The sequence below is a fragment of the Ruminococcus bromii genome, assembly GCF_928721825.1.
Lineage (GTDB): Bacteria > Bacillota > Clostridia > Oscillospirales > Acutalibacteraceae > Ruminococcoides > Ruminococcoides bromii.
This window is the reverse complement of the sequence record NZ_CAKMVP010000003.1, coordinates 1,499,459-1,557,129: the sequence shown is the minus strand read 5'-3', so window position 1 is coordinate 1,557,129 and position 57,671 is coordinate 1,499,459. Positions and strand designations below refer to the sequence as shown.

Annotated in this window: 54 protein-coding genes (1 of these 54 cut by a window edge); 43 read left to right on the top strand and 11 right to left on the bottom strand. The window is 42.9% G+C overall.

Going from position 1 to position 57,671, the window contains the following annotated elements; translation table 11 throughout:
- The 11 genes from trpE to fliB all read left to right on the top strand — a co-directional run.
- Positions 1-252: the 3' portion of an anthranilate synthase component I gene (gene trpE / locus QDI94_RS07795; protein ID WP_278868188.1), read on the top strand. The gene continues 1,209 nt to the left of window position 1, outside the view; 252 of the gene's 1,461 nt are visible here — the last part of the coding sequence; its start codon lies beyond the left edge, outside the window; its stop codon occupies positions 250-252.
- Positions 249-821: an anthranilate synthase component II gene (locus QDI94_RS07790; protein WP_278868186.1), complete on the top strand. Its 573-nt coding sequence runs from the start codon at positions 249-251 to the stop codon at positions 819-821. The genes trpE and QDI94_RS07790 overlap by 4 nt, the downstream gene beginning before the upstream one ends.
- Positions 822-842: 21 nt before the next feature.
- The gene (trpD, locus tag QDI94_RS07785) at positions 843-1,853 is read left to right on the top strand and encodes an anthranilate phosphoribosyltransferase (RefSeq protein ID WP_278474794.1); all 1,011 of its coding nucleotides are present in this window, start codon (positions 843-845) and stop codon (positions 1,851-1,853) included.
- 10 nt (positions 1,854-1,863) lie between these two features.
- Complete coding sequence (trpC, locus tag QDI94_RS07780; protein WP_278868185.1) at positions 1,864-2,646, top strand: indole-3-glycerol phosphate synthase TrpC; 783 nt, start codon at positions 1,864-1,866, stop codon at positions 2,644-2,646.
- A gap of 65 nt (positions 2,647-2,711) precedes the next feature.
- Positions 2,712-3,896: a tryptophan synthase subunit beta gene (gene trpB, locus QDI94_RS07775; RefSeq protein WP_021883852.1), complete on the top strand. Its 1,185-nt coding sequence runs from the start codon at positions 2,712-2,714 to the stop codon at positions 3,894-3,896.
- Positions 3,889-4,659 (top strand): tryptophan synthase subunit alpha, encoded by a 771-nt coding sequence (gene trpA / locus QDI94_RS07770; protein ID WP_117519520.1) that lies wholly within the window; start codon positions 3,889-3,891, stop codon positions 4,657-4,659. The genes trpB and trpA overlap by 8 nt, the downstream gene beginning before the upstream one ends.
- Positions 4,656-5,381, top strand: a complete 726-nt coding sequence (locus QDI94_RS07765; protein WP_278868182.1) for an NAD-dependent protein deacylase — start codon at positions 4,656-4,658, stop codon at positions 5,379-5,381. The genes trpA and QDI94_RS07765 overlap by 4 nt, the downstream gene beginning before the upstream one ends.
- A gap of 206 nt (positions 5,382-5,587) precedes the next feature.
- Positions 5,588-5,848 (top strand): 30S ribosomal protein S20, encoded by a 261-nt coding sequence (rpsT, locus tag QDI94_RS07760; RefSeq protein ID WP_101028284.1) that lies wholly within the window; start codon positions 5,588-5,590, stop codon positions 5,846-5,848.
- A gap of 152 nt (positions 5,849-6,000) precedes the next feature.
- Positions 6,001-6,156, top strand: coding sequence for a hypothetical protein (locus QDI94_RS07755; RefSeq protein ID WP_015523052.1), 156 nt, complete (start codon positions 6,001-6,003; stop codon positions 6,154-6,156).
- 60 nt (positions 6,157-6,216) lie between these two features.
- Positions 6,217-6,528 (top strand): hypothetical protein, encoded by a 312-nt coding sequence (locus QDI94_RS07750; protein ID WP_278868179.1) that lies wholly within the window; start codon positions 6,217-6,219, stop codon positions 6,526-6,528.
- 2 nt (positions 6,529-6,530) lie between these two features.
- The gene (gene fliB / locus QDI94_RS07745; RefSeq protein ID WP_278868177.1) at positions 6,531-7,562 is read left to right on the top strand and encodes a flagellin lysine-N-methylase; all 1,032 of its coding nucleotides are present in this window, start codon (positions 6,531-6,533) and stop codon (positions 7,560-7,562) included.
- Positions 7,563-7,603: 41 nt separating this feature from the next.
- Here fliB and QDI94_RS07740 read toward each other — a convergent pair whose 3' ends face one another.
- Complete coding sequence (locus QDI94_RS07740) at positions 7,604-9,175, bottom strand: sensor histidine kinase (protein ID WP_278868175.1); 1,572 nt, start codon at positions 9,173-9,175, stop codon at positions 7,604-7,606.
- Positions 9,162-9,845: a response regulator transcription factor gene (locus QDI94_RS07735; RefSeq protein ID WP_015523055.1), complete on the bottom strand. Its 684-nt coding sequence runs from the start codon at positions 9,843-9,845 to the stop codon at positions 9,162-9,164. The genes QDI94_RS07740 and QDI94_RS07735 overlap by 14 nt, the downstream gene beginning before the upstream one ends.
- 483 nt (positions 9,846-10,328) lie before the next feature.
- Here QDI94_RS07735 and QDI94_RS07730 point away from each other — a divergent pair, with 483 nt between their 5' ends.
- The 3 genes from QDI94_RS07730 to QDI94_RS07720 all read left to right on the top strand — a co-directional run bounded on the left by QDI94_RS07730 (position 10,329) and on the right by QDI94_RS07720 (position 13,140).
- Entirely contained in the window at positions 10,329-11,453 is a 1,125-nt protein-coding gene (locus QDI94_RS07730) for an IS481 family transposase (protein WP_278866599.1), read from the top strand.
- Between the two features lie 277 nt (positions 11,454-11,730).
- On the top strand, positions 11,731-12,576 hold the full coding sequence (locus QDI94_RS07725; RefSeq protein ID WP_423242033.1) for a fumarate hydratase: 846 nt from the start codon (positions 11,731-11,733) through the stop codon (positions 12,574-12,576).
- Between the two features lie 12 nt (positions 12,577-12,588).
- On the top strand, positions 12,589-13,140 hold the full coding sequence (locus QDI94_RS07720; protein WP_021883846.1) for a Fe-S-containing hydro-lyase: 552 nt from the start codon (positions 12,589-12,591) through the stop codon (positions 13,138-13,140).
- A 69-nt stretch (positions 13,141-13,209) separates the two neighbouring features.
- Here the strand turns inward: QDI94_RS07720 and QDI94_RS07715 are convergent, their stop codons facing one another.
- Together QDI94_RS07715 and QDI94_RS07710 are read right to left on the bottom strand one after the other, a co-directional pair.
- Positions 13,210-13,671 carry a GtrA family protein gene (locus tag QDI94_RS07715; RefSeq protein ID WP_278868172.1) on the bottom strand — a complete coding sequence of 154 codons (462 nt, stop codon included), beginning with the start codon at positions 13,669-13,671 and terminating at the stop codon, positions 13,210-13,212.
- Entirely contained in the window at positions 13,672-14,646 is a 975-nt protein-coding gene (locus tag QDI94_RS07710; protein ID WP_101028277.1) for a glycosyltransferase family 2 protein, read from the bottom strand. It abuts the gene before it with no gap.
- Positions 14,647-14,875: 229 nt separating this feature from the next.
- On the opposite strand from QDI94_RS07710, the gene QDI94_RS07705 reads away from it, so the two are divergent.
- Positions 14,876-17,614 carry a YfhO family protein gene (locus QDI94_RS07705; RefSeq protein WP_278868171.1) on the top strand — a complete coding sequence of 913 codons (2,739 nt, stop codon included), beginning with the start codon at positions 14,876-14,878 and terminating at the stop codon, positions 17,612-17,614.
- Positions 17,615-17,727: 113 nt separating this feature from the next.
- On the opposite strand, the gene spoVAE is transcribed toward QDI94_RS07705, so the two are convergent.
- The gene (gene spoVAE, locus QDI94_RS07700) at positions 17,728-18,081 is read right to left on the bottom strand and encodes a stage V sporulation protein AE (protein WP_278419768.1); all 354 of its coding nucleotides are present in this window, start codon (positions 18,079-18,081) and stop codon (positions 17,728-17,730) included.
- A gap of 265 nt (positions 18,082-18,346) precedes the next feature.
- On the opposite strand from spoVAE, the gene QDI94_RS07695 reads away from it, so the two are divergent.
- The 5 genes from QDI94_RS07695 (at position 18,347) to QDI94_RS07675 (ending at position 24,099) form a co-directional block, all read left to right on the top strand.
- Positions 18,347-19,303, top strand: a complete 957-nt coding sequence (locus tag QDI94_RS07695) for an ABC transporter ATP-binding protein (protein ID WP_278419767.1) — start codon at positions 18,347-18,349, stop codon at positions 19,301-19,303.
- Positions 19,303-20,007, top strand: a complete 705-nt coding sequence (locus tag QDI94_RS07690; RefSeq protein WP_278419766.1) for an ABC transporter permease — start codon at positions 19,303-19,305, stop codon at positions 20,005-20,007. Before QDI94_RS07695 ends, QDI94_RS07690 begins: the two co-directional genes overlap by 1 nt.
- Positions 20,008-20,020: 13 nt before the next feature.
- Positions 20,021-21,640, top strand: a complete 1,620-nt coding sequence (locus QDI94_RS07685; protein WP_278868170.1) for a GldG family protein — start codon at positions 20,021-20,023, stop codon at positions 21,638-21,640.
- The gene (locus QDI94_RS07680; RefSeq protein ID WP_278868169.1) at positions 21,640-23,178 is read left to right on the top strand and encodes a DUF4340 domain-containing protein; all 1,539 of its coding nucleotides are present in this window, start codon (positions 21,640-21,642) and stop codon (positions 23,176-23,178) included. The genes QDI94_RS07685 and QDI94_RS07680 overlap by 1 nt, the downstream gene beginning before the upstream one ends.
- A 180-nt stretch (positions 23,179-23,358) precedes the next feature.
- Positions 23,359-24,099 carry a LytR/AlgR family response regulator transcription factor gene (locus QDI94_RS07675; RefSeq protein WP_278868168.1) on the top strand — a complete coding sequence of 247 codons (741 nt, stop codon included), beginning with the start codon at positions 23,359-23,361 and terminating at the stop codon, positions 24,097-24,099.
- A gap of 304 nt (positions 24,100-24,403) precedes the next feature.
- On the opposite strand, the gene upp is transcribed toward QDI94_RS07675, so the two are convergent.
- Positions 24,404-25,030, bottom strand: a complete 627-nt coding sequence (gene upp, locus QDI94_RS07670) for a uracil phosphoribosyltransferase (protein ID WP_101028391.1) — start codon at positions 25,028-25,030, stop codon at positions 24,404-24,406.
- A 299-nt stretch (positions 25,031-25,329) separates the two neighbouring features.
- On the opposite strand from upp, the gene lexA reads away from it, so the two are divergent.
- From lexA to QDI94_RS07655, 3 genes are read left to right on the top strand one after another with little or no spacing between them, the layout of a single operon-like run.
- Positions 25,330-25,920: a transcriptional repressor LexA gene (lexA, locus tag QDI94_RS07665; protein WP_015523059.1), complete on the top strand. Its 591-nt coding sequence runs from the start codon at positions 25,330-25,332 to the stop codon at positions 25,918-25,920.
- An 11-nt stretch (positions 25,921-25,931) separates the two neighbouring features.
- Positions 25,932-26,333: an NUDIX hydrolase gene (locus QDI94_RS07660; RefSeq protein ID WP_101028390.1), complete on the top strand. Its 402-nt coding sequence runs from the start codon at positions 25,932-25,934 to the stop codon at positions 26,331-26,333.
- A gap of 52 nt (positions 26,334-26,385) precedes the next feature.
- Positions 26,386-26,643, top strand: coding sequence for a hypothetical protein (locus tag QDI94_RS07655; RefSeq protein ID WP_101028389.1), 258 nt, complete (start codon positions 26,386-26,388; stop codon positions 26,641-26,643).
- Positions 26,644-26,839: 196 nt separating this feature from the next.
- Here QDI94_RS07655 and QDI94_RS07650 read toward each other — a convergent pair whose 3' ends face one another.
- Entirely contained in the window at positions 26,840-27,115 is a 276-nt protein-coding gene (locus QDI94_RS07650; RefSeq protein ID WP_101028388.1) for a hypothetical protein, read from the bottom strand.
- A 138-nt stretch (positions 27,116-27,253) separates the two neighbouring features.
- Between QDI94_RS07650 and hrcA the strand changes: the two genes are divergently transcribed.
- The 4 genes from hrcA (at position 27,254) to dnaJ (ending at position 32,137) form a co-directional block, all read left to right on the top strand.
- Complete coding sequence (hrcA, locus tag QDI94_RS07645; protein WP_278419755.1) at positions 27,254-28,357, top strand: heat-inducible transcriptional repressor HrcA; 1,104 nt, start codon at positions 27,254-27,256, stop codon at positions 28,355-28,357.
- A 29-nt stretch (positions 28,358-28,386) separates the two neighbouring features.
- Entirely contained in the window at positions 28,387-28,944 is a 558-nt protein-coding gene (locus QDI94_RS07640; protein WP_278868167.1) for a nucleotide exchange factor GrpE, read from the top strand.
- 71 nt (positions 28,945-29,015) lie between these two features.
- Positions 29,016-30,872 (top strand): molecular chaperone DnaK, encoded by a 1,857-nt coding sequence (gene dnaK, locus QDI94_RS07635; protein WP_101028385.1) that lies wholly within the window; start codon positions 29,016-29,018, stop codon positions 30,870-30,872.
- Between the two features lie 122 nt (positions 30,873-30,994).
- The gene (dnaJ, locus tag QDI94_RS07630; RefSeq protein ID WP_101028384.1) at positions 30,995-32,137 is read left to right on the top strand and encodes a molecular chaperone DnaJ; all 1,143 of its coding nucleotides are present in this window, start codon (positions 30,995-30,997) and stop codon (positions 32,135-32,137) included.
- Positions 32,138-32,313: 176 nt separating this feature from the next.
- Here dnaJ and QDI94_RS07625 read toward each other — a convergent pair whose 3' ends face one another.
- Positions 32,314-33,438 carry an IS481 family transposase gene (locus QDI94_RS07625; RefSeq protein WP_278868166.1) on the bottom strand — a complete coding sequence of 375 codons (1,125 nt, stop codon included), beginning with the start codon at positions 33,436-33,438 and terminating at the stop codon, positions 32,314-32,316.
- Positions 33,439-33,625: 187 nt separating this feature from the next.
- Between QDI94_RS07625 and prmA the strand changes: the two genes are divergently transcribed.
- From prmA to QDI94_RS07595, 6 genes are all read left to right on the top strand, one after another.
- Positions 33,626-34,561: a 50S ribosomal protein L11 methyltransferase gene (gene prmA, locus QDI94_RS07620; RefSeq protein ID WP_278868165.1), complete on the top strand. Its 936-nt coding sequence runs from the start codon at positions 33,626-33,628 to the stop codon at positions 34,559-34,561.
- A gap of 216 nt (positions 34,562-34,777) precedes the next feature.
- Positions 34,778-35,449 (top strand): ABC transporter ATP-binding protein, encoded by a 672-nt coding sequence (locus tag QDI94_RS07615; RefSeq protein WP_021883815.1) that lies wholly within the window; start codon positions 34,778-34,780, stop codon positions 35,447-35,449.
- A gap of 2 nt (positions 35,450-35,451) precedes the next feature.
- Positions 35,452-38,106, top strand: a complete 2,655-nt coding sequence (locus QDI94_RS07610; RefSeq protein ID WP_278474503.1) for an ABC transporter permease — start codon at positions 35,452-35,454, stop codon at positions 38,104-38,106.
- A 170-nt stretch (positions 38,107-38,276) separates the two neighbouring features.
- Positions 38,277-38,924, top strand: coding sequence for a response regulator transcription factor (locus tag QDI94_RS07605; protein ID WP_278868163.1), 648 nt, complete (start codon positions 38,277-38,279; stop codon positions 38,922-38,924).
- Positions 38,924-40,138 carry a sensor histidine kinase gene (locus tag QDI94_RS07600; RefSeq protein ID WP_278868161.1) on the top strand — a complete coding sequence of 405 codons (1,215 nt, stop codon included), beginning with the start codon at positions 38,924-38,926 and terminating at the stop codon, positions 40,136-40,138. Before QDI94_RS07605 ends, QDI94_RS07600 begins: the two co-directional genes overlap by 1 nt.
- Positions 40,139-40,442: 304 nt before the next feature.
- Positions 40,443-44,528: an alpha-amylase family glycosyl hydrolase gene (locus QDI94_RS07595; RefSeq protein ID WP_278868159.1), complete on the top strand. Its 4,086-nt coding sequence runs from the start codon at positions 40,443-40,445 to the stop codon at positions 44,526-44,528.
- A 160-nt stretch (positions 44,529-44,688) separates the two neighbouring features.
- Here the strand turns inward: QDI94_RS07595 and QDI94_RS07590 are convergent, their stop codons facing one another.
- Positions 44,689-45,198 (bottom strand): flavin reductase family protein, encoded by a 510-nt coding sequence (locus QDI94_RS07590; protein WP_278868157.1) that lies wholly within the window; start codon positions 45,196-45,198, stop codon positions 44,689-44,691.
- 54 nt (positions 45,199-45,252) lie between these two features.
- Positions 45,253-45,615: a type II toxin-antitoxin system HicB family antitoxin gene (locus QDI94_RS07585; protein WP_278868723.1), complete on the bottom strand. Its 363-nt coding sequence runs from the start codon at positions 45,613-45,615 to the stop codon at positions 45,253-45,255.
- A 453-nt stretch (positions 45,616-46,068) separates the two neighbouring features.
- Between QDI94_RS07585 and QDI94_RS07580 the strand changes: the two genes are divergently transcribed.
- From QDI94_RS07580 to QDI94_RS07540, 9 genes are all read left to right on the top strand, one after another.
- The gene (locus QDI94_RS07580) at positions 46,069-47,292 is read left to right on the top strand and encodes an argininosuccinate synthase (protein ID WP_278868155.1); all 1,224 of its coding nucleotides are present in this window, start codon (positions 46,069-46,071) and stop codon (positions 47,290-47,292) included.
- Positions 47,293-47,537: 245 nt separating this feature from the next.
- Positions 47,538-48,914, top strand: coding sequence for an argininosuccinate lyase (gene argH / locus QDI94_RS07575; protein ID WP_278868153.1), 1,377 nt, complete (start codon positions 47,538-47,540; stop codon positions 48,912-48,914).
- 114 nt (positions 48,915-49,028) lie between these two features.
- Positions 49,029-50,066 carry an N-acetyl-gamma-glutamyl-phosphate reductase gene (argC, locus tag QDI94_RS07570; RefSeq protein ID WP_101028374.1) on the top strand — a complete coding sequence of 346 codons (1,038 nt, stop codon included), beginning with the start codon at positions 49,029-49,031 and terminating at the stop codon, positions 50,064-50,066.
- 12 nt (positions 50,067-50,078) lie between these two features.
- Positions 50,079-51,305: a bifunctional ornithine acetyltransferase/N-acetylglutamate synthase gene (gene argJ, locus QDI94_RS07565; RefSeq protein WP_101028373.1), complete on the top strand. Its 1,227-nt coding sequence runs from the start codon at positions 50,079-50,081 to the stop codon at positions 51,303-51,305.
- A 52-nt stretch (positions 51,306-51,357) separates the two neighbouring features.
- The gene (argB, locus tag QDI94_RS07560; protein WP_015523076.1) at positions 51,358-52,209 is read left to right on the top strand and encodes an acetylglutamate kinase; all 852 of its coding nucleotides are present in this window, start codon (positions 51,358-51,360) and stop codon (positions 52,207-52,209) included.
- A 186-nt stretch (positions 52,210-52,395) separates the two neighbouring features.
- Positions 52,396-52,818: a GNAT family N-acetyltransferase gene (locus QDI94_RS07555; protein ID WP_101028372.1), complete on the top strand. Its 423-nt coding sequence runs from the start codon at positions 52,396-52,398 to the stop codon at positions 52,816-52,818.
- Positions 52,819-52,833: 15 nt separating this feature from the next.
- Complete coding sequence (locus QDI94_RS07550; protein ID WP_278868150.1) at positions 52,834-54,006, top strand: aspartate aminotransferase family protein; 1,173 nt, start codon at positions 52,834-52,836, stop codon at positions 54,004-54,006.
- Entirely contained in the window at positions 54,006-54,935 is a 930-nt protein-coding gene (gene argF / locus QDI94_RS07545; protein ID WP_278868148.1) for an ornithine carbamoyltransferase, read from the top strand. The genes QDI94_RS07550 and argF overlap by 1 nt, the downstream gene beginning before the upstream one ends.
- A gap of 180 nt (positions 54,936-55,115) precedes the next feature.
- On the top strand, positions 55,116-55,838 hold the full coding sequence (locus QDI94_RS07540; RefSeq protein ID WP_341460965.1) for a YoaK family protein: 723 nt from the start codon (positions 55,116-55,118) through the stop codon (positions 55,836-55,838).
- Positions 55,839-56,076: 238 nt separating this feature from the next.
- On the opposite strand, the gene QDI94_RS07535 is transcribed toward QDI94_RS07540, so the two are convergent.
- A complete protein-coding gene (locus tag QDI94_RS07535; RefSeq protein WP_101028370.1) occupies positions 56,077-56,775 on the bottom strand; it encodes a CpXC domain-containing protein in 699 nt (232 codons plus the stop codon).
- 192 nt (positions 56,776-56,967) lie between these two features.
- Here QDI94_RS07535 and QDI94_RS07530 point away from each other — a divergent pair, with 192 nt between their 5' ends.
- Entirely contained in the window at positions 56,968-57,582 is a 615-nt protein-coding gene (locus QDI94_RS07530; protein ID WP_101028369.1) for a hypothetical protein, read from the top strand.
- Positions 57,583-57,671: the final 89 nt, after the last annotated feature.

The window sequence follows — 57,671 nt, the reverse complement described above, 5'->3', positions numbered from 1 at the left end:
ATCATTGAAGAACTTGAAAGAACTCCCCGAGGTGTCTACGGCGGAGCGCTCGGATATGTTGATTTCAACGGCAACCTCGACACCTGTATCGCTATCAGAATGGCGGTCAAGAAAAACGACAAGGTTTATGTTCAGGCAGGCGCAGGCATTGTAGCCGACAGCGTTCCCGAAAGCGAATACGAGGAAACCTACAACAAGGCTCTTGCTGTTATGAATGCAGTTAAAAATGCAGGGGAGGTAAACGCTTTATGATACTTTTTATTGATAACTACGACAGCTTTACCTACAATCTTGTGCAGTTCTGCGGCAGCGTAAATCCCGATATCAAGGTTGTAAGAAACGATGAAATAACAGTTGACGAAATCAAAAAGCTTGTTCCCTCCCACATTATCCTTTCGCCCGGCCCCGGTTATCCTAAAGACGCCGGAATATGTGAGGCGGTTATAAAGGAGCTTGCAGGACAGTTTCCGATTCTCGGTATCTGCCTCGGTCATCAGGCAATATGCGAGGTTTACGGTGCAACAATCGCCCACGCAATAAAGCTTATGCACGGCAAAAAGAGCGATATCATTGTTGATACGGACAAGAAAATTTTTAACGGACTTCCAAAGGTTGTTGAGGGTGCAAGGTATCATTCGTTGATTGCGAAAAGAGATACGGTTCCCGACACACTCGAGGTAATCGCAGAAGACCGTGACGGCGAGGTTATGGGAGTAAAGCACAAGGATTTTGAGCTTTACGGATTGCAGTTCCACCCCGAATCAATTCTCACCTCACACGGTATGGAAATGATAAAGAATTTTATTACACTTTGCAAATAACACGGAAAGGATTGAAGTTTTATGATTAAAGAGGCAATAAAAAAGTTGGTTGCAGGCAATGACCTCACTTTTGATGAGGCGGCACAGGTTATGGACGAAATGTTCTCAGGCACAGCAACGCAGTCGCAGATGGCGGCATATCTCACAGCCTTGAGAATCAAGGGTGAAACAATTGATGAAATTACCGCAAGCGCACAGGTTATGAGAGAAAAAGCACTCCACATCAAGCCTAACCGTGATGTACTCGATATTGTCGGCACAGGCGGCGACGGTACAGGCACATTCAATATTTCAACAACAGCGGCATTTATAATTGCCGCCGCAGGAATCCCCGTTGCAAAGCACGGCAACCGTTCAATGTCAAGCAAAAGCGGTTCGGCAGACTGTCTTGAACAGCTCGGAATCAACATCAACATCACTCCCGAAAAGAGCGAAGAGGTTCTTAACAAAGCAGGCATCTGCTTTATGTTTGCACAGGGCTACCATTCATCAATGAAGTATGTAGGTCCTGTCCGTAAGGAAATCGGAATCAGGAACATTTTCAATGTTCTCGGACCTCTCACAAACCCTGCAGGCGCAGACCTTCAGGTAACAGGTGTGTATTCTGAGGCTCTTGTTGAGCCGACCGCACAGGTTTTCTCAAACCTCGGTGTTAAGAAAGGCTATGTTTTCTACGGCATGGACGGCATGGACGAGGTTACTCTCACAACAACAACAAAGGTTTGTGAGATTGACAACGGCAAGTTCAACACATTCATTCTCAATCCCGAAGATTACGGTCTTAAACTTTGTGCACCCGAGGATCTTGCAGGCGGTGACGGCAAAGAAAATGCTGAAATCACAAAAGAAATTCTCAGCGGTGAAATTAAGGACGCAAAGCGTGATATCGTTGTTCTCAATGCCGCACTCGGACTTTGCACAGGCGGCAAGGCAGATTCAATTCAGGACGGCATAAAGCTTGCAAACGAAATTATCGACAGCGGCAAGGCTTATGCAAAGATTGAAGAATTTGCAAAGGCTTCCAACGAATAAAGGTGACACAATGATACTTGAAACAATTGCAGATGCAAACAGAGTAAGATATGAAGAAATCGAAAAGCAAGTTCCGCTTGAAGTGATAAAGCAAAAAGCACTTTCAATGGAAACAGACAATGAATTTCCGTTTGAAAAGGCGCTTGCGGGCAAGGACATTTCATTTATATGCGAGGTCAAAAAAGCGTCCCCGTCAAAGGGAATTATCGCAGAGGATTTTCCCTATGTTCAGATTGCCAAGGATTATGAAAATGCAGGCGCAAGTGCAATTTCAGTTTTGACAGAACCGAAGTGGTTCAAGGGTGAAAATGCTTTTCTTGAAGAAATTTCAAAGAATGTAAAAATTCCGCTTTTGAGAAAAGATTTCACAGTTTGTGAATATCAGATTTATGAGGCAAAGACAATCGGTGCGTCAGCCGTACTGCTTATCTGCTCGCTTCTTGACACGGACACAATCAGAAGATGGATTAAGCTTTGCGACTCTCTCGGACTTTCGGCTCTTGTTGAGGCTCACACAGCCGATGAGGTGTATTCCGCAATTGCTGCAGGAGCAAGAGTTATTGGTGTAAACAACCGAAATCTTCGTGACTTCACGGTGGACATAAATAACTGCACAAAGCTCCGTGAGCTTGTTCCAAACAACATTATTTTTGTTGCCGAAAGCGGAATCAAAACACGGGATGACATCAAGGTGCTTGAAAACGCAGGAGTAAACGCAGTTCTCATAGGTGAAACCCTTATGAGAAATCCCGACAAAAAAGCCGCACTTGACGAATTGTCGGGCAGAAAATAAAAAATTGATTTATTAGCCGTGTGCAAAGCACACCAATGATATAAAAGTAATTAAGGGGAATCAAGATGACAAAAGGAAAATTCGGTATTCACGGCGGACAGTTCGTTCCCGAAACGCTGATGAATGCTATCAATGAATTTGAAGAGGCATACAACAGGTACAAGGATGATCCCGAGTTTGTTGCAGAACTCGACACACTTATGCGTGAATACGCAGGCAGACCGTCACTTCTCTATTATGCCGAAAAAATGACAAAAGACCTCGGCGGTGCAAAGATTTATCTCAAGCGTGAGGACTTGAACCACACAGGTTCACACAAGCTCAATAACTGCCTCGGTCAGTGCCTTCTTGCAAAGAGAATGGGCAAAACAAGAGTTATTGCCGAAACAGGCGCAGGTCAGCACGGTGTTGCAACGGCAACCGTAGCCGCACTTTTAGGACTTGAATGTGAAATCTTTATGGGCAAAGAGGATACAATCCGTCAGGCTCTCAATGTTTACAGAATGAAGCTTCTCGGTGCAAAGGTCAATGCCGTTGAAACAGGCACAATGACTCTTAAAGATGCCGTAAACGAGGCAATGCGTGAATGGACAAACAGGGTTTCCGACACACACTATGTTCTCGGCTCGGTAATGGGACCGCACCCGTTCCCGACTGTTGTCCGTGATTTTCAAAGCGTAATCGGCAAGGAAATCAAGTCACAGATGCTTGAAAAGGAAGGCAGACTTCCCGATGTTGTTATGGCTTGCGTAGGCGGCGGAAGCAACGCAATGGGCGCTTTCTATGAGTTTATCAAGGATGAAAATGTAAAGCTTATCGGCTGTGAGGCCGCAGGCCTTGGCACAGACACTCCAAAAACTGCCGCTACAATCGCGACAGGCACACTCGGAATCTTCCACGGTATGAAGTCGTACTTCTGTCAGAACGAATACGGTCAGATTGCTCCCGTATATTCAATTTCGGCAGGTCTTGACTACCCCGGTATCGGTCCCGAACACGCAAACCTTGCTGACACGGGCAGAGCAAGCTATGTTCCCGTTACAGACGAAGAGGCTGTAAACGCATTTGAATATCTTTCGAGAACAGAGGGTATCATCCCTGCAATTGAAAGCGCACACGCAGTTGCACATTGTATAAAAATTGCCCCGACAATGGACAAAGACAAGATTATCGTAGTCAACCTTTCGGGCAGAGGCGACAAGGATGTTGCGGCTATCGCAAGATACAGAGGGGAGGATCTCCATGACTGATATTAAATCTGCATTTCAAAACGGCAAGGCATTCATCCCGTTTGTAACAGCGGGTGATCCCGATCTTGAAACAACAGAAAAGCTTCTTATTGAAATGAGCAAAAACGGTGCCGATATCATCGAAATCGGTATTCCGTTTTCAGACCCGATTGCCGAGGGTGTTGTAATTCAGGAGGCTGACCTCCGTTCTCTTTCGGCAGGTACAACAACAGATAAAATCTTTGATATGGTAAAGCGTATCCGTCCGCAGATTGACGCCGTTCTTGCCGTTATGACCTATATGAATCCGATTTTCGTATATGGTACGGAAAGGTTTATGGCAAAGTGTCAGGAGTGCGGAATCTCCGCAGTTATCGTTCCCGACACACCGTATGAAGAAAAGCACGAGCTTACCGATTACAGCGGAAAATACGGCATTGATGTAATTTCTCTCATCGCTCCTACATCTCACGAGAGAATCAAGATGATTGCAAAAGAGGCAGAGGGCTTTGTTTACTGCGTTTCATCAATGGGCGTTACAGGCGTAAGAAGTGAAATCACAACCGATGTTGGCGAAATGGTAAGACTTGTTAAGTCAGTAAAGGATATTCCGTGCGCAATCGGTTTCGGCATTTCAACTCCGGAGCAGGCAAAGAAAATGAGCGAAAGTGCAGACGGTGTTATCGTTGGTTCTGCAATCGTGAAAATTATTGCAAAGTACGGCAAAGACAGCGTTAAGCCTGTTTGCGACTATGTTAAAAGTATGAAGGAAGCGATTTCGTGAGTACACTCGAAGAACTTCAAAGCGTAATTGACAAAAGCAAAAGAATAGTATTTTTCGGCGGTGCGGGAGTTTCGACAGAAAGCGGAATTCCCGACTTCCGAAGTGTTGACGGCCTGTACAATCAAAAGTACGATTATCCGCCCGAGCAGATTCTCAGCCACACATTTTTTGTTCACAAAACAAGCGAGTTCTTCCGCTTTTACCGTGACAAAATGCTCTGCCTTGACAAAAAGCCGAACAAGGCGCACTATAAGCTTGCAGAGCTTGAAAAGGCGGGAAAGCTTTCGGCTGTTGTCACCCAGAACATTGACGGACTTCATCAGGCGGCAGGCAGTAAGCGTGTTTATGAGCTGCACGGAAGTGTTCTTCGCAACTACTGCACAAAGTGCGGCATGTTCTATGATGCAGAGTTTATCAAGAACTCTGCCGATATTCCCAAATGTACTTGTGGAGGTATCATAAAACCCGATGTTGTGCTTTATGAAGAGGGACTTGACGACAGCACGGTAACGGGTGCGGTCAACGCAATTTCAAAGGCTGACACGCTGATTATTGCCGGCACAAGCCTCACGGTCTATCCGGCGGCCGGGTTTATCCGCTACTTCGGCGGCGATAATCTTGTGCTTATCAACCGTGATCCCACCCCAATGGACAAGAACGCAAATCTTGTGTTCCGTGAAAAAGTGGGAGAATTGCTTGACAAAATTATCGTAAACATATAAAATTTATGCGGCGGGGAAATTTCTGTTATTTTTCTGTTACAGCATATAGATGAATGAAAAAATCAATACACAAGATGTTGTTGCGGAACAGAGAAAACCGATAAAATCCGCATAAAATCCAACTTTTTTTGTAAAAAGACTTGATTTTTGCACATTCTTGTGCTATCATAATTCCTATATGACCGATACTTTAAGGAGGTGGGACAATGCCAAACATCAAATCTGCTAAAAAGCGTGTTAAAGTTATTGCTACAAAGACTGCTCGTAATAAGGCTACAAAATCTGCTCTCAGAACAGCTGTAAAGAAGGCTTATTACGCAGTTGACACTAACGCTGACAACAAAACAGAGGCAGTTCGTCTTGCTATTAAGAAAATTGACCAGGCAACAGCTAAGGGTATTCTTCACAAGAACACTGCAGCAAGAAGCAAATCATCACTTGCTAAAAGACTTAACGCATCAGCATAAGTGCAATAAATCTTACAGGCTTAAAAGCAGAGAATATTCTCTGCTTTTTTATTTTGTTCTGTTGACATTTTTGTAAAAACTGTTAGAATATAAATAAAGATACGGCAGATACTACTGCCGTACAAGCATACAAAATTTGGAGGCGACAGAATATGAAAAATCATAAGTGCAGATGGGCTTTAATTATCGGTATCATCTCTGCAGTTGCAGCTCTTTCTGCTGCTCTCACAGCGTTCTTTATTGTTAAGGATAAGCAGAAAAAAGATGACGAGGAGCTTATGGAATACCTCGACAGCTCAATTGAGTAATTATTGAGTAAATCTTAAAAGCCGAATGCGGACCGTTCATTTTTTGGGCGGTCCGTTTTTATGAAACTTCATTTTATTTTTTGTGGTGATTTTATGATACGGGAAGAACTTGACCGACTTCTCTGTGATGCCAAAAGCAACGCAGAACTCAAAGAAAAACTTCTGAAAACCGAACAGAGCGAAAATCCGATTGACAACTTCTGTTCTCTCTGCCGGTCGCACGGGTACAAAATCAGTGCAGGCGAACTTTTTGCACTCGGACTTGACGAAAGCGACACCAAGCTTCGCAGTGTGAACGGCGGCGGAGTGAACGCAATTGACGGCTGGGACGATGCCTACGAGCAATTTATTCTTACATTGAAATGGACATGACTATGAAACACTACTTCCCGAAATACTGCGAAAAATTCAGATGCATTGCGAACCTCTGTCCCGACAGCTGTTGCAGGGACTGGGATGTTGTTGTCGATGATACAAGCTTTGATTTTTATAATACAGTCAAAGGCGAGTTTGGCGACAGGCTCAGGTCGCTTATGACAATTGACGAGGACGGCGACAGAATTTTCATCAGGCAAGGTGAAAAATGCCCGTTCTGGAACAGCGATATGCTGTGCGACATTTACATCAACCTCGGCGAAAATCACCTTTGTCACACCTGTAAGGAATTTCCGAGAATCACTCAGGACTACACCGTTTTTTGTGAACATACGCTTTCGTTTGCCTGTCCCGAGGCGGCAAGGCTTATGCTTGAATCGGATTTTGACACAGGCTTTGCAACCGATATTCCGCAGGACTCACAGACCGATTACAGCACAACCGAGATGAATTTTTTGCTCTCTGCAAGAAAACGCACTTTTGAAATTCTCTCAGACTGCAAAATGTCCTTGTCCGAAAGATTGTGCAGACTTCTTGCCTTCAACGAGCGTGTGCAGAATATGCTTGACGATGAAATTTTTGACATCACGGCTATGCCGACAGATGAATATAAAAAGCAAAGCTGCGGAGATGCGTCATTCATTTTTGATTTGCACAAAACCCTTGATATTATGAGTAATGATTGGCTATGTGAGCTTGAAGCAACCGCCGATTTTGCAAAAAATAATACGCTGTCAAACCGTTTTGACAAACCGCTTACCGCCTATCTTGACTATTATGTCCGCAGATATTACCTTTCCGCAATCGACAGTTTTAATGTCATATCCACAATCAAGCGAATGGTCTGTGCATACATAGTGACCGCTTATGAACTCGAAAGGCCCAACAATCCGACTCAAGCCGAAGTTGTGAAAATTTTGCAGGGATATTCAAAAGAGGTCGAACATTCCTATGAGAACGGCGAACTCCTCGAAGATGAATTTATCTTCAATCCACTTTTTTCAACCGACAATTTAATAGGTATTTTATAAATAAATCCCGAACACATTTTACCGTGTTCGGGATTTGTTGTTTATTCTTTATTTTCGTCCGAATTCTTTTTGTTTCGTTTTTTCACGGAAACAATGTCAAGTTCAAACCAGAATGTACTGCCTTTGCCGAGTGTACTGCGAACGCCGTATCTTGCATTGTGGCTGTCAAGAATACCCTTGACTATTGACAAGCCGAGTCCCGTGCCGATAACGCCACGCTTATGCTCCTTGTCAACCTTGTAGTAACGATCCCAGATGTATTCAAGCTTTTCGGGAGGAATGCCGTCACCGTGATCCGTTACCTCAATGAGAACCTTTTTGCCGTTTACCTTTTGCGTTACAATAACGGTTTTGTCTTCACCGACATAATTGACTGCATTGTTCACAAGATTATAGATTACCTGTGAAATTTTCAGTTCATCGGCTAAAATGTAGACATCTTCGTCACTCTCAAACAGAATGTTGTATCCGTCCTGTTCCTTGAGCTTTGCGTACCTTGTGAAAATATTCTTGATGCTGTCGGTAAGACAGAATTCAGATTTTTCAGGTTGAATTGCACCCGACTGAATTTTTGAGAGGTCAAGCAAATCGTTGACAAGTGTTGAAAGTCTTGTTGCCTCGTCAATAATAATCTGAATATTTTCGGGAGTGTTTTCACCGGGCAGGTCACGCATAACCTCGCCGTAGCCCGTAATCATTGTCAGCGGTGTTCTCAAATCGTGCGAGATGTTGGCTATAAGCTCTTTTTGCAATTTTTCGGTTGCGGCAAGCTCCGTTTTTGCGTAGTTCAGCGTTTCGTTGAGCTCCTCAACCTCAAGATATCCTCTTGCGTTAAAGTCAACATCATAGTTTTTCTTTGCAAGCTCCTTTGCCGCCGTGTTTGTTTTTGAAATCGGCTTTGCGATTCTGTAGCTTGCGTAAAGCGAAATTATAACGGCAAGAAGCACAAACACAACCGAAACGATTGCAAGCTGGTCACGGACGATTTCAACCGTGTTAGTCAGCGGTGTGATTGACGATGTTACAATCAAAAAGCATTCGCTGCCGTCCTGCAGATTGATAATGTCGGTGTAAACCATATTTTGAACATCTTTATCGGGAGCGGAAGCATACCGAATAGTATTCCTCTCGGCTGTGTCGGATGAAGAATATTCATTAAAAAACTGTCGTTCAAACTTGCCTTTAATGCTGTCCTCTTTGTAGTTACTTGTGATGAACATATAATGTCCGTCATTTTCCTCTGCCAGCTTGTAGTATGAATAGACATCGTGATACTGAAAATTCAGGTTTGAAACGGGGTTGTCATATTCGCAACAATACTTCAATGTGAAAAGAGAAGTTGAATCGTAAACATAAACCGAAAGTGAATTGTAGCTTGCAACATTTTCAATTGTTCCGAGAGCGTTTTTGTTTTCTTCAATCGACTTTGAAATAACCTGTGCGTTCTTTTCAACCTGTGAAGATTTTGTTGCCGTGTAGAACGATTCAAGAAAAAAGGTCTGGAACACCCACAACACGATCACAATTGCAAATCCGAACAGAAGAAAATAGCATAACAGCTTAAAATTCAACGGCAGATAATGGCGGTCAAATCGTTTGTTAGATTGTTTCAAAACGGTAACCCACCCCTCGAAGCGTTACAATGCATCTGCTGTATTCGCCAAGGCTCTTTCTGAGAAGCTTAATGTGTGTGTCAAGCGTTCTTTCGTCACCGAAGAAGTCGTAGCCCCAGACCTCGCTTATAAGCTTTTCACGGGTGAGTGCAAGTCCTTTGTTCTTTACCATATAGAAAAAGAGTTCGTATTCCTTTGGCGTCATCTCAATTCTTTTGCCGTCAATTGTAACAATTCTGGCTGAGAAATCAACCGAAAGACCTTCGTATGTAAATACATCCTTCTTCACATTCTCTTCGTTCTGAGCGCCTTGTGAACGCTTGATTACGGCATTAACACGCATCATAAGCTCCTTTGGCGAGAACGGTTTAACAACATAGTCGTCACTGCCAAGCTCAAAGCCGTGAATTTTATCGTACTCCTCGCCTCTTGCCGAAAGCATAATGATAGGTGTTTTCTTGAATTTTCTGATTTCCCTGCAAGCGGAAAAGCCGTCAAGCTCAGGCATCATAACATCCATTATAATAAGGTCAAAGTCCTCTTTACGGCAAATTTCAATTGCCTGCATACCGTCAACGGCTTCTTCAACCTCAAAGCCCTCAAATTCGGCATATTTTCTGATAATCTGTCTGATTCTTGCCTCATCGTCAACAACAAGTATCCTGCTCATTTTTGTACGCCCCTTTTATTAAAATTATAAGCGTCGGTTAAGACGCAGTGTATTCCGACTGTTACTCTATCATCCGAATGTGATAAAATTATGTTAATTTTCAATTTTGTTGGTGAAGTATTGTATGGGCGGATATTATCTGTCCATACGGCGAGCCGCCGTTCCCTATTCGTGAAGATAGTATGATATTAAAAACACATATTATGCCCGAGCGTAATATCGTAATTCTTCGTACCACACTGTTGGGGAGAACCTCGTTCGCCCGCGGGAGAACACGGTTCTCCCTTACAAACAATACATATCATTCATCACATCAAAAACTAAATATAAACATATAAATTCATCAAACGGGCGGATAATATGTGCAGTGTAGTAACATAGTATACAACAGTGCAAAGACATAGTATACAGTTTTATGATAAAATAAATGGCAAGAAAATAGCAAATGAAGGAGCTGTTTTTATGCCGTGGGAGTGTAAAACTGTGGAAAAACAAAGATTAGAATTTGTTACAAAAGCATTAGAAACAAATAATTTTAGTGCTCTATGTCGGAAATATGAAATCACACGCAAAACTGGTCGCAAGTGGGTTGATAGATTTAAACAGGGACTGCCCTTAACTGATATGTCACGCAGACCATTATGTTCTCCTAACAAAACGCCTGACGACATTGAAGAATTAATCGTTTCTGTTCGTTTCGATAACCCGGGTTGGGGTGATGATAAAATTAAAATTTTTCTTGAAAATCAAGGGTATAAAAACATTCCTTGTCCAAGAACCATTACTAACATTCTTCATAAACACCAACTCATATCTGAAGAGGAATCTCTCAAAAGAAAGCCTTTTAAACGCTTTCAGAAAGAACATTGCAATGATATGTGGCAAACTGATTTCAAGGGAGAGTTTTTAACTGCCGATAATCGTTATTGCTATCCATTGACTATTCTTGATGACAGCTCACGATACTCAATCAAAATAGCATGCTTTCCTAACACTAAAAATGTCGTTATTAACGCTTTTAAGCAAGCTTTTTATGAGTTTGGTATGCCATCAAGCGTACTTTCTGACAATGGTTCTCAGTTTGCAGGTTTTAAACATGGATTTACTATGTTTGAAAAATTCCTTATGAACAATGACATTCTTCCCATACATTGCAGAATTAAACATCCGCAAACACAAGGAAAAATTGAACGGTTTCATGGCAGTATGAAAAGAGAACTTTTAAATCATAATCTATTCAAGAACTTGGATTACGCTGACAAGGCTCTGCAAGAGTGGCGAACTAAGTATAATTGCCTGCGACCTCATGAAGCACTTGGGAACAAATGTCCTGCCGATGTCTATACTCACAGCGAAAGGATTTTTGCTGACAAGGTGGAGCCGTTTGAATATGAACCCGGCTTTAAAGTCATAAAAGTAAATTCGTGGGGATATGTCCGTTTTCAGAATTTTCAATTATATCTTAGTGAAACTTTCATCAATGATTATGTTCAATTCAGACCTAATCCAAACAATGATTCATTTCTTGTTTGCTATCGCAATTTTGTTATTGCTGAGTATGACTCGTCATCCGGCAAGCGTATTCACCGCAAGATTTCAAGACTGTGAATTTGTATACCATGTCCTTGCACAGGTGGTTACCATGTTGCACTTGACATAATATCCGCCCCTACGGTATAAATATTTACATTTTTATACCTGAATAAAAATATGTTTTATTGGCTAACACGGTTCGCCGCTGTACTTCAAATCACAACTGTTATAACAATCCGTTAAAATGATTATACCACATTTCATTTCTTATTGAAATACCGTTGAAAATAAATTATAATGTATAGTGTTAAAATTTGGTGCTAAATTCATATTAAGGAGTTCGGATATGGAAATAAGAAAAATCAAGGCGCAGACGGTATGCGATACGGTTAAAAAGCTGTTTACCGACTGCAACTATTTTATCGGAAAAGACATTATGTGCGCCCTTGAAACCGCAAGGGATAACGAAAGCTCGCCTGTAGGCAAAAGTGTACTTTCACAGATTATCGAAAACGATAAAATTGCGGCTAGTGAAGAAGTTCCCCTTTGTCAGGATACGGGTATGGCTGTCCTCTTTGTTGAATACGGCGATAGGGTTGTTATTGAGGACGGCAGTTTTGATGAGGCTGTCAACGAGGGCGTTCGCAGAGCCTATATTGACGGCTACCTTCGCAAGAGTGTAGTAAATGATCCTGTTTTCGACAGAATCAATACAAAGGATAACACTCCTGCAATTATCCACACAAAAATTGTCAGCGGAAATCAGATTAAAATTACCGCCGGCGGCAAGGGCTTCGGCAGTGAAAATATGTCGCAGATAAAAATGCTCACCCCGTCAAAGGGCATTGAGGGCGTTAAGCAGTTTATTCTTGATACTGTTTTTCAGGCAGGTCCAAATCCCTGTCCGCCTATGGTTGTCGGTGTCGGAATCGGCGGTACTTTTGAAAGAGCCGCCCAGCTTGCAAAAAAAGCAACCTTCCGTCCGATTGATTCCAAAAATGAAGATGAACGCTATGCACAGCTTGAGGATGAGCTCCTCACCGAAATCAATAAAATGGGCTTCGGCCCTGCAGGACTCGGCGGCAATACAACTGCAATCGGTGTGAATATCGAAACTTCACCCACACACATTGCAGGAATGCCTGTTGCGGTCAACATCTGTTGCCATGCCGCAAGACACGCAAGTGCAACGATCTGAGGAGGAAAAGCTGTGGAAAAGAAAATTACACTTCCGATTACGGATGAAGATATCAAAAATCTCAAAGCAGGCGACAGCGTTCTGCTCTCGGGTTCAATCATCACAGGCAGAGATGCCGCACACAAAAGACTTTATGAATTGATTCAGAAGGGCGAAAAACTTCCCGTTGACATCAAAGGCGAGCTTATCTATTATGTAGGTCCTGCCCCTGCAAAGCCCGGTTATGCAGTAGGTCCTGCAGGTCCGACATCAAGCTATCGTATGGATAAGTACGCTCCGTCATTGCTTGACCTCGGACTCAAAGGAATGATAGGCAAAGGCGCAAGAAATAAAGAAGTTGTCGATGCGATTGTTCGCAACAAGGGCGTGTATCTTGTCGCAATCGGCGGAGCGGCGGCACTTATCGCAAAAAGTATCAAGAGCGAGGAAATTCTCTGCTATGAAGATTTAGGCACAGAGGCTGTTCGCAGATATGAGGTTGAAGATTTTCCGTGCATAGTTGCAATCGACAGCAACGGCAACAATGTCTATGAAACCGAACCGCCAAAATACAGAAAATCATAATTCGGCGGCATTAAATTAAAAGAAGGTCGGAGAGCGCAAAAGCTTTTCCGACCTTTTGTTTGTTGTAAATTATTGCTTGCCGCTCTCTTCTTTTTTCTCTCTGAAAGCGAAGAAACGCTGACCGATGTAGTTGAATGCCACAAAAAGGCATGCGCCTACTATCATTGAGAAGTTGCCTGCAAACTTTTCAACGCTCCAGCCGAACATTGTCCAGCAGTTTGCCGTACAGAGCATACTGATGAGCGGAATTGCAATTCCGTAGGCAAGTCCGTAGCATACTGCAATATTGAGTGCAAATTTAACGATTGGCTTCCAGCCCTTGTCCTTGTTTTTGAATGTGAAGTATTTGTTGAGAAAATAGCTTAAAATACTGCCGAGAATGTAGCCGACAAGCGACGAAATCCATTCGTTCCATCCGCAGAGGTTAAAGAACAGAAACTGAAGTCCCATGCCTACAACCGTGTTTAAAATTCCGACAAGTATAAACTTCCAAAATTTAATGTCAAAAAACTGCTTTATAAAATTACCCATTTAACCCTTAATCTCCTTATCGTCTTTTTCTTCGTTATCTTCATCTTCAAAATTAGAGAATTTTGTAATGTAGATAGGTCTGTCCTTGGCTTCCATATAAATTTTTCCTATGTATTCGCCGAGAATGCCGATTGACATTTCGGTGATACCGCCCATAAAGAGGATTGCGCACAGCGTGGTGACATAACCGGGTGTGGTAATTCCGAGAAACAGCGTCTGAATCAGCGTTATTATAATGTATATGAGCGAAATTACGAAGATGATAAATCCCATAACAGCCGTGAATCTGAGCGGTGCAACCGAAAAGCTTGTGATACCCTCAATCGCATATTTGAACAGACTTGAAAATTTCCATGTTGTCTGACCGAGCTGACGGTCAACTGTTTTGTAGGCAATCCATTTTGTGTTGAAGCCAACCCATGAGAAAATGCCCTTTGAAAATCTTTGAACTTCGCTGAGTTCAAGGATTGAGTCAACCATCTGACGGCTCATCATACGGAAGTCCATTGCGCCGTAGGGCATTTTTACATCTGTAAGCCTATTTGAAAGCTTGAAGAACAGCTTTGAAAAAATTCCTCTGAACTTGCTTTCGCCCTCACGGTCGGCACGCTTTGTCGCACAGCAGTCGTAACCCTCATGTTCAACAGCCTGAATCATCTGAGGAAACAACTGCGGAGGATGCTGAAGGTCGGCGTCCATAACAACAACATAATCGGCTGTTGTGTGTTGAAGCCCTGCAAACATTGCAGCCTCTTTTCCAAAATTTCGTGAGAACGAAATATACTTGATATTGTTAAAAGTTTTCGCAAGCTTTTTCATAATGAGATAGGTTCTGTCCTTACTGCCGTCATTTACAAGTATGTATCTGAAAGAATACTCGGGCAGAGAGTCGATAACCTTGTTGGTTTCAAGCACAAAATGCTCAAGTCCTGCCTCTTCATTATAGCAGGGAACAACTAAATCTATTGTTTTCATTTTTTACATCACCTTTATAAAGTTAAACCCACCTCATAGGAGTGAGAGTATCCGCACTTAGATTTTAATTATAACAAAGCTAACGCAAAAAGTCTATTTTTTTTAAGATTTTTATGTTTTTTTATTTACATCACACACGAAAAGCGTTAAAATAGAATGGATTACTTGTACCCGATTGCATTTTTGTGCATATCGGAAAACAATTACAAAATATTTCGGAGGTCAAATTATGCCCGCTGTAAAGAAAAAGAAAAAGTCGGAGCCTGTCACGATTGAAAACAAAAGTGGCTTCAAGGGCTTTTTCTCAAACAATCTATTTATTATTCTGGCTTTTGTCATACCGTTTGTGCTGATGACAGCCGCTTTCGGAGTTATGAAGGTTTCGCCGTTCGGTGACAATCAGATTCTTGTAACCGACCTGTGGCATCAGTATTATCCGTTCCTTGCGGATATGCAGGAAAAGCTCAAGCACGGCGAATCGCTGTTCTGGTCATGGACGCAGGGCGGAGGTGTAAACTACTTTGCGCTTATGTCCTACTACCTTATGAGCCCGCTCAACTTTTTGACGGTATTTTTGCCGAGTGAATGGCTGAGGGAATTTTTGATGTTCTCTGTTGTAATCAAGGTTGCATGTGCAAGTATGTTTATGGCAATCTTTTTACGCAGTCTTTTTAAGAAGAATGATTTTTCTCTTGTGATTTTCGGATGCAGCTTCGGCTTTTGCGCATTCTTTATGGGCTATTATTGGAACACAATCTGGCTTGATACGGTTTGTATCACACCGCTTGTTGCTCTTGGCGCAGTAAAGCTCTTCACAGAGGGCAAGTTCAGACTTTACATAGTTTCGCTTGCACTTTCACTTTTGACTAACTATTATATCGGTTTGTTTGCCTGCATTTTTGTACTGCTGTCATTCATTGCATACAACATTGTAAAATGGGACGGCATCAAAAAGTTTGCAACAAATCTTCTTCACACAGGTATTTACTCGTTGATTGCACTCGGACTTACTGCATTTTTCCTGTTGCCGGCATTCTTCGGTCTGCAAAACACAAACGCATCGGGTGCAACTTTTCCGACAACCTTTGCAATCAACATAGGTTCAACAAACGACCTTATGGGTGTGCTTGAGGCAATCAGAAAGATTCTTTCAAACTTTATCACCTTTGTGCCGCCTGCAATCAAAGAGGCTGACGCGTTGCCCAACATTGCCTGCGGTACACTTTCTCTTGTACTCGGTATTCTTTTCTTCACAAGCAAGAAAATTTCGCTCAAAGAGAAAATTGTTGATGGCTGTCTTATCGGTTTTATGATTATCAGCTGTATCATCAGACAGCTTGACTATATCTGGCACGGCTTCCACTTTACAAATATGATTCCGTACCGTTTCAGCTATCTCATCAGCTTTGTGCTTGTTGTTATGGCATTCAGAGCATTTATGCTTCTTGAATCAAGCTCTTGCTGGGATGTTATCCTTGCCGCACTCTTTGTTGCGCTTGTAATCATCTTTGGCATCGGCACACAGGAGGCTTATGCGCTTGTCGGCACGGCAGTTATTGCGGCTGTAATCTGCGTTCTGCTTTTCCTCTATACAAAGAGAATTGTTCCGAAACAGGTTCTTTTGATTGTATTCGGCGTCATAATTGTGGGCGAGAGTGCCGCCGCAGGTTATATCGGTGTTAAGACAACAACTGTAACGGGTACTTACGATTATCCGAGAGGCGAGGAAAGTACGGCACAGGTAATTGACTATATGGACAGCCTTGAAGGCAATACAACCGAAATGTGGAGAGCGGAGATGACATCAACTCAGACTCTTAATGACGCGGCTCTTAACCACTACAACGGACTTTCAATGTTCAACTCAATGGCTAATGTTGATATGACCGTGCTGTTTGAAAACTTTGGTATGATGGGTTGGAAGAGCGGTAACCGCTATACCTATGCCGAGGGTTCACCTGTGACAAACCTCTTTATGAATCTTAAATATCTCATTGCCCGTGACGGTATCTATATGAATACCTATGACCTTACAGAGGCTTACGGCGTCGGCAATGTAAAGCTTTTACAGAACAACCACTATCTGCCGATGGGCTTTATGACAAATTCCGAGCTTGCAGGCTGGCAGGTTAATCAGAACGAGGATCAGTTCAATCCGTTTGACACACAGAACGAATTTTTTAAGCTTGCAACCGGCATTAAGGATGATGTTTATACTCCGCTTGATGTTGTTTCTCAGGGACACACAGACTACACCCAGTTCCCCGTAAACAAAACGGATTACGGAAGATATTCATTCAACTGTAACGATACAACGGTTACTCCGCATGTAAAGTGGAATTACGAAGCACCTAAGGACGGCTTGTATCTTATGTATGCCGATATTTCGGGCGGTGACGATGTAACTGTTATGATTAACGATGTTGCACAGAGCAAGACCTACGGTATGGGCAGAAGCTACATTGCCTGCATCGGTCAATGCAAAAAGGGCGACAAGATTTCCGTTTATTCAAATCTTCAGCAGGGACAGTCGGGTTCTGCAATGGTATTTGTTGATGTTCTGAATCAGGATGTCTTTGAAGAAGGCTACAAGAAGCTTTCAAATAGCGTAATGACAACAACAAAGCTTACCGGCAGTTCTATGGAGGGAACAATCAATGCACAGGAAAACGGATTGTTCTACACCTCTGTTCCGTATGAAGAGGGCTGGAAGGCATATGTTGACGGCAAGGAAGTAACAATTACTCCTGTCGGCAACGCACTCGTTGCATTCAATCTTGACAAGGGCGAGCATACAATCAAGCTTGAGTATTATCCAAAGGGATTTGCAATAGGCTTGACCGTGACAATCATATGTGCCGCAACCTTTGCGTTCCTCTGCGTATGGACATATATCATCAAAAAACGCGGAAAAAAGAAAGGCGATATTTCTGAAAATCCCGAAGAAGTTCAGATTAACGCTGAATAACAGAATTAAATATCTTTAAACATTACCGCCGTACAGCGAATAATCTGTACGGCGGTTTTTGTGTTGTAAAGCAAACGGTATGCGGCTGCATTTATAAGGTTCAATTTTTAACTTTACTTATCTCCCGATTTTGTACAAAGGGCGGCGATAAGTCCGAAAACTATTGCGGCGGAGATTCCTGCGGCGGCACTTGTAATACCTCCCGTAAGGATTCCGAGTGCGCCGTCCTCGGACAATGCCTTGCGAACGCCCTCGCTCATAAGAAATCCGAAACCGCTGATTGGCACGCTTGCGCCTGCTCCGGCAAAATCGACAAGCGGTTTGTAAAGTCCGACTGCTCCCAAAATCACACCGGCCACAACAAAGCCTGTGAGTATTCTTGCGGGAGTGAGTTTTGTTTTATCAATGAGAAGCTGACCGACCGCGCAGATGAGTCCGCCAACCCAGAATGCATTTAAATATTGCAAGCTGACACTTCCTTTTAAATTGTTTTGTCATTATCAATAAATATTGTTCCGAATTTTTGGTGAATAATTCCCGAAGAGCATTGATTGTGTGATGAGAAACTGAATTTTTGTGAGTTTGCGCTGTTTTTTTGGAAAAACTCTACACAAAACGCTCATTTTATAGTATAATCTATCATGTTCGTTTCTGCGTTTTTGTATGGCACATTTAAATTGCAGAATAAAGGCACAGAGATTAAGTATTTAATTTTAAGGAGTGAAAAGTCACATGGTCGAGGTTAAAAACCTTACAAAATTTTATGGCAGCATAAAGGCCGTTGACGACATCAGCTTCACTGTTGAAACAGGTGAAGTTCTGGGATTTCTCGGACCGAACGGTGCGGGCAAATCCACAACAATGAATATGATAACAGGTTACCTTTCTTCAACAAGCGGTACTGTTACCATTGACGGATGTGAAATTCTTGACGATCCGATTCACGCAAAGTCAAAAATCGGTTATCTTCCCGAAATTCCGCCTCTGTACATTGATATGACGGTTAAAAAATATCTTGAGTTTATGTTTGATCTCAAGAAGGTGAAGCTGCCCAAAAAGGAACACATTGACGAGGTTATGCGTCTGACAAAGATTACCGAGCAGGCTGACAGAATTATCAAGCATCTGTCAAAAGGTTACCGTCAGCGTGTAGGCCTTGCACAGGCGCTTCTCGGCAATCCGCCCGTAATCATTCTTGACGAGCCGACAGTCGGTCTTGACCCTAAGCAGATTATCGAAATCAGAAAGCTTATCCGCAATCTCGGCAAAAAGCATACGGTCATTTTCTCATCTCATGTTCTTTCCGAGGTTTCCGAGGTGTGCGACAGAATCGTCGTTATTTCAAAGGGCAAAATTGTTGCCGATGCGAAAACCGATGAGCTTTCCGCTCAGGTATCGGGCGGTCAGAAGCTCTCGCTCGTTGCAGAGGGAAGCACTGCCGACATTACCGAGGCAATAAAGAAAATTCCTGCTGTTAAGCATGTTGCAAAGACAGGCAGTAATGTTGACGGCAGCGGCAGATATATGATTGAATACGAAACAGCAAGCGACATCAGACGAGATGTTTACAATGCCATGGTAAGAATCGGTGCGGTAATTCTTGATATGCAGTCAGGCAATGAAACACTTGAGGATATGTTCCTTAAGCTTACCTCAGGCAAATATGACAGCAGAAAGGAAGATATGTAATGGGTGCTATTTTAAAGAGGGAGCTTTCCTCTTATTTCAATTCGGCAATTGCATATGTTGTTTTTGCCGCTTACTTCTTCTTTTCGGGTGTGTTTTTCTACAACTACTGCGTTGTGTACAACTCGGCAAGCTTAAGCTATGTTTACGGCAATATGCTTTTGATTATCCTGTTTTTAATTCCGATTATAACAATGAAATCTTTTGCGGATGAAAAGTACCAGAAAACAGATCAGGCACTCTTTACCGCACCTGTAAGCCTTACAAAGGTCGTTCTCGGCAAGTTCCTCGGTGCATTTGTGCTTTATGCAATCTGCAGTGCAATCTTCCTTCTCTATGCGGTTGTAATTTCGTTCTTTGCAACTCCGGAATGGTCGGTTATTCTTTGTACATTTCTCGGACTGCTCCTCTTTGGTGCGGCTCTTATTGCAATAAATGTGTTTATCTCATCTCTTACGGAAAGCACAATTGTTGCAGCTATCGTAAGTATGGCGGTAAACCTTGTTATCTATATGATGACAAATTTCACAAGTATGATTTCAATCGACTGGATTAAGAACATTATCGGAAAAATTGACTTTGCTACATACTATAATTCATTCAAATACGGTCTGCTCAGCGCAACCGATATCACATTCTTCCTGAGCGTGGCAGGATTGTTCATATTCTTTACTGTTCGTGTTCTGGAAAAAAGACGCTGGAGCTAAGGGGGTAATATAAATGAGCGAAGAAAATAAAAACTTAAATACTATCTCCGAAGAAACTGCAAGCGCCGACAGTAATGCGGTGGCAGAAACAGCCGGTAAAACGGAAGATACAAAAGCTAAAAAGGCTAAGAACAAAAAATCAAAGCCTCAAAAAGAAAAGGGAAAATTCAAAAAGTTTATGAAGTCAAGAAAGGCAAAACACGGCACGGTTGCAATGGCAATCACGGCTCTTGTTATTGTTATGGTGATTGTTCTCAACATTATAATCGGACTTCTTGTTAACAGATTCCCCGACCTTGAGCTTGACCTCACCTCAAACAACTCGTTTGCTCTTCAGGATGACACAATTGATTATGTTTCACATCTTAACAATGATGTTACCGTTTATATACTTATGGAGAAGGACAAATTTGAAGGTCAGGGAACATACTTTGTTCAGGCTCAGAAAATGCTCAATAAAATGGCGAGCAAGTCAGACGGAAAAATGAAAATCAAGTATGTTGACCTAACATCAAATCCCTCCTTCACATCCAATTATCCGAATGTTGACTGGCAGTCAAGCTCAGCAAACAACATTGTTCTTGTTGAGTCGGGCAAGCAGTACAAGGTGCTTACCCTTACGGATTGCTTTGAGTATGATGAGCAGACCTACAACTACTACGGCACATACAGCTTTACAGGCACAAAGATTGAGCAGGCTGTTGTAACGGCAATTCTCAATGTTACAACAGACGACAAGGTTGTTGTTGATATGATCAAGGGCAACAACGAGCAGGATTACTCATCGCTTAAAAGTCTTCTTGAAAACAACGCTTATCAGGTGAATGAGGTTTCACTTGCAACAGGCGATTTTGACAAAGACGCTAAGGTTGCAATTATGTATGCGCCGTCTGTTGACCTTGACGAAAAAATTGTTGAAAAGCTTTCAACATGGCTTTCAAATGACGGCAAGTACGGTCGCTCACTCATCTATGTTCCGACTGCCGATATGGGGGAGATGCCTAACCTTGACGATTTCCTCAAGGAATGGGGTATGTCAATTGACAGAGGCTATGTGTTTGAAACAGACGAAACCGCGCTTGTAAATGCAAACTCACCGTATGCATTCACGGTAAGCTACGGTGATTACTACAAAGATAACCTCAAAAACAGCAAGATTCCTGTTGTTGTATCAGAGTCACACGCTGTTAATATTACAGATGAAAACACCGCACACGCATTGCTCAAAACTACGAACAAGGCAGGCGTATTGCCGATTGATGCCGACAAGAGTTGGGACTACAAGGACGCAATCACAGGCAACGGTGAAAATGTTGCCGCAGAGGGCGTTATGACAAACGAGGACAAAAAATCGTCAAGAGTTGTTGTATTCGGTTCATATGTTATGTTCAGCGACACAATTATGCAGTACAACAGCTTTAACAACTCGGCATACTTTATGAATGTAATCAACACAATTGCAGACAAGGAAGATGTCGGTATTACAATTGAGAGTAAGTCGATTGATAATACAGAACTCGGCATTACCGATGTTGCAACACAGAACACAATGCTTGTTGTGTTTGTAATCGTTATCCCGATTGCAATTCTTGTTGCAGGCTTTGTTTTCTGGCTACGCAGGAGGAACAGATAATGAAAAAGAATACTAAAATATTGATTATTGTCTGCGCAGCAGCATTGATTCTTGCGGGACTTATGTGTCTGCTCATCTTTCTTCCGAAGGGCGACGGTTCGTCATCGGGAGCAGCAACATATGATGAGGGTGTAAAGATGAGCGTTACAACCGATAAAGACGGTGTTCATCAGGCACAGATTCAGACAAACGATAAGGGTGAAATTGATAACAACAGCTACGGCACTCTTATGGATTATATCCCTGCAAAGATTTCAAAGATTCATCTTGAAAACAAAAAAGGCACTCTTGACATCAAGTCGTACACCCCGACCGATAAGAACGGCAAGACAAGTGCTACACAGTACACAATTGTAGGTTATGAAGATTTTGACCTTCAGGGCGGTATTGCAGATAACATTGCAAACAATGCCGCAAGCATTGACTTTACAAAGGTTATGACCCTTGACGGCTCAAAGCTTGCCGATTACGGTCTTGACAAGCCGAGAGATACTGTTACCGTAACTTATACCGACAAGACAAAGGCTGTTATCTATGTCGGTGATGATGCTCCGCAAAGTGCGGGAACATACATAAAGTTTGGCGACAGTGACACAGTTTACCTTGTTGCCACAGATTCTGTTTCTGCATTTGACTACGGCCTTACCGACCTTATCAGCCTTACAATCAACGATGCGGCATCTAACAACGACAACAGTGAGGCATCCTCAATTGAAATTTCAGGCTCTAACTTTCCAAAGACAATCACTCTAAAGCCAAATTCAGACGGCAAGAACTCAGCTTCTTTTGTTATGACAAGCCCTGTTGAGTGCTACGCAAACGAGAACGAAAGCAGTCTTGTTGCAGGCGGCATAAGAGGTCTTTATGCCCTCACGGTAAAAATGGTTAATCCGTCATCCTCACAGCTTTCAAGCGTAGGTCTTTCTGAACCGTATGCAAAGTTAAAGGCTGTTTATCCCGACACAACGGTCAGTCTCAGAGCTTCAAAGCCGGACGGTAACGGCAATGTGTGCCTTATGAAAGAGGGCGGAAATATTGTATATACAATTTCCGCCGAAAAGGTTCCGTGGGTTAAAACAAGCTATGACAGCCTTGTAAACGAATATGTGCTTTATCCGAAGATGAGCGCATTGTCGGAGGTTTCCGTAAATGACGGCAAGAACACCTACACATTCTCGCTGAGCACTGCGCAGAAAACAAAGACAGACGACAACGGCAGTGAGTCTACAACAACCACAACAACCGTTAAGAACGGCAAGACAGAAATTGAGCTTGCAACATTCTCGGGCTTCTATGAAAATCTTACTATGATTGAGCTTGCCGATACAAAATCGGACAGCAAGAACGGTTCGCCTGTTCTTACCGTTACATATACATACTCATCCGACGGCTCGACAGACACTGTAAGCTATTATAAGTCTGACGGCAACCGTTATGTTGCGGTTATCAACGGCAGAGTTGCAGGTCATGCATATCAGTCGAAGGTCAACACCGCTGTCAAACAGGCTGCAAGTGTTGCCGCAAACAAATCGGAATAATCCTTGAGTTGAGTTTAGTCTTTTACACCCGAGCTTTTTAGTTCGGGTGTTTCTTTTGCCGGGTATATGTATACAAGCACAATTTTTATAAATAATCAGACAATATATTGCAATGCGGCAGTTACTATAGTATAATAGTCATATGAAGGTGATTTATATTAACTTTAAATGGTGAATATTATGAATATGGTTCTGCATTGTACAATATGTGATGATAACCCTTCGGCGGCTCAACAGGCAAAGGAAATTGCCGAGCGTGCTTTTTATGAAAAGAATATATCGGCGGATATTTCAGTATACACCGACAGCGGTCAGTTTATGTTTGAGCTTGACGACAACAAACAAATTGATATTCTGATTCTCGACATTGAAATGCCCAAGGTGTCGGGCTTTGAAATTGCGGAATATGTGAAAAAATTAAACCCGAATTGTCTTATTATTTTTATGACCTCCCATGTAAATTATGCCGTTGACGGATATAAACTTGATATTTTCAGGTTTGTGCCAAAACAAGACGGAGATTATAGGCTGAAGACCGCATTGCTTGACGCGGCAGGCGTTATTGACCTTGAAAGCAAAAAGTCATATTTCATTGAACGGCACGATATGTGCGGTATGCTGCCGTGCAAGTACATTTTGTACATTACCAAAAGGGGAAAAAACAGCGAAATTTACCACCTCAAAAGCAAAGAGCCGATAAAAATACGAAAACCGCTGGCGGCTGTGTTTGAAGAACTTGACTCAAATGAATTTATTTATATTTCCAGAGGCTGTATTGCAAATATGGCAAATGTGCAGAAAGTTGACCGCCGCGAATGGGTATGCAAAAACGGCGACAGAGTGCCGATAAGCGCATCACTCTATGCGGAAATTAAGGAGAAGCTGCTTGATTTTTGGGGGCGAAAAATAATATGCGATTGACACGCTCCGACAAAAGCGTGAAAATTAGCGGTCAAAAATCGGCAATTTAAAGACTAATTAACACAAGCAGGTTTTTTGTGTTATAATAATATCGAAAACAGGGTCTGTGAATCTAACCGGTCACAAATAAATACGCAAGCCTTGCTCTTTGAAAGTTATTCCGAAAGATATGTTATTTTGGAAAACCTTATCCTGTTTCGCACATCCTAACCCCGAAACACTTTTAACACTGCTGCATTTACATTTATGCGAAACAGAAAAAGCCTGAGCATTTTTGCTCAGGCTTTTTGAATGCTTGAAAAAATTATTTTGTTCCGAAAATTCTGTCGCCTGCATCGCCCAAGCCGGGGCAGATGTATGCATTTTCGTTGAGCTCACGGTCAAGACAGCCGACATAAAGCTGAATGTCGGGGTGCGCATTCATAAGAGCGTCAACACCCTCGGGAGCTGCGATGATTGACATGAACTTGATTTTCTGACCGCCGTGCTTTTTGATGAAATCAACAGCGGCAATAGCCGAACCGCCTGTTGCAAGCATCGGATCAACAACAACAATCTGACGCTGGTCGATTGGATCGGGCAGCTTGCAGTAATATTCGTGAGGTGCGTGGGTTTCGGGGTCACGGTAAAGACCGATATGACCTACCCTTGCAGACGGAACAAGTGCAAGAATACCGTTTACCATACCAAGACCTGCACGGAGGATAGGCACAACTGCGAGCTTTTTGCCTGAAATAACAGGCTGAACAGACTCCTCAATCGGAGTTTTTACCGTGATGTCCTGAGTTTCAAGGTCAGAAAGAGCTTCGTAACCCATAAGCATTGCAATTTCTTCAACCAATTTGCGAAATTCGTTTGTTGATGTGTCTTCTTTTCTGAGAAGTGTAATTTTGTGTCTTATAAGCGGATGTGTCATGTACGAAACTGACATATCATTGCCTCCTTGTTGAATTTTGATTATTTGATTAACTTAATGATACTAAAAACCGTTCAAAATGTCAATGATATCAGGGATTAAGCGATGCTTTTATCCTAAACATTATTTCATAATATATACGGATTTGCCGTGCTTCGCTGCTCCGACTTTTTTCTGTCGATAAACATAATTCTGACAATTTGTCCGTTTGTCAGAGAAAATAAAAAAATTCAAAAAACATAAAACAAATGTTTGATTTTTTTGAAATTGTATGGTACAATCATACTGTAATTACAAACAAGGGGCGTTGCGATATGAAACCTTTAAGCAAAAGCCAACAGAAAATTTTCGATTATCTAAAGGAATGTGCAGGCGAGGGCAGAGTTCCGTCAGTTCGTGAAATCTGCGAAGAAACGGGACTGAGTTCAACATCAACCGTTCACCACCACCTCAAGGCACTTGAAGAAAAAGGTCTTATTTCACGAGAACACGGCGTGAACCGTTGTATTCAGATTAACGGCATGGAGAAAAACACCGATGTTCCCGTTTTGGGCAGAGTTGCGGCAGGTTATCCGATTCTTGCCGTTGAGAATATTGAATGTTATGTGCCTGTTCCCGACAGTTTAAAAAGGGGCAGAGAGCTTTTTGCTCTGCGTGTTCAGGGCGAAAGTATGATTAACGCAGGCATTTTCCCTGACGATATTTTAATTGTTCACCGCACACCTGTTGCGGAGAACGGCGAAATCGTTGTTGCTCTTGTCGGTGACGAGGCGACCGTAAAGCGTTTTTACAAGGAAAACGGTCACTTCAGACTTCAGCCTGAAAACGATAATTTTGAACCGATTATAGTTGACGAAGTCGCTTTGCTCGGCAAGGTGATCTCGCTTGTAAGATATTTTGATTAAAAGGATTAGCTATGAAAGTTAAATTTTACAGCCTTAATACAGACAAGCCGTTGAAATACGCCGTAATTTGTGCGAGATACAACGGAAAATGGGTTTTCTGCAAACACAAAAATCGTGATACATATGAAATTCCGGGCGGTCATCGTGAGGACGGCGAAGATATTGAAGCAACCGCAAAGCGTGAACTTTGGGAAGAAACAGGGGCGAAGGATTTCGAGATCTGTCCCGTATGCATCTATTCGTTCACGGATTACGGAATGCTCTATTTTGCGGAAATTCGCAGTTTCGAAGAACTGCCGCCGCTTGAAATTGAAAAGATTAATCTTTTTGACGATATACCAAAAAATTTGACATACCCTACAATTCAGCCGTTCCTTTTCGAAAGAGTACAGGAGTTTTTAGAAACGAAATAACAAAATACTGTTTGCAATCTGCAAGATAATACATTTGAGAGGAAGTGATAAAATGCGTGACTATGTGATTTACGATATGTACACAGATGACAGAATGTTTCGTTACGAGGTCTATAAGCACCCGAACGGAATGTACGAAGTGTGTGTTCAGTCGAGAGAGGCGGAAGATTTTGCCGTGAACGAGCAGTACCTCTACTGCGACATTCCCGAAGAAGTCACACATTTTACCGACACTCTCGAAAGAGCAATAGAAATCGGCGACTGCAAGCTGTACTGCCTGATCGGCGAGTATCTTGCACGCTGTTCGTGAAGCCGGACTGTGAAGTACAGCCGCAGTGTGCTGTGTGTTAGGCTGAGCCGATTTTACGGCTGTTCCTTCTGCTATATATGATATATATAAATGCTTTCGGCTGATTGACGGTAAAACAAATTTGTTATTCATTTAAAAGAATCGGGCGGCAGAATTTTTATTTCTGCCGCCCGATTCTTTTGTGTGTAATGTTTACTTATTTTCTTTTTCTTGTGAACCAATATATCAATCCAAGCACAATCAGAAAACCGCCGAGGATGCAACGGAAGACTATATTCAGCGTACCCTCAAACATCGGATAGCCTGCAAAGGTTCGCAGACCGTACCACACGGTCATAAAGATAAAGAACAAAGCCATCAAAACAGCGAGCAAGCCTTGGTGTTCATGACGGTATTTGATTCCTATGACAACCATAAGAACGGCAAGAGCTGCCCAAAGCCATACATACATATTTTGAAGAAATTCGCCCATAAAATTCACCCTTATATTATTGCTAAGTAGATTATAGAGTATCGGCTGCGCATTGTCAAACCGTGTTATGTGATGATTTTCTGAAAACGAAAAAATTTTTCAAAAACGCTTGACTTTTACTGACTTTGGTATTATATTATGAGTATAGCAATTAGCACTCAACCGTTGAGAGTGCTAAAACAGCAAAATCCGACACGAAATGAGGTGAACGGTATGGAGCTGGCTGAAAGAAAAAAGAAAATATTATCGGCAGTAATTGAAAGCTATATCAACACAGGCGAGCCGATTGGTTCAAAAGCGTTGATTAACGAAACGGGACTTGAGGTTTCATCGGCAACGGTGCGAAATGACCTTGCAGACCTTACAAATAAAGGCTACTTGGTTCAGCCGCACACCTCGGCAGGACGAATTCCAACGCTGCAGGGTTACAGATACTACATCGACAATCTGATGAAAATTACCCCCGTAACCCAAGGCGGACGGGAATATGTTGAATCCGAGCTTTATAAAAGTGCAGATTCCCCCGAGAGTATTCTCAAAGAGGCGAGCGGCGTTATTTCAAGGCTGACAGGCTGCACGGCGGTAACAACAACACCTTCGGGCGAGGAAAGCAGAATCCACAGAATAAGATTTGTTCAGACAGGTTCGCACACGGCAATGGCTGTTGTGATTGCCTCAAACGGAATCATAAAAACAAAGCTGTTTCGTTGCGATTTCCTTTTGAACCCCGAACTTTTGACCGTGTTTGACAAAGCATTCAATGAAATCTTTTCGGGAATGAAGCTTTCATCGGTCAACCGACCGTTCATTCAAACAGCGGCGGCAAGGCTCGGTGAGCTTTCAATGTTTACCCCGGGAGTGCTTGTGGCAATTATGGAGGCCTGTGAAACGGCAAAGGAAGTCAGCGTTTATCTCAGCGGTGTGACAAAGCCGTTGTTTATGTCCGATGTCAATTTTCTTAACGCACGAAATGTTATGGAGTTTCTGAACAACAGACACGACCTTGCGGAAATGCTTGAAAATCTTCCGCTTGACACCTCCGTCAGCATAGGCGGCGAAAACAGCAGAACAGAGCTTGCAGGGAGTGCGGTAATCTCCGCACGATACCGACTTGACGGCAATCCGTCAGGTGTGCTTGCGGTGATAGCACCCGTGAGAACGGACTACGCAAGAGCAATTTCAATTCTTGAATGTGTGTCCGACAGCGTTAGCACTCTCATTGATGAGCTGATAGAAATATGATAAATAAAAATCCTTGAAGGAGGATAAAGATGACTAAGAAAAAATCCGAGAAAACCGAAGAAAAAAAGGTTTCCGAAGAAACAGTCGCAGAAGAAACTAGGGCTGAAAATACCGAAGAGCCTGCAAAGGATGAAAATGCAGACAAAATCAAGGCTCTTGAAGATGAGCTTTCGGCACAGAAGGATAAGTATATGCGACTTGCCGCCGAGTACGACAATTACCGCAAAAGAACGGCAAACGAAAAGCTTTCAATCTATGACGATGCAACTTCAAAGGCTTGTATCGAGCTTCTCCCCGTTGCAGACAGTGTAACGCTTGCTCTTGCAAATCTGAAAGATGCCGATCCCGACATCATCAAGGGTATTGAGCTTATTTCAAATCAGCTTGCAAAGAGCTTTGAAAAGTTAAAGATTGAGTCCTACGGCAAAGCAGGCGACGCGTTTGATCCGAATCTGCACAATGCGGTTTCAAAGATTGAAGACGAAAACCTCGGTGCCGACACAATCGCAGCCGTTTATCAGACGGGTTACAAAATCGGTGACAAAATTATCCGTCACGCAATGGTACAGGTTGCCAACTGTGACTGATTTCATATATAAATATTCAGCAGAAAACACACAAACAAAAACAATTAAAAATTCAATTGGAGGAATTTATCATGGCTAAGACAATAGGTATAGATTTAGGTACAACAAACTCATGCGTAGCAGTTATCGAAGGCGGCGAGCCTGTAGTTATCGCTAACGCAGAAGGCGCAAGAACAACTCCGTCTGTTGTTGCTTTTTCAAAAGACGGTGAAAGAATGGTCGGTCAGGTTGCCAAGCGTCAGGCTATCACAAACCCTGACAGAACAGTTGCATCAATCAAGAGAGAAATGGGTACTGCTCACAAGGTAACAATTGACGGCAAGAGCTACACTCCACAGGAGATTTCAGCAATGATTCTTCAGAAGCTTAAATCGGACGCAGAGGCTTACCTCGGCGAAACAGTTACACAGGCAGTTATCACAGTTCCTGCTTACTTCACAGACGCACAGCGTCAGGCTACAAAGGATGCCGGTAAGATTGCAGGTCTTGATGTTAAGAGAATCATCAACGAGCCTACAGCAGCCGCACTTTCATACGGTGTAGATAAGGAAAAAGACCAGAAGGTTATGGTATATGACCTCGGCGGCGGTACATTCGATGTATCTATCATCGAAATGGGCGACGGTGTTCAGGAAGTACTTGCAACAGCAGGTAACAACCGTCTCGGCGGTGATGACTTCGATAAGAGAATCATCGACTGGATGGTTGCATCATTCAAGACAGAAACAGGCATTGACCTTTCACAGGATAAGGTTGCAATGCAGAGATTAAAAGAGGCTGCCGAGAAGTCAAAGATTGAACTTTCAGGTGTTACAACCTCTAACATCAACCTCCCGTTTATCACAGCAGACCAGACAGGTCCTAAGCACCTTGACCTTACTCTTACAAGAGCAAAGTTTGACGAACTCACATCAGACCTCGTAGAAGCTACAATGGGTCCTGTAAGATCGGCTCTTCAGGATTCAGGTCTTCAGATCGGCCAGATTGACAAGGTTCTTATGGTCGGCGGTTCTTCCAGAATCCCTGCTGTTCAGGACGCTGTTAAGAAGCTTATCGGCAAAGAGCCGTTCAAGGGTATCAACCCTGATGAATGTGTTGCTATCGGCGCAGCTATTCAGGCAGGCGTACTCGGCGGTGAAGTTGAAGGACTTCTCCTCCTTGATGTAACTCCGCTTTCACTCGGTGTTGAAACAATGGGCGGTGTTATGACAAAGATTATCGACAGAAACACAACAATCCCAACAAAGAAGAGCCAGATTTTCTCAACTGCCGCTGATAATCAGACACAGGTTGAAATCAATGTTCTTCAGGGTGAGCGTGAATTTGCCCGTGACAACAAGCAGCTCGGTCTTTTCGCTCTCACAGGCATTGCTCCTGCAATGCGTGGTATTCCGCAGATTGAAGTAACATTTGATATTGATGCCAACGGTATCGTTAATGTATCTGCCAAAGACCTCGGTACAGGCAAAGAGCAGAAGATTACAATCAGTAACTCAACTTCAATGAGCAAGGAAGATATCGACAAGGCTGTTAAGGAAGCTGAACAGTTTGCCGCAGAGGACAAAAAGCGCCGTGAGGCAGTTGACGCTAAGAACGAGGCTGAAAACATTGTTTATCAGGCAGAAAAGCTCGTCAGCGAAAGCGGTGACAAGATTCCCGAGGCTGACAAGAACGCAATCAACACAAAGGTTGCAGCTCTTAAAGAGGCTATCTCAAAGGACGATGCCGCACTCATCGGCACAGCTAAGGAAGACCTCCAGAAGACTCTTAACGATGCTGCCGCTAAGCTTTATCAGCAGGCTGCTCCGCAGGGCGGTGCTCCCGATATGAACGGTGCTCAGCCAAACGGCGGTAATCCTACAGGCAACAACGGCGGAGATCCTAATGTATATGACGCTGATTTCACCGATGTTGACGATAACAAGTAATTTATGTTAGAATAACATATAGTCAAAGGAGCTGTTATATGGCGGCTCCTTTTGGCTGTATAAGACGATAACCGGCTTGCAATATTGCGTGATTTCGGTATTTTGACAAAGGTGAGAGTAATATGGCAGACAAAAGAGACTACTACGAGGTGCTTGGCGTTCAAAAGGGCGCAAGCGACGATGAAATAAAAAAGGCATACAGAGCCTGTGCCAAAAAATATCACCCGGATTTGCATCCCGGCGATAAAGAATGTGAGGAAAAATTCAAGGAAGTAAACGAGGCTTATGAGGTTCTTTCCGATTCCGATAAAAAGGCTCGTTACGACCAGTTCGGTCACGCAGGCGTTGATTCCAACTACGGCGCAGGTGCAGGCGGAGCAGGAAGTCCGTTCGGTCAGGGTATTGATATTGACGATATCTTCTCAAGCTTTTTCGGCGGATTCGGCGGCAGACGCTCCAACAATGCAAACGCTCCTATGCGTGGCAGTGATATTGAAACTACGGTTTACATTTCATTTGAAGAGGCGGCAAAGGGCTGCAAGCAGACAATCAACTATTCATGCGTAACAACCTGTGATGACTGTCACGGAACAGGCGCTCAGCCCGGCACAAGCCCCAAGACCTGTTCGTCATGCGGCGGTTCGGGCAGGGTAACAATCAACCAGAGAACGCCTTTCGGTGTTGTCCAGACTCAGCGTACCTGTGATGCCTGTCACGGCAGAGGTAAGATTGTTGACAATCCTTGTAAAAAGTGCGGCGGTTCGGGCAAACAGCGCAAGAACAAGACCGTTGATGTAACGATTCCGGCAGGCATCAAGGATCAGCAGATTCTTAATGTAAGCGGCAGAGGTAACTCAGGTACAAACGGCGGTCCTGCAGGCGACCTTCATGTTTATGTAAATGTTCGTCCGCACCCTGTTTTTGAACGCAGAGGTGACGATGTGTGGTGCGAAGTTCCGATAACCTTTACACAGGCGGCTCTCGGCGCAGATGTTGTTGTTCCTACTCTTGACGGCAAGGTTTCCTACACGGTTCGTGAGGGTACACAGCCGGGTGATGTTTTCAGACTCAAGGGCAAGGGTATTCAGCGACTCGGCGGCAGAGGCAGAGGCGACCAGTATGTAAGAGTTACCGTTGAAGTTCCGAAGAATCTTAACGGCAAGCAGAAAGAGCTTATCAAACAGCTTGACGGCGCAACAGGCGACAAGAACTACGCAAAACGCAGAAACTTCTTTGATAAAATCAAGAAGATGTTCAACGAGTAACACAGAATAAATAAGATTTGTGGGGCATTTGTCCCCACAAATTTTTTATACGGCGTGCCGCCGTTCCAAATTCGTGAAGATAAGCAGTATTGTTATTATTTGCACAATTTCGTAGGGGCGGATATTATGTCAAGTGCAACATGGTAACCACCTGTGCAAGGACATGGTATACAAATTCACAATCTTGAAATCTTGCGGTGAATACGCTTGCCGGATGACGAGTCATACTCAGCAATAACAAAATTGCGATAGCAAACAAGAAATGAATCATTGTTTAGATTAGGTCTGAATTGAACATAATCATTGATGAAAGTTTCACTAAGATATAATTGAAAATTCTGAAAACGGACATATCCCCACGAATTTACTTTTATGACTTTAAAGCCGGATTCATATTCAAACGGCTCCACCTTGTCAGCAAAAATCCTTTCGCTGTGAGTATAGACATCGGCAGGACATTTGTTTCCAAGTGCTTCATGAGGTCGCAGGCAATTATACTTAGTTCGCCACTCTTGCAGAGCCTTGTCAGCGTAATCCAAGTTCTTGAATAGATTATGATTTAAAAGTTCTCTTTTCATACTGCCATGAAACCGTTCAATTTTTCCTTGTGTTTGCGGATGTTTAATTCTGCAATGTATAGGAAGAATGTCATTGTTCATAAGGAATTTTTCAAACATAGTAAATCCATGTTTAAAACCTGCAAACTGAGAACCATTGTCAGAAAGTACGCTTGATGGCATACCAAACTCATAAAAAGCTTGCTTAAAAGCGTTAATAACGACATTTTTAGTGTTAGGAAAGCATGCTATTTTGATTGAGTATCGTGAGCTGTCATCAAGAATAGTCAATGGATAGCAATAACGATTATCGGCAGTTAAAAACTCTCCCTTGAAATCAGTTTGCCACATATCATTGCAATGTTCTTTCTGAAAGCGTTTAAAAGGCTTTCTTTTGAGAGATTCCTCTTCAGATATGAGTTGGTGTTTATGAAGAATGTTAGTAATGGTTCTTGGACAAGGAATGTTTTTATACCCTTGATTTTCAAGAAAAATTTTAATTTTATCATCACCCCAACCCGGGTTATCGAAACGAACAGAAACGATTAATTCTTCAATGTCGTCAGGCGTTTTGTTAGGAGAACATAATGGTCTGCGTGACATATCAGTTAAGGGCAGTCCCTGTTTAAATCTATCAACCCACTTGCGACCGGTTTTGCGTGTGATTTCATATTTCCGACATAGAGCACTAAAATTATTTGTTTCTAATGCTTTTGTAACAAATTCTAATCTTTGTTTTTCCACAGTTTTACACTCCCACGGCATAAAAACAGCTCCTTCATTTGCTATTTTCTTGCCATTTATTTTATCATAAAACTGTATACTATGTCTTTGCACTGTTGTATACTATGTTACTACACTGCACATATTATCCGCCACTGCATTACAAACAAAAATATCGGCATAAAATGCCCGTGAATCAGAGGTTAAAATGGAATCCTGGACAGAAATAAAAATATCCGTTGACGCAAAGGATATTGACAGAGCAAGTGATATTGCAAATGTCGTAGTCCCCTACGGCATCTATATTGAAGATTACACAAACCTTGAACAAGAGGTTGAGAACATTGCCCATATTGACCTTATTGACGAGGATTTGCTTGCAAAGGACAGAAACAAGGCTTTTGTGCACATTTATCTTGAACCCGATGTTTCGCCGTCAGAGGCGGTTGCATTCCTTTCGGAACGCTACAATGCGGAGGGTATAAAGCATTCAATTGAACTTCTTGACTGCCTTGAAGAGGATTGGAGAAACAACTGGAAGAAATATTTCAACCCGATTGAAGTCGGTGAAAAACTTCTTATCCGTCCGAGCTGGCGAGATGATTACGATGCAGGCAGCCGCAAGGTTCTCAACATTGATCCGGGTCTTGCGTTCGGCACGGGCGGTCATGAAACCACAAGGCTTTGCCTTGAGATGTGCGAAAAGTACCTTAAAGAGGGCGATTCTGTTCTTGATGTGGGTTGCGGCAGCGGTATTCTCGGTATTGCAACCCTGCTTTTGGGTGCAGACCGTGCCGTCGGTGTTGATATTGACGAAACTGCGGTGAGAACTGCGGCTGAAAACGCAGAAATTAACGGCGTTGCTGACCGCTTTACAGCTATCTGCGGCAGCTTTACCGACAAGGTTGAGGGCAAGTATGACATTGTTCTTGCCAATATTGTTGCCGATGCGATTATGTTTCTCTCAAAGGGCATTAAGAACTTTATGAAGGACGATGCCGTTTACATTATGAGCGGTATCATCGACACTCGTGCCGAAGAAGTCAAGGCATCCGTAAGTCAGTATTTTGACATCATCGAAGAACATCTTGACAACGGATGGGCTTGTTTTGCCGCACGGCGTGCCGCCGTTCCCAATTCGTGAAGACAGTATCATCAGTGCGAGAATTAAGATTCTCGAGCGGAACTCTTTAAATTAAAAATTGAAAATTATGGTCGGGTAGCAGGTTTGCACAACGCAAAACATTGTTTCCCGACCGTTTTGTTTATATGAAAGCTATTTCTTATTTGTGTGGGGTCACTTTACAGTCATTTTGCGTCACTATAATATGGGTGTAAAATGAATTTGGAGGTATATTTTATGGAAATTCTGAAAGTTGAAAATCTTACAAAAACCTACGGAAGCGGTGAAAACCTTGTCCATGCGGTTGACGATGTTTCGTTCTCGGTTGAAAAGGGCGAATTTGTTGCCATTGTCGGTGCAAGCGGCAGCGGCAAGTCTACTCTTCTTCATCTCATCGGCGGCGTTGACCGTCCCACAAGCGGAAAAATTTTTGTTGATGGCAACGATATAAGCAAAATGAATGATGACAAGCTTGCCGTATTCCGCCGCAGACAGGTGGGCATTGTCTATCAGTTCTACAATCTTATCCCGATTCTGACTGTTGAAGAAAACATCACGCTCCCCTGTGACCTTGACGGCAGAGGGGTTGACAGAGAAAGACTTGAGATGATTCTTGATTCGTTCGGACTGCGTGCAAGAAGAAAACACCTTCCAAACCAGCTTTCGGGCGGTCAGCAACAAAGAACATCTATTGCCAGAGCGCTCATTAACAATCCGTCTCTTGTGCTTGCCGATGAACCGACAGGCAACCTTGATTCAAAGTCAAGCGAAGAGGTTATGAGTATGCTCAAAATGTGCAATCAGAGTTACGGACAGACTGTTATAATGATTACGCACAACCTCGACATTGCAAAACAGGCTGACAGAATTATCACAATCAGCGACGGCAAAATTGTTGAGGAGGTTTGATTATGAAACTTCTCAACAAGCTTACTCTTAAAAACCTGCGACTTAACAAGGTGCGTACAATTGTTACAATCGTGGGAATTATGCTCTCGGCGGCACTCATCACGGTAGTTTCGGGAATGGCACTCAGCGGCCGACAGACTATGATTGACGCACAAATGGTTTATGGTGGTAACTATGATGTTGCACTTGATATTATAGACAATTCAGTAATTGAAACGGCTCGCAATAACCGCAATGTTAAAAATGCCTTTTATAAAGAAAGGCTCGGATATGCCAGGACAAAAAATGCTGACGGCGAAATCTGCGATTACAGCGTTCTTGCCATGAGCGAAAATACCTACGGCAACTGTTTTAAGATAGACCTTATAAAGGGCAAGTTCCCCACAAATTCGGGTGAGGCTGTTGTTACAAAAGCGTTTAAAACACAGGACGGAAAAGATGTGAAAATTGGCGACAAAATCACACTTGATGTCGGTGTGCTTACCGACAAGGACGGCAATGTCCTTGATGAGGAAGGCATTCATAATTTGTTGCAAAAAGATTTTAATAAGTGCAGCATTATTGACACGGTAAAAAGAACCTATACCGTAACGGGTATTATTGAAAGACCGAAAACGAGCGAACTCTATGATCCGTCAAATTTTTCTATGATATATACCGTGTCTGATGAAAAAGCACCTATCGAGGCAATCAGGACAAAGCATATGAATAAGCTGTATATCGCCTATACGCCTCAGAGCGAAGGCGATTATCTTCAAAATACAGCGGATATTTTAGGCTTTAAAGCTGATGATATGAGTAATGTAATCAGCGATGAAATTCCACCCGAAGATCAGCAGACCTCTGGAATAAATGCATACGAATTCAATTCCATACTCCTCAGTATGAAAGGCTACGGTTCAAATGACGCAACAAATACTGTGATTTTCAGCCTTGCCGTTATTATCATTATTATAGTAATGCTTGCAAGCGTGTTTGTAATCCGCAACAGCTTTGCAATTTCAATTACAGAGAAAACGAGTATGTACGGTATGCTTGCGTCGGTCGGTGCAACCAAAAGGCAAATCCGCAGGAATGTGCTTTTTGAGGGATTTATTCTCGGCTTAATCGGTATTCCTCTCGGCATACTTCTCGGACTCGGTGTAAACGCAATTCTTATTACAATACTCAACAGCGTTCTCGGGGATATGCTGAACGGAGCAAAATTTGTCTTTGTAACTCCGACAATTCCGATTATTTGTGCAATTGTTCTTTCGGCTGTTACTATATTCTGTTCATCATTCTTCATTGCACTTCGTGCGTCAAGGATTCCGCCCCTTGTTGCAATCAGAGGCAACAAGGATATCAAGGTAAAGAATAACAAACCGTACCGCACATCCAAGCTTACGAAAAAGCTTTTCGGTGTAGGCGGTGAAATCGCCTCAAAAAGCCTTAAACGCAGTAGGAAAAAGTATCGCACAACGGTTATTTCAATTGTAGTCAGCGTTGCAATGTTCATTGCAGTTTCGGCATTTATGGACTACGGAATGACATATACAGAGCATTACTACGGCAAACCAGACTACAGCTATATGGTTTCCGGAATTGATACAAAGCAGGCTCAAACAATTGAAAAAATGCCTGAAATTGAAAATTATCTGACAGTCGGTTTACAGTACGGTCATGTGTCGGCAGATGTGCCTGTTAACGAATGCGGAGAAAATTTCCTTTATGACAATGCTGACGGTACAAAGTCATTCAGCGTGGAATTTCTTGAGTTTGAACACGATACCTTTGTTCAGATTTGCAGAGAATTGGAACTTGACTACAACAAGGTCAAGGGCGGTGTACTTGTGTATTCTCAGGTAACCCCCGATAACAGTGAGAGTGGCAACTCTTCCAAGCCAATGAAACTGTTCGGCAAAACCGCTCCGACAAAGTTTATCGTTTACGGAAATGATGATAACGGAAATGAGCTGATAGCAGGCAAATTAAAGGTTTCGTCAGTGTTTGATGAAATTCCAAAGTCGGCTGATTCTGTAATCGGCGAAGGAACAATTTTCGGTCAGGGATTGATAATCGGTGAACAGGGTGTAATCTCACCTCAGCTTGGCGAACACGAATGCTATATTACCCTCTACGCCAATACATCGAACCACACTTCGCTTACAAATCGTATTGAGTCTATGTCGGGTACAGGTGACTCGGAAAGCTATATTTCTATTTTTGACTATGAAGAAAACGTAAGACAGTTCAATGCCGTTATGCTGATTGTCGGAATATTCGTTTACGGCTTCATCGGTGTTATCTCGCTCATCGGACTTACAAACATTTTCAACACAATCTCAACCAATATGCAGTTGAGGAGCAAGGAATTTGCATCGCTTAAATCTATCGGTATGACAAAGAAAGAATTTAACCGTATGATTCGCCTTGAAAGCCTTATGTACGGCATAAAATCTTTGCTTATCGGTATCCCTCTCGGCATTGCAGGTGTATTTGCAATCTTCTCCGCATTTTCAAATGGAAATGTTCCAATGAGCTTTGTATTCCCGTGGAAAGCGATTTTGATTAGCATTGCGGTTGTATTTGTTGCAGTATGGCTGATTATGAAATACTCAATTTCAAAGGTTAATAAACAAAATATTATTGAAACAATCAGAAATGACAATATCTGAGCGTCATATTCAGCCAACAGACTCTATTTTGTTGAAATTTGTTGACAATAGTTTTACACTCTGTTATAATGTAGTTGTAACAACAGATACCACAATATTTTGTATGTTTTCATTGCTGACGGGCGGATTATTGATTTAATCCGCCCGAATTTCATTTTGGAGGACTTGTTGTGAAAATTCTTCTTGTTGAGGACAACCGTGCAATTTCAAAAGGGCTTGTCTATACTCTTGAACAAAACGGCTTTGAGGTTGCGTTGTGCGAAAATGCCGAATCAACCCTTAACTCCCTCGGCGGTGACTTTGACCTTTTTATTGTTGATGTGTCGCTTCCCGACGGCAACGGTTTTGAACTTTGTGACGAGATAAAAAGAGTGTGCGAAACTCCCGTGATTTTTCTCACCGCACTTGACGATGAGGACAGCATTGTAAAAGGCTTTGACCTCGGAGCGGAGGATTACATAACAAAACCGTTTTCAAGCCGTGAGCTACTCGCAAGAATTAAACGAATTACCAAAAAGCTCGACAAAACTATGGCTATGAATTTTGGCGACATCAGCATTGATTTTGACAAAAAACAGGTTTGCAAAAACGGCAATCCCGTTGTGCTTACGGCGCTTGAATACCGCCTGTTTGCAATGCTTGCCAAAAACAGCGGCAAGGTGCTGACCCGTGAACAAATTCTTGAACGCATATGGGATTTGTCGGGGAATTATGTTGAGGACAACACGCTGACCGTGTACATAAAAAGACTTCGCAAAAAACTTGATACAAATATGATTAAAACCGTAAAGGGCCTTGGTTACAGGCTGGAGGTATAATGAAAAGCACATCAAAATTTGTTACTGTAATGCTTGTCTTAACGGCACTTTTCTGCATTGCTGCTGCGGTGGGAGTGGGTGCAGGCTTTAACGCTGTTCGTGAAAGCACGGATAAAAAGATAATTGCCGTTGCTGAAAAGGTTAGGGAACAATATCCCGACATTTCGGAAAAGGAGCTTGCTCAAATTTTGAACAACGACACTGCCGGCATAAAAGGCGACTTTGCAAAGTACGGAATAAAATCCGACAGCGGCTGGGTTGACATTCAGAGCGGAAGTTATGCAACGATTACAATTGTGATTGCAACCGCAGGTGTTTGTGTGTTCGGAATTTTGCTCTGCGTTGTGTTCATAAGATACTGTAAAAAGCAGAAGCTACAGCGACTTGAAATTGTAAAATGTCTTGAAAAAATAAACAACCGAGAGTACGACCTCGATCTTGACGGCTCAACCGACGACGATATGTCGCTGTTAAAGCAGGAGATTCAAAAAACAACGGTAATGCTCCGTGAATATGCCGACAATTCAATGCGAGAGAAAGAAATCCTCAAAAATTCGCTTGCCGACATTTCACATCAGCTTAAAACACCGCTGACATCAATTTTGATTACAACCGAAAATATCCTTGATGACGATGATATGCCCGTTGAAATCAGACGGGATTTTGTTATGGATATAGCGCATAATGCCCATTCGATAAATTTCCTTGTAAAAAGTCTGCTCACGCTCTCAATGCTTGATTCGGGAACTGTTGAATTGAAGTTTGGAGATGTGTCGGTTGAAAAAATAATTGACGAGTGCATTTCACGCACAGAGGTTCTTGCCGATATCCGTGATGTGAGAATTGAAAAAACCGTCAAAAATGATTTTATGCTTAATTGCGATTTTCGCTGGATTTGCGAAGCGGTTTCAAATATCGTTAAGAACTGCATTGAGCATACCGACGGCGGTTATGTCAGAATTTCAGCCGAAAGGAACAGCGTATATTCGGAAATCATCATAAGCGACAACGGATGCGGAATCAGCCCGAAGGATTTGCCCCACATTTTTGAGAGGTTTTATAAGGCACAAAATTCGTCACCGTCAAGCGTCGGCATAGGTCTGTCGCTTGCAAAATCAATTGTTGAAAAAACAGGCGGATATATTACCGCAGATTCCAAACTCGGCGTCGGCTCAACCTTTAAACTCAGATTTTTGAATGTAAGACTCAGATAAGATAAAAATTAAAAAGCGAAAATTGCGGTCGGGAATAAAGTTTTGTTAAGTACAAATCTTATTATTCCCGACCGTATTTATGTAAATTTCGGCAGGGGGGCAATTGAAACTGTCTTTATAAATAAAAACAGAAGAGCGACAAGGGTAATTTTGCATAAAATTCCAGTGTAAAGATTGTGTAACTTGCTATTTTTACAAAATAAAAGGATTATGTGTAGTTTTTGTGAGAGTTTTGTGATAAAATCAAATTGTCTAGGGATGTTTGACCCTACGTTTTAAAAGCTTTGAAAGGAGTAATCAAACAATGAAAAAAAGAAGTATGAAGAGAGCACTCAGTGCCGTTTTGACACTTTGTATGGCTCTCCCCGGTGCTTCCGTAGCATTTGGTTCGGCAAGTGCTGCAACAGTTTCCGATGACAGCAGCACATCTGCATCATCAACTGCCGCAGGTTCACTTGTTGAAGATGACGGCTTTACATGGGATAATGCCAATGTGTATTTCCTGCTTACCGACCGTTTTAAGAACGGAAACACCGCAAATGACCATTCATACGGCAGAACACTTGACAAGGACGGCAAACCGCTTGACGGCTGGGATACAAACCCCGGTACATTCCACGGCGGCGACTTTGCAGGTGTTACTCAGTCAATTGAAGAGGGCTATTTTGACAACCTCGGTGTAAACGCAATTTGGATCTCAGCTCCGTATGAGCAGACCCACGGCTATTGTGATTCAGGTAAGGGCTTTGCTCACTACTCATATCACGGCTACTATGTTCTTGACTATACCGAAACCGATGCAAACTTCGGTACAAAAGAGGAGTTCAAAACTCTCGTTGACACAGCGCATGAGCACGGTATCAGAGTTATCATGGATATCGTAATGAACCACACAGGCTACAACACCGTTGCAGATATGGAGCAGTTCGGCTTCGGTACTCTCCTTGACGGTGCGTTAGACTTCAAATACAAGCTCACAGATGTAGGTGAAGTAAACGACCACATTGACTATAAAACATCAGAAGAAGACTGGGGCAAATGGTGGAGCAATGACTGGATTCGCAGCGGTCTTCCCGGATATACAGAGGGTGCCGGCGGTGATCTTACAATGTCACTCAGCGGACTTCCCGACTTCAGAACAGAGCAGACAAAGGATGTTACAATTCCTCCGATCCTCAAAACAAAGTGGACTCAGGAAGGTACATATGATCAGAAGGTCGCAAAATACGGTGAATCAAACACAGTAACAGGCTACCTTTCAACCTGGCTTTCAGAGTGGGTTAGGGAGTACGGTGTTGACGGTTTCCGTTGCGATACTGCAAAGCATGTTGATAAGGCTTCTTGGAACCAGCTCAAGCAGGCTTGTGTTTCTGCTCTCAGAGAGTGGAGATCCAACAACAAGGGCAAAGCAGGTGCTGACTGGAAAGAAGATTTCTGGATGACAGGCGAGCATTGGGATCACGGTGTAGGCTACGACACATACTATTCCGAGGGCGGCTTCGACTCAATGATTAACTTCGCAGTTACAGGCGGCGGTGCTCTTGCAAGCGGTAGTGTTGCAAACACATATCAGGGCTATGCAGACAAGATCAACACAAAGGAAGGCTTTAACGTTCTTTCATTTATGTCATCACACGATGAAACACTTACCCGTGGCGATGAGAACACAATGCTTTACAATGCGGCTGCATTCCTCCTTCTCCCGGGCGGAGTTCAGATTTTCTACGGTGACGAAACCAACCGTCCTCTCTATCCCGGCGTTGCATTTGACGGTTACGGCGGATCGGGTCACGCACTCAGAAGTGATATGAACTGGAACGACATGGACAAAACTCTTCTTGCTCAGTGGCAGAAGGTTGGTCAGTTCCGTAACAAGCATGTATCCATCGGTGCCGGCTCAAATGTTAAGCTCTCAGCTACAAGCGGTGTTGCTTTCGGCCGTACATACGATAAGAACGGCGTAACAGATCAGGCAGCTGCAGTAATCGGCTGTAACAAAAATTCAAGCGTAACTGTTGATGTTTCAACTCTTTGGGAAGACGGCAGTTATATAATCAATACTTATGACAACTCATCTTCAGTTGTTACTGACGGTAAGGTAACATTCAACAGCGGTGTAAACGGCACAATCCTTATGGAAAATGCTGACGGTCAGCCGCTCGTATCAATCACAGGCGAGCCGAAGTTCTACGGCACAGAGCAGGTTACTGTTTCTCTTAAGGAATGCGACAGCGCAAAGGTTTCTGTTGACGGCGGTAACAAGTTTGTTGTTAAGGACGGCGACACATTCACAATCGGTCAGACAGCTTACAAGAACGATACAATCGAAGTAACTGTTGAAGCTACAAACGACAAGGCAACCTCAGAGGCTAAATTCACATTCCTCAAGCTCGGCGAAAACGACGAAAAGCCTACAACCAGCCCGACACAGAGCACAACTGTTCCCGGTCCGACAGCAAGTCAGACATCAAAGCTTACAATCAAGAGCACAGCAGGCGCTCCGAATGTTTACGCTTGGACAGGTGCAAGCACAGCACTCAACGGTGCATGGCCGGGTCAAAAGGCAGCAGCCGTTTCAGGTCAGGCAAACACATATGAACTCACACTTCCTGTTTCAGCCGACAAGTCATTCAGCGTTGTTCTCAACAACGGCAGCGGCTCACAGTCAGGCGATATCACAGGTCTTTATGACGGTGCTGTTCTCGAAATTCAGAACGGCAACTACACATCGGTTAAGACAGTAACTAAGGGCAACCAGCAGGGAGGCGGCGGCGAGCCAGAGCCTGCAGAGGGTTCTGTTTCCGTAACAATCAAGCCTTACAGCCCATCTGCAAGCTACAAAATCTATGCTTGGAATGATACACAGAAGCTCACAGGTGCATGGCCGGGCGTTGCTCTTACAGAAAAAGATTCTGACGGCAACTATGTTGTTAAGTTCGATAATGTTGACGAAGTAAGCATTATTCTCAGCAGCGGTTCAGGTCAGACAGCAGATATCACAGGCGTTAGAGACGGCGCTACAATCGAAATTACAAACGAAGGTTGTACAACATACAAGCTTACATCAAAGCCAATCGTTGTTTCACCTTATGAATCACTCAAGAAAGAAGCAAGAAAGATTCTTGCTATGACAGCATCAGACTACACAGCAGAGAGCTGGGCAAATGCTCAGAAGGTTCTCAAGTCAGCTGAGGCTATGATTAAAGCAGGCGAAGACGCTACAACAGCTGAAGCTATGAATGCTATGATTGCAGACCTCAAGTCAGCTCAGAAGGCACTTGTACTTGCTCCTGCAACACTTACATATGCAGTTGCAGGCAAGAGCGTTGTATCAGGTGTTACAGCCAGCGCTGCAAAGGTAACTGTTACAGTTGACGGTAAGACATATACTGCTACTGCAGACGATGTAACAGGTGCATTCACAGTTGCAACATCAGCTCTCAAGAAAACAAGCACAATCAAGGTTGACGCAACAAGAAACGGCGTAAACGGCACATACTCATATGCTATGAATAACGGCGACATCGAGAGCGGCATTGTTCCGACAAGTCCGATCCCACCGACACAGCCGACAACTTCAGCTCAGCCAACAACAACACAGCCGGCTACAAAGCCAACAACACAGCCGACAACACAGCCGGCTACACAGCCGACAACTCAGCCTGCGACAGAGCCTACAACTGCTCCTTCACAGACACTCACAGTAAATGCAACATCTAACTACTTCGGTTCTGCTACAAAGACCGACGGAAAAGTAGGCGACAAGATAACTGTTCTCTATAAGCTCAATGCTAATATGGGTATTGTTGACGGTCAGTGGACTGTTAAGTATGACACAAGCAAGCTTAAGTTCGATAAGGCAGACAACAAGGTTAACGGCAGCCAGACAATTATGCCAAGCCAGTCAAATCTTGTTTACAACGCTTACAGCAATGTAATTAAGGGTAACTTTACTAACCCGCAGAATCCTACAAAGTACGATGGTGGTACATACATTTCACTTACCTTCCAGGTTATCGGTGCAGGCAGTGCAAGCGTATATCTTGACACAGAGTATCTTACAGTAGGTTATGTTACAAACAACAAGCTTAATCAGCAGTCAGTTGTTGATAACAGCAAGGTTCGTGATATATCAGGCTTTGCAGGCTTTAAGAATGTTAAGCTGAGTGCAACAACTTCATTTGCAAATGATGTCCGCCTCGGTGATGTTGATATGGACGGCAAGATTACCGCTATCGATGTAACACTTGTTCAGAAGCATATCACAGAGCATATTCCATTCACAGAACAGCAGCTCACAGCAGCAGATGTTGATAAGAACAATATAATTTCAGTTAAGGATGCTACTCTCATCCAGAAGTATGTAGTTCATCTTATCAGCAACTTTTAATTAAGCTGAATAAAATTTGATATATCGTTCCGCTTAGTCGATATTACAGGAAAAGCCCCTCGCGTTTTGCGAGGGGCTTTTTTAAGTGTATTTACATAAAAAAGTCAGACAACCGTGCGATTGTCTGACTGATTCCGCATATAAAATTTTAAGACGCAGATTATTCTTTTACGAGAACCTTTGTGATTTCGCTGATGTACATTTTATGAAAGTCGTTATTGTACCACTTGTCAACGCTTTCATGGTCGGTAATGCTTTCGGCATTGAGGTTTTGGGCATACATTTTTTTACATTCAAGTACAAGCTTTGCCTCTTCAAAATATACAGAGCCGTTTTCTGTGAACACAGGAGTAAGACCTGTTTCATTTACCTTGTTATAATCCCTGCCGCTCTTTGAACCGCAGAATTTGAGGGCATCTCTGTACTTTTCGTCAAAAAAGCTCATTGTATAGCGGTCGCCATTCTCCATAAAAGCAAATGTGTACCTCTGCGGACGAATAAAGGTGAATACAACGGGCTTACCCCACATAATACCTACACCGCCCCAGCTTATTGTCATTGTGTTGAATTTTTCCCTGTCGCCGGCTGTGACAAGCGCCCAGTCGTCACCGATAAGCTTAAACGGGCTTTCAACGATTTCCTTTGGATTTATCTCTTTAAATGTTGACATATAAATCTTCCTTTCAAAATTGTGTTTTATATAATATGATATGCTTTCAAACTTTTATTTTGAATAAACTGCATCATTTTTTGACAGAAGATAGACACAGTATTGATTCATACTTATGCCCTCTTTCTTTGAATGTTCGGCAAGTGAGCGGTGCAGACTTTTCGGGATTCTCAGCTTGAATTGTCCCGAATATTCTTCAAGGCTGTCGGGTTCGTGAATTACAATTCCGCTCTCAAAGGCGGCTTCAAACCAAGCTTTTTTAGCGTTCTCTGCATTTGCAACAGCCGATTCAATCGTATCACCGCAGGTTATGCAGCCGGGAAGCTCGGGAAACGATACAACAAAACCGTCCCCGCCCTTGTCCTCAACAATTTCCATACGATATGACATCGCAAGATAATCGTTAAGAGTTTTCATCATCTTCCGCCTCGCTTTCTGCAATTTATCTTAGAGCCTGTTTTCGTATTTTTTAATAATATTATATATGGTATCGCATATGGTGTCAACAGGTTTTAAAGTAAATTTAGCGGCTTTTACAAAATGAAAAATATGCAAAATGGTTGTATATATATGTATGAATATGCAAAAACAAATGAATAAAGTGAATATTCATTTTTTGTGAATATATGCATTCTTCTGAAAATGAACGCCTAAAGCTACACGGTAATCGCCAAAAATACCGATAATACAGCGATAAAGCGACAGATTTCGGTCAAATTGCACCACGAAATACAAATTTGAAAAAACATTGAATATTTATTCAAAAAACACTTGATTTTTTGAAAACAGAGTGTATAATGTAAGAGTAATAAAAATTAAAGCAAAGGAAACACCGACAAAATGTGTTCCCAAATTCTGGAGGAATTAAAAATGGCTGACAATAAGATTAAAAAGGTAGTTCTTGCATATTCAGGCGGTCTTGATACTTCAATCATCATTCCGTGGCTTAAAGAAAACTACGACAACTGCGAGGTTATCGCTGTTTCGGGTGATGTTGGACAGGGTACAGAGCTTGACGGTCTTGAAGAAAAGGCTATCAAAACAGGTGCATCAAAGCTTTACATTGAAGACCTCAACAAGGAATTTGTTGACGAATATATCATTCCTACAGTAAAAGCAGGTGCTGTTTACGAGGGCAAGTACCTCCTCGGCACATCCTTTGCCCGTCCTATCATCGCCAAAAGACTCGTTGAAATTGCAAAGGCAGAAGGCGCTGACGCAATTTGTCACGGCTGTACAGGCAAGGGCAACGATCAGGTTCGTTTTGAGCTTGCCATCAAGGCTTACGCTCCCGATATGAAGATTATCGCTCCTTGGAGAACATGGGAATTCAAGAGCCGTGAAGATGAGATTGAATATGCTGAAAAGCACAATATTCCGCTCAAGATTAACCGTGAAACAAACTATTCAAAGGATAAGAATCTCTGGCACTTGAGCCACGAAGGTCTTGACCTTGAAAATCCTGCAAACGAGCCTAAGTACAATAAGGAAGGCTTCCTTGAACTCGGTGTTTCACCTGAGCAGGCTCCCGATAAGGCAGAATATGTAACTCTTACATTTGAAAAAGGTATTCCCACAAAGCTTAACGGCGAGGCTATAGACAGCGTTGAACTCATTAAGGAACTCAACAAAATCGGCGGCAGAAACGGCGTCGGTATCACAGATATAGTTGAGAACCGTCTTGTTGGTATGAAGGCTCGCGGCGTTTATGAAACTCCGGGCGGTACAATCCTCTATGCTGCTCATGCAAAGCTTGAGGAAATCTGCCTTGACAAGGACACACTCCACTACAAGCAGAATGTTGCAAATGCTTTCGCAGAGCTCGTTTATGACGGCAAGTGGTACACACCTCTCCGTGAGGCTCTCTCAGCTTTCGTTGACAGCACTCAGGAATATGTAACAGGTGATGTAAAACTTAAACTCTATAAGGGCAACATCATTGATGCAGGAGTAACAAGCCCGTATTCACTCTATGATGAGGAAATTGCTACTTTTGACGAAGATCAGGTTTATGACCAGAACGACAGCGCAGGCTTCATCAACCTCTTTGGTCTTCCAATCAAGGTTCGTGCAAAGAAAGGCCTTATCAAATAATTAAATCTTTGATTTGCATACATAATCAGGGGCAGGGAATTTCTCTGCCCCGATAAGTGTTTATTACACCTTTTTATTTTTTGCGGTATTTGTCGGTTGAAAAATATTCTGCGATTACTTGCGGGCGTCTAATGAACGCCCATACAGGTTACCCCAACATTTATAACAAGGTGTAAATAAATATTTAAAACCAAAAGCAACAAAGTGCTTTACAACGGCTAAACATAATGTAAGGAGAAATAATAATGCAGCTTTGGAAAGGACGCTTCAAAAAGGAGCTTTCAAAAACCACTAACGATTTTAACAGCTCGATTTCATTCGACAGCAGAATGTATAAAGAAGACATCGAGGGCAGCATTGCCCACGCAACAATGCTTGGCAGATGCGGCATTATTAAAGAAGAAGAGGCAGACGATATCGTAAAAGGTCTTAAAGGCATTCTTGCGGATATCGAAAACGGTACTCTGCACATTGATATGGAGGCTGAGGACATTCACACCTTTATCGAGGGTGAGCTTACCAAAAGAATCGGCGACAACGGCAAAAGACTTCACACCTCAAGAAGCCGTAACGATCAGGTTGCAGTTGACATCAAGCTTTACCTCAAGAAAGAGGTTGTCAATGTAAAAAATCTCGTTGTAGGTCTTATCAAGGTTATTGCCGACAAGGCTGAAAAGTACAGCGAAACCGTTATGCCCGGCTATACTCACCTCCAGAGAGCACAGCCGATTACCTTCGGACATCATCTCCTTGCTTACGGTGAAATGCTTTTGAGAGATGTTTCAAGACTTGAAGACTGCCTTAAAAGAATGGACGAAATGCCACTTGGTTCATGTGCGCTTGCAGGCACAACATATCCGATTGACAGAACAATCACAGCCGAACTCCTCGGCTTTGACAGAATTACAAACAACTCTCTTGACGGTGTTTCCGACAGAGATTACTGCATCGAATTTGCATCGGTGCTTTCGATAATAATGGTTCACCTCTCAAGATTTTCAGAAGAAATCATTATGTGGTGCAGTTGGGAATTTAAATTCATTGAACTTGATGACGCTTTTTCAACAGGATCATCAATTATGCCGCAGAAAAAGAACCCCGATATTGCAGAGCTTGTTCGTGGTAAGAGCGGCAGAGTTTTCGGTGACAATATGACGCTCCTCACAATTATGAAGGGTACTGCACTTGCATACAACAAGGATATGCAGGAGGACAAGGAGGCTATCTTTGACGCACTCGACACGGTTAAAATGTGCCTCACAGCCTTTACTCCCATGCTCGACACAATGCGTGTCATTCCCGAAAATATGAGAAAAGCCGCAGCAGGCGGTTTCATCAACGCAACAGACTGTGCCGACTGGCTCACAAAGAACGGTGTTCCGTTCAGAGATGCCTACAAGGCAACAGGCGAACTCGTTGCAAGATGTATTGAACTCGGTACAGACCTCGAAAGTCTTCCAATGGACGAATACAAAAAGGTTTGCGATGTGTTCAACGATGATGTTTACAGCGCAATTTCACTTGAACGCTGTACAAACGAGCGTACAGTATTCGGCGGCCCTGCATCGGCAAATGTAAAGGCTCAGGCTAAGCGTGTTGCAGAAATCGCAGAAAAACTGTAATTGCAAATCCGTAGGGGCGGATGGGAACATATGCTTTGTGCAAAAGGTGAACTGCCGTATTCAACACATACAGGCAAAGATTGATATAAATTTACAATAGATTAGGTGATAGCAATGAAAATAAAAGCAGGTATTGTCGGTGCAACCGGCTATGCAGGTGCAGAGCTTGTAAGACTTCTTACCGCTCATCCTGAGGCTGAACTTTCGGCAATCAGCTCTGTTTCCTTTGAGGGTGACAAGCTGAGCGATGTTTATCCGTCTTATACATTTTTGAACGATATGGTTTGTGAAAATCAGGACGCCGTTGTTGAAAAGAGCGATGTTATCTTTGCCGCTCTCCCACACGGTCTTTCACAGGAGCTTGCCGCAAAGTGCATTGATGCGGGCAAGGCATTTATTGACCTCGGCGCTGACTTCCGCCTTGAAAGCGAAGAAGAATACACCGAATGGTATGGCGGAACTTTTCTTGACAAAAAACTTCACGAACAGGCAGTTTACGGACTTCCTGAATTTTTCAGAGATAAAATCAAGGGCAAAAAGCTTGTTGCGAATCCGGGTTGTTACACAACCTGTTCACCGCTCGCAATTGCTCCTGCAATTGTAAACGGACTTGTCAGCACAAAGGGCATCATTTGCGACTGCAAAAGCGGTGTTACGGGTGCCGGCAGAAAGCCAAATCAGGGCAATCACTATCCCGAACTCAACGAGGGATTCCACGCTTATAAGGTTGCAAGCCACCGCCACACTCCCGAAATTGAGCAGACTCTTTCAAAGCTTTCGGGCGAAAAGGTTATTATCACCTTTGTTCCGCACCTTCTCCCCGTAAACCGTGGCATTCTCGCAACTGTTTATGCCGACATCAAGGACGGTGTAACCTTTGAGCAGATCAGAAAGGCTTATGAGGACTTTTACAAGGACGAATTTTTTGTAAGACTTCTTGATGACGGCAAATGTGCCGACATTCACAATATCAAATATTCTAACTTCTGTGATGTTTCAATTCATCACGATAAGAGAGCCAACAAGCTCGTTGCCTGTGCCGCAATCGACAACATGGTCAAGGGTGCCGCAGGTCAGGCTATTCAGAATATGAACATCATCTTCGGACTTGACGAAAAAACAGGTTTGGTAATCGTTCCGCCTGCATTTTAAGGGTGAATATCTATGGAAATCAAGTATATTGAAAACGGCTCGGTCACTTCCGCAAAGGGCTTTACAGCCAACGGAATTTGTGCCGGAGTCAAAGCATCTAACACAACTAAAAAAGACCTTGCGCTCATTTACTGCGACAAGGTTTGCAACAGTGCGGCTATCTTTACAAAGAACCTTGTAAAGTCCGACACTATATATGTTACTAAAAAACACCTTGAAAACGGTACGGCTCAGGCTGTTGTCGTAAATTCAGGCAATGCAAATGCCTGTAACCCTGACGGCTATGAAAAGGCTGAGAAAATGTGCAGTCTTGCCGCAGACGCTCTCGGTGTTGACGAAAACGATGTAATCGTTGCATCAACAGGTGTCATCGGTCAGCCTCTCCCGATTGAACCAATTGCAAGCGGAATTGAAAAGCTCAAAGGCACGCTTTCAAAGGACGGCGGAACCTCCGCCGCAGAGGCAATTATGACAACCGACACCATGAAAAAGCAGTGGGCTGTTGAAACGGTTCTTGACGGCAAAAAGGTTACAATCGGCGGTATTGCAAAGGGCAGCGGTATGATTCATATTAACATGGGTACAACTCTTTCCTTTGTAACAACCGATGCGGCAATTTCTTCCGAAATGCTCAAATCCGCACTTATCGAAGCCGCTGATGTCAGCTATAATATGGTAAGCGTTGACGGTGACACCTCAACAAACGATACCCTTGCAATTATGGCATCGGGTTATGCAGGCAACAAGGAAATCACAGAGAAGAACGACGATTACAAAACCTTTACAGCCGTTCTTACAGACGCATTCAAAAAGGTTGCAAAGAAGCTTGCAAAAGACGGCGAAGGTGCAACAAAGCTCCTTATCTGCAAGGTTGACGGTGCAAAAGACGATAAGAGTGCAAAGATTATTTCAAAGAGCATCATCTGTTCAAGTCTTGTAAAGGCGGCAATGTTCGGGGCTGACGCAAACTGCGGAAGAATCCTCTGCGCAATCGGCTACAGCGGTGCCGAAACAGATGTTAAAAAAATTGATGTTTCATATAAATCCGCAAAGGGTGAAATCCTTGTTTGCAAGGACGGCAACGGTCTTGTGTTTGATGAGGACAAGGCTAAGGAAATTTTGCTTGAGGATGAAATTGAAATTCTCGTAAAATTAGGTGACGGCAATGCATCTGCCGAGGCTTACGGTTGCGACCTTACCTATGATTATGTAAAAATCAACGGTGACTACCGCACATAATATGCGATTTGATTGTGTGAGCGGAAATCAACTACATAAAGGATTGAAGAAAATGGATGTTTCAAAGAGAGCCAAGGTACTTATACAGGCAATGCCCTATATCAAGAAATATTCGGGCGAAACAATTGTTGTAAAATACGGCGGAAACGCTATGATAAACGAAGAACTTAAAGCGGCAGTTATGAGCGACCTTGTTCTTATGCAGCTTGTCGGAGTCAATGTTGTGCTTGTTCACGGCGGCGGACCCGAAATCAATGCAATGCTCAAAGCCGTTGGCAAGGAAAGCAAGTTTATCAACGGTATGAGAGTGACCGACAAGGAAACTATCGACATTGTTCAGATGGTGCTTGCAGGCAAGGTCAACAAGAGCCTTGTTCAGCTCCTCGGCAGTCACGGCGGTAAGGCTATGGGTCTTTGCGGTCTTGACGGCAGAATGCTTATGGCTGAAAAGCTTGTTACAGGCGCAGACCTCGGCTATGTGGGCGAGATTAAGGAGGTTAACCCCGAACCGCTCAACAACGCTCTTGCAAGCGGTTATATTCCGATTGTTTCAACCGTTGCAGGCGGTTATGACGGCAATGTATACAATATTAACGCAGACATTGCGGCATCGCAGATTGCCGCTAAAATCGGCGCAAAAAAGCTCATTCTTATGACAGATATCAGAGGACTTCTCCGTGATGTTCACGATGAGGATTCACTCATCCCCGTTGTCAATGTCAGCGAAGTTCCTATGCTCAAGCGTGACGGCATCATCAGCGGCGGTATGATTCCCAAGATTGATTGCTGTGTTGAGGCAGTCCGCAGCGGTGTAAACCGTGCCCATATCATTGACGGCAGAATCGAACATTCAATCCTGCTCGAGCTTTTCAGCGATGAAGGCATCGGTACAATGTTTTATTGATTAGCATTGCTGTTTTGCTGATTTGTAAAAACAGTAGAGGCGGTCATTGGTCGCTCGCTAAATTAAACTTTCTGTTTAACTTAAAATTTTTATTTGATAAAAGCAGTGTATTGTTTGTAGGGGAGTACCATGTGCTCTCGCAGGCGAACGCGGTTCGCCCCTACAGATTAGATTTTGGAGGGTGCAATGATTATACGAGAAATGACAATTGACGACTATGACGAGGTTTATAGGATGTGGCAGATTACCACAAAGCGTGCCCTCTCTAAGGCTGATGAAAGAGATCAGATGGAGCGTTATCTCAAGCACAATGCAGGTATGAGTCAGGTTGCCGTGGTTGACGGAAAAATTGTCGGAACCGTGCTTGCAGGTCATGACGGCAGACGGGGATTTATCCACCATATGGCTGTTCTGCCCGAATTCAGACGAAAGAAAATCGGTCACGCTCTTGCACAGACCGCTATCCAAAAAATCCGTGAACAAGGCATCGACAAAACTCACATTTTCTGTTATCAGAACAACGAAACAGGTCAGAGCTTCTGGCGTGATTTCGGCTTTGAAAAGCGTGAGGATGTTTTTGTTTACTCCTTCAGCAACGATAAAATATGAAAGGGTGTGGCTAACTTGACTACAAAAGAGAAAGATTTAAAATATATTATGCACACATACGGTCGCTACGATGTTGCTCTCAAAAGTGCAAAAGGCGTTACCGCATATGACGAAAATGGCAAAAAGTACATTGATGTTTCATCGGGTATCGGTGTAAACAGCCTTGGCTATTGTAATGACGGCTGGGTTGAGGTTGTTTCAAAGCAGGCAGGCACAATTCAGCATATGTCAAACTATTTTTACTGTTCACAGGCAAGTGACCTTGCCGAAAAGCTTTGCACACTTACAGGTCTTTCAAAGGTCTGCTTTGGCAACAGCGGTGCAGAGGCTAACGAATGCGCAATCAAAATTGCCCGTAAGTACAGCTTTGACAAGTACGGCGAGGGCAGAAATGAAATCGTAACGCTTAACAATTCCTTTCACGGCAGAACTGTTACAACTCTTGCCGCAACAGGGCAGGATGTTTTTCACAACTATTTCTTCCCGTTTACAGAGGGCTTTAAGTATGCAGACGCAGACGATATGGACGCTCTGAAAGCAGTTGTTTCAGACAAAACCTGCGCAGTAATGCTTGAACTCATTCAGGGCGAGGGCGGTGTAAATATCCTCAATCCCGAATATGTAAAAGAACTTGTTAAGTATTGCAACGACAACGATATTCTCGTTATTGTCGATGAGGTTCAGACAGGCGTAGGCAGAACAGGCAAGCTGTTTGCTCATCAGAATTACGGTATTCTCCCCGACCTTATGACAGTTGCAAAGGGGCTTGGCGGCGGACTTCCTATCGGTGTTTGTATGTGCGGTGAAAAGCTCAAGGATGTTATGTCACCGTCAACTCACGGCACAACATTCGGCGCAAATCCTGTTGTTTGTGCAGGTGCAAACTATGTTCTTGACACAGTTGCAAATGACGAATTTCTTGCCGAGGTTGAGAAAAAAGGTCAGTATTTTGAGGACAAGCTCACAAAAATTGACGGCGTAAAGAGCGTTCGCAGAATGGGACTTATGATTGGTATTGAGCTTGAAAAGGGCGATGCACACGACATTGCAATCAAATGCGTTGAAAACGGCTTGCTTATTATCACGGCAAAAGATTTGCTCCGTATGCTCCCACCGCTTGTTATTGATTACAATGAAATTGACGAGGCGATTAATATACTCGAAAAAACAATAAAGGAGAACAACTAATGAAACACTTACTTAAACTTGAGGATTGGTCAACAGAAGAAATTATCAACACACTTAACCTTGCCGATCAGCTTAAATACGAGCAGAAGCACGGCATTGAGCATAAAATTCTCAAGGGCAAGTCTCTTGGTATGATTTTTGAAAAGTCAAGCACCCGTACCCGTGTTTCATTTGAGGTTGGTATGACACAGCTCGGCGGTTATCCGCTTTTCCTCTCATCAAATGACCTTCAGATTGGCAGAGGCGAGCCTGTTGAGGATACAGCCCGTGTTCTTTCCCGTTTTCTTGACGGTATTATGATTCGTACCTTTGATCAGAAAGAAGTTGAGGCTCTTGCAGAGTACGGTTCAATCCCGATTATCAACGGTCTTACAGACTATTGTCACCCATGTCAGGTTCTTGCAGACCTTATGACAATCCGTGAATTCAAGGGCAAGCTTGAAGGACTCAAGATGTGCTTTATCGGTGACGGCAACAACATGATGAACTCACTCATCGTCGGCGCACTCAGCACAGGTATGAGCTTCTCTGCCGCCTGTCCAAAGAATTATATGCCGCCTAAGCACATTATCGAGTTTGGTGAAAAGTACGGTAACGGCAAGTTTGAAATCGTAACAGATCCGCTTGAGGCTGCTAAGAATGCCGATATTGTTTATACAGATGTATGGGCATCAATGGGACAGGAAGAAGAAAAGAAAATCCGTGAGGCAGCATTCGCAGGCTATCAGGTTAACAAGGAGCTTATGGCTGTTACAAACAAGGATTGTATGGTTCTCCACTGCCTACCTGCTCACCGTGGCGAAGAGATTACTGCCGATGTATTTGAAGAGCATGCAAACGAAATTTTTGAGGAGGCAGAAAACCGTCTTCACGCTCAGAAAGCTGTTCTTGTTGAATGTATGGCAAATGAAATGCCTGAAAAAGTTTGATGACAGTTTGATTCTTTAAAACTTCATAAAAAGCAAAAAAGTCACATTGTACAACAGTAAGACAGCTGTTTTGTGCAATGTGACTTAATTTTTATTGCAAAATGGAGTATAATTCCATTGGGGGATAATAGCAAAATCAGAATTGCAGGTGTATAATTATGTTAAACAATTACACGTTTTATGGCGAAAAAGGAAGTCTTTAAAATGACAAGAGAACAAAAACAGCATATCCTGCATTTTGCGGCCAGCTCTCTGGGTGGATTTATGGGCGGATATGCGATTTACAATCACTGTGATGTGTTCGGCAATGCACAGACAGCAAATATGATTCACCTTGTCAGCAAGATTTTTACGGGTGATTTTGATGGCGTTGTGTTTATTGTCATCGCTCTCCTTACATATATTCTCGGCAATGTTTTCTTTGTAATTTCCGACCGTTTCATTAAGCTTGAAACCAAAACCGTCAGTCTTATTGCAAGTGCGGCTGCACTTTTGATTATCGGAATTTTCCCGAATATTTCAAACAACTACCTTGCAATTCTGCCGATTCTGTTTGTAACCCCTGTTTTGTGGAACTCCTTCAGAACAGCCGGAAGTTATGTTACATCTCCGATTTTCTCGACAAACAACCTCCGTGTTGCAACGGTTTCAACATTCACGGGTATTATTGACAAGGACAAGGATATGCAGAAAAAGGCTAAATTTTATTGGCTTACGCTTGCAAGCTATCATATAGGTGTTGTCCTTGCCTGCGTTCCGAGTGCTTTTATCGGTGTGAACAGCATCTGGTTCGGTTTGGTAAGCATTGCCCTTTCAACAGTTTCATATATGTGGCTCTGCGGAGTGTTCGACAGAAAAGAATCTTTTGCAACATCCGAAAGCTTAGCCGCACAGTCGGAATGAGTTTGTCGAATTGAAAATTGACGGCGAGCCACCGTTATCCCCTAATGAAATTCCAAAAAAAGAACCCCCCGAAGGTCACCGCCTTCGGGGGTTTACTTGCGTGAACTTATTTACATAGTTTCTCTTTAGCTGTCTTGATTGCAGCACATAGGTTATTTGCTTGCAAGTGGTTTTATAATAATTCATTTGATACTATTATAATGCAATAAGTATATGAATATGTCAACCGTAAGAAAACTCACTCTTTCAATTTGTTAAGCTTTTCGATATGCTTCATACGCTTGTAGCGATAGAGAATATTCTCCGCCCATTCACGGTCAATTTTGAGGAAGCCTTTGAGCTTTTTATCCTTATATGCAAGCGAATCGACAATTTTCTTCGATTTTACATAGATTTCAAGCCTTGCTGTCTGAACATACGGTGTATGCTTTTCACCTGTAAAATATGTAAATCCCATTGTGTTGCGTTCGCGGTCGTACATTGAAAGGTAGCCGTCATGGATTTCTGCACCGCCGAGTTTTTTCGAAACGGTTTGGCTGATTGCAAGCTTTGTAAGCTCAACCGACATATCGTCAAGTCCTGATTCAAAGATGAAAATTTTTTCCTTGAACGAATTGAATGACGGAACAATACGCTTGCTGATGTTGCGAAGATTGCTGTATTTTTCTTCAAGCTCATTGTCACAAAGCTGAAAATGATCAATTTTCGGAATGAAATATACCATAAAACGATTCTTCATATCATTGTAAAGAATCGGATATGTGAGCCTTGCAGAGTATCCGCATGACGGACATTTCCACGCAAAAAGCTCACCGTCAAGCGCCCTTCTGCGCACACCCTTTGTTACGGACGGGTTGATGCTGGTATAAACATCAGCCTTGCTCATTTCACCGCACATAGGGCAGACGATTGCCTTGGTAATTTTCTTTTCAGGCATCCAAACCACCTCTTTAACACTCTATGAAACTAATTATAGCAATTGACTGTGATTTTAACAAGTAAATTTTAAAAAAATGTTGATTTTATCAAAAAAATCTGTCATAATAATGTAAATAGGTATAATATTATTCGCCGCTTCGGGATGTGTTGCTGCGTTTGCACAGGCGGCGATTTTAAAGGAGAGTTTGCTATGACAATACTTGACAGTGTAAAAGGAACAGTAAATACAGCCGTTGACACAATCTCAACGGTAGCTCAGACAATAGTTGAAAAGAACAGAACAAATGCAAAGCTCAACAGATTAAGACTTGTTATGAAGAGCGAGAGCGAGCTTATGAACAGAGCTTATATTGCTCTCGGAAAGGTTATGTATGACAGCAGGAAGAAAGGCACGGACATTGATGATGCCGAGTGTGAAAAGCTTTTGAAGGTTATTGACTCTTCAAAGGCAAAAATCGCAAAGGCAAGAGAATGCTACAGACAGATTGTTGACAGTTCAAACGATATTTTCTACGGCAATCCTGATGTTGTTCCCGAAGTTAAAAAGGACGATATTGTTGATATTACGGTGGCCTGCTCAAATGAGAACGAGTACAAATCTTCTCCCTTCAAGGAGGAAAAGCCGGCTGAGGAGTCTGCAAAAGAAGAGGCTGACGCTTTGCAGGAGAAGGCAGAGCCTGAGCATGTTACGAAGATTTGCGACCTCAAAGCAGAGCTTGAAGCTAAGCGTGAGGAAGGGTTTGCGGAGTCAGCCGATACAGAAGAGGATGACGACAGCGAATCGCCCCACGGTGAACTTTTTTAATAAACTCAATATTAAAATTTTAAAGCTGACAACCTGCCAATTTCGGCAGGTTTTTCTGCATTTTTAAAGTATAATTATACATTATGCCC

Bases quoted from the DNA above. Each gene is read 5' to 3' on its own strand.
- QDI94_RS07790 (WP_278868186.1), top strand. From the start codon at position 249: ATGATACTTTTTATTGATAACTACGACAGCTTTACCTACAATCTTGTG.
- trpD (WP_278474794.1), top strand. From the start codon at position 843: ATGATTAAAGAGGCAATAAAAAAGTTGGTTGCAGGCAATGACCTCACT.
- trpC (WP_278868185.1), top strand. From the start codon at position 1,864: ATGATACTTGAAACAATTGCAGATGCAAACAGAGTAAGATATGAAGAA.
- trpB (WP_021883852.1), top strand. From the start codon at position 2,712: ATGACAAAAGGAAAATTCGGTATTCACGGCGGACAGTTCGTTCCCGAA.
- trpA (WP_117519520.1), top strand. From the start codon at position 3,889: ATGACTGATATTAAATCTGCATTTCAAAACGGCAAGGCATTCATCCCG.
- rpsT (WP_101028284.1), top strand. From the start codon at position 5,588: ATGCCAAACATCAAATCTGCTAAAAAGCGTGTTAAAGTTATTGCTACA.
- QDI94_RS07755 (WP_015523052.1), top strand. From the start codon at position 6,001: ATGAAAAATCATAAGTGCAGATGGGCTTTAATTATCGGTATCATCTCT.
- QDI94_RS07750 (WP_278868179.1), top strand. From the start codon at position 6,217: ATGAAACTTCATTTTATTTTTTGTGGTGATTTTATGATACGGGAAGAA.
- fliB (WP_278868177.1), top strand. From the start codon at position 6,531: ATGAAACACTACTTCCCGAAATACTGCGAAAAATTCAGATGCATTGCG.
- QDI94_RS07735 (WP_015523055.1), bottom strand. From the start codon at position 9,845: ATGAGCAGGATACTTGTTGTTGACGATGAGGCAAGAATCAGACAGATT.
- QDI94_RS07715 (WP_278868172.1), bottom strand. From the start codon at position 13,671: ATGGGTAATTTTATAAAGCAGTTTTTTGACATTAAATTTTGGAAGTTT.
- QDI94_RS07710 (WP_101028277.1), bottom strand. From the start codon at position 14,646: ATGAAAACAATAGATTTAGTTGTTCCCTGCTATAATGAAGAGGCAGGA.
- QDI94_RS07705 (WP_278868171.1), top strand. From the start codon at position 14,876: ATGCCCGCTGTAAAGAAAAAGAAAAAGTCGGAGCCTGTCACGATTGAA.
- QDI94_RS07695 (WP_278419767.1), top strand. From the start codon at position 18,347: ATGGTCGAGGTTAAAAACCTTACAAAATTTTATGGCAGCATAAAGGCC.
- QDI94_RS07690 (WP_278419766.1), top strand. From the start codon at position 19,303: ATGGGTGCTATTTTAAAGAGGGAGCTTTCCTCTTATTTCAATTCGGCA.
- QDI94_RS07685 (WP_278868170.1), top strand. From the start codon at position 20,021: ATGAGCGAAGAAAATAAAAACTTAAATACTATCTCCGAAGAAACTGCA.
- QDI94_RS07680 (WP_278868169.1), top strand. From the start codon at position 21,640: ATGAAAAAGAATACTAAAATATTGATTATTGTCTGCGCAGCAGCATTG.
- QDI94_RS07675 (WP_278868168.1), top strand. From the start codon at position 23,359: ATGAATATGGTTCTGCATTGTACAATATGTGATGATAACCCTTCGGCG.
- upp (WP_101028391.1), bottom strand. From the start codon at position 25,030: ATGTCAGTTTCGTACATGACACATCCGCTTATAAGACACAAAATTACA.
- lexA (WP_015523059.1), top strand. From the start codon at position 25,330: ATGAAACCTTTAAGCAAAAGCCAACAGAAAATTTTCGATTATCTAAAG.
- QDI94_RS07660 (WP_101028390.1), top strand. From the start codon at position 25,932: ATGAAAGTTAAATTTTACAGCCTTAATACAGACAAGCCGTTGAAATAC.
- QDI94_RS07655 (WP_101028389.1), top strand. From the start codon at position 26,386: ATGCGTGACTATGTGATTTACGATATGTACACAGATGACAGAATGTTT.
- QDI94_RS07650 (WP_101028388.1), bottom strand. From the start codon at position 27,115: ATGGGCGAATTTCTTCAAAATATGTATGTATGGCTTTGGGCAGCTCTT.
- hrcA (WP_278419755.1), top strand. From the start codon at position 27,254: ATGAGTATAGCAATTAGCACTCAACCGTTGAGAGTGCTAAAACAGCAA.
- QDI94_RS07640 (WP_278868167.1), top strand. From the start codon at position 28,387: ATGACTAAGAAAAAATCCGAGAAAACCGAAGAAAAAAAGGTTTCCGAA.
- dnaK (WP_101028385.1), top strand. From the start codon at position 29,016: ATGGCTAAGACAATAGGTATAGATTTAGGTACAACAAACTCATGCGTA.
- dnaJ (WP_101028384.1), top strand. From the start codon at position 30,995: ATGGCAGACAAAAGAGACTACTACGAGGTGCTTGGCGTTCAAAAGGGC.
- prmA (WP_278868165.1), top strand. From the start codon at position 33,626: ATGGAATCCTGGACAGAAATAAAAATATCCGTTGACGCAAAGGATATT.
- QDI94_RS07615 (WP_021883815.1), top strand. From the start codon at position 34,778: ATGGAAATTCTGAAAGTTGAAAATCTTACAAAAACCTACGGAAGCGGT.
- QDI94_RS07610 (WP_278474503.1), top strand. From the start codon at position 35,452: ATGAAACTTCTCAACAAGCTTACTCTTAAAAACCTGCGACTTAACAAG.
- QDI94_RS07600 (WP_278868161.1), top strand. From the start codon at position 38,924: ATGAAAAGCACATCAAAATTTGTTACTGTAATGCTTGTCTTAACGGCA.
- QDI94_RS07595 (WP_278868159.1), top strand. From the start codon at position 40,443: ATGAAAAAAAGAAGTATGAAGAGAGCACTCAGTGCCGTTTTGACACTT.
- QDI94_RS07590 (WP_278868157.1), bottom strand. From the start codon at position 45,198: ATGTCAACATTTAAAGAGATAAATCCAAAGGAAATCGTTGAAAGCCCG.
- QDI94_RS07585 (WP_278868723.1), bottom strand. From the start codon at position 45,615: ATGAAAACTCTTAACGATTATCTTGCGATGTCATATCGTATGGAAATT.
- QDI94_RS07580 (WP_278868155.1), top strand. From the start codon at position 46,069: ATGGCTGACAATAAGATTAAAAAGGTAGTTCTTGCATATTCAGGCGGT.
- argH (WP_278868153.1), top strand. From the start codon at position 47,538: ATGCAGCTTTGGAAAGGACGCTTCAAAAAGGAGCTTTCAAAAACCACT.
- argC (WP_101028374.1), top strand. From the start codon at position 49,029: ATGAAAATAAAAGCAGGTATTGTCGGTGCAACCGGCTATGCAGGTGCA.
- argJ (WP_101028373.1), top strand. From the start codon at position 50,079: ATGGAAATCAAGTATATTGAAAACGGCTCGGTCACTTCCGCAAAGGGC.
- argB (WP_015523076.1), top strand. From the start codon at position 51,358: ATGGATGTTTCAAAGAGAGCCAAGGTACTTATACAGGCAATGCCCTAT.
- QDI94_RS07555 (WP_101028372.1), top strand. From the start codon at position 52,396: ATGATTATACGAGAAATGACAATTGACGACTATGACGAGGTTTATAGG.
- argF (WP_278868148.1), top strand. From the start codon at position 54,006: ATGAAACACTTACTTAAACTTGAGGATTGGTCAACAGAAGAAATTATC.
- QDI94_RS07540 (WP_341460965.1), top strand. From the start codon at position 55,116: ATGGCGAAAAAGGAAGTCTTTAAAATGACAAGAGAACAAAAACAGCAT.
- QDI94_RS07535 (WP_101028370.1), bottom strand. From the start codon at position 56,775: ATGCCTGAAAAGAAAATTACCAAGGCAATCGTCTGCCCTATGTGCGGT.
- QDI94_RS07530 (WP_101028369.1), top strand. From the start codon at position 56,968: ATGACAATACTTGACAGTGTAAAAGGAACAGTAAATACAGCCGTTGAC.